General features: G+C 67.4%; 52 protein-coding genes and 1 other RNA gene (2 of these 53 only partly in view). 41 read left to right on the top strand and 12 right to left on the bottom strand.

What is annotated here, in order from left to right; all coding sequences use genetic code 11:
• The 5 genes from tatB to FQU96_RS23670 all read left to right on the top strand — a co-directional run.
• A protein-coding gene (tatB, locus tag FQU96_RS23650) for a Sec-independent protein translocase protein TatB (RefSeq protein WP_146543815.1) crosses the window boundary here: on the top strand, positions 1–121 show its 3' end. The gene continues 431 nt to the left of window position 1, outside the view; 121 of the gene's 552 nt are visible here — the last part of the coding sequence; its start codon lies beyond the left edge, outside the window; its stop codon occupies positions 119–121.
• 59 nt (positions 122–180) lie between these two features.
• A complete protein-coding gene (locus tag FQU96_RS23655) occupies positions 181–435 on the top strand; it encodes a DUF1272 domain-containing protein (protein ID WP_146543816.1) in 255 nt (84 codons plus the stop codon).
• Positions 436–547: 112 nt separating this feature from the next.
• Positions 548–1,969, top strand: a complete 1,422-nt coding sequence (thrC, locus tag FQU96_RS23660) for a threonine synthase (protein WP_146543817.1) — start codon at positions 548–550, stop codon at positions 1,967–1,969.
• Complete coding sequence (locus tag FQU96_RS23665) at positions 1,966–3,228, top strand: pitrilysin family protein (protein WP_146543818.1); 1,263 nt, start codon at positions 1,966–1,968, stop codon at positions 3,226–3,228. Before thrC ends, FQU96_RS23665 begins: the two co-directional genes overlap by 4 nt.
• A 104-nt stretch (positions 3,229–3,332) precedes the next feature.
• Positions 3,333–3,935: a GNAT family N-acetyltransferase gene (locus FQU96_RS23670; protein ID WP_255468459.1), complete on the top strand. Its 603-nt coding sequence runs from the start codon at positions 3,333–3,335 to the stop codon at positions 3,933–3,935.
• Positions 3,936–3,945: 10 nt separating this feature from the next.
• On the opposite strand, the gene cbiB is transcribed toward FQU96_RS23670, so the two are convergent.
• From cbiB to uvrB, 5 genes are all read right to left on the bottom strand, one after another.
• Positions 3,946–4,941, bottom strand: coding sequence for an adenosylcobinamide-phosphate synthase CbiB (gene cbiB / locus FQU96_RS23675; protein ID WP_146543819.1), 996 nt, complete (start codon positions 4,939–4,941; stop codon positions 3,946–3,948).
• Complete coding sequence (locus FQU96_RS23680) at positions 4,938–6,161, bottom strand: MFS transporter (protein ID WP_146543820.1); 1,224 nt, start codon at positions 6,159–6,161, stop codon at positions 4,938–4,940. Before FQU96_RS23680 ends, cbiB begins: the two co-directional genes overlap by 4 nt.
• 4 nt (positions 6,162–6,165) lie before the next feature.
• The gene (locus FQU96_RS23685) at positions 6,166–7,392 is read right to left on the bottom strand and encodes an MFS transporter (protein WP_146543821.1); all 1,227 of its coding nucleotides are present in this window, start codon (positions 7,390–7,392) and stop codon (positions 6,166–6,168) included.
• A 223-nt stretch (positions 7,393–7,615) separates the two neighbouring features.
• Positions 7,616–8,167, bottom strand: coding sequence for a transposase (locus tag FQU96_RS23690; RefSeq protein WP_146543822.1), 552 nt, complete (start codon positions 8,165–8,167; stop codon positions 7,616–7,618).
• 159 nt (positions 8,168–8,326) lie between these two features.
• Complete coding sequence (gene uvrB / locus FQU96_RS23695) at positions 8,327–10,648, bottom strand: excinuclease ABC subunit UvrB (RefSeq protein ID WP_370461387.1); 2,322 nt, start codon at positions 10,646–10,648, stop codon at positions 8,327–8,329.
• 41 nt (positions 10,649–10,689) lie between these two features.
• On the opposite strand from uvrB, the gene FQU96_RS23700 reads away from it, so the two are divergent.
• The 7 genes from FQU96_RS23700 (at position 10,690) to FQU96_RS23730 (ending at position 19,513) form a co-directional block, all read left to right on the top strand.
• Positions 10,690–11,847, top strand: a complete 1,158-nt coding sequence (locus tag FQU96_RS23700; protein WP_146543823.1) for a PspA/IM30 family protein — start codon at positions 10,690–10,692, stop codon at positions 11,845–11,847.
• Between the two features lie 19 nt (positions 11,848–11,866).
• Positions 11,867–12,613, top strand: coding sequence for an OB-fold-containig protein (locus tag FQU96_RS23705; RefSeq protein ID WP_146543824.1), 747 nt, complete (start codon positions 11,867–11,869; stop codon positions 12,611–12,613).
• 171 nt (positions 12,614–12,784) lie between these two features.
• Positions 12,785–14,530: a flotillin family protein gene (locus tag FQU96_RS23710; RefSeq protein WP_146543825.1), complete on the top strand. Its 1,746-nt coding sequence runs from the start codon at positions 12,785–12,787 to the stop codon at positions 14,528–14,530.
• Positions 14,531–14,597: 67 nt separating this feature from the next.
• Positions 14,598–15,446: a hypothetical protein gene (locus FQU96_RS23715; protein WP_146543826.1), complete on the top strand. Its 849-nt coding sequence runs from the start codon at positions 14,598–14,600 to the stop codon at positions 15,444–15,446.
• An 85-nt stretch (positions 15,447–15,531) separates the two neighbouring features.
• Positions 15,532–16,818: a cystathionine gamma-synthase family protein gene (locus tag FQU96_RS23720; RefSeq protein ID WP_146543827.1), complete on the top strand. Its 1,287-nt coding sequence runs from the start codon at positions 15,532–15,534 to the stop codon at positions 16,816–16,818.
• Positions 16,819–16,850: 32 nt separating this feature from the next.
• Positions 16,851–17,711 (top strand): alpha/beta hydrolase, encoded by an 861-nt coding sequence (locus FQU96_RS23725; protein WP_146543828.1) that lies wholly within the window; start codon positions 16,851–16,853, stop codon positions 17,709–17,711.
• A 212-nt stretch (positions 17,712–17,923) separates the two neighbouring features.
• Positions 17,924–19,513, top strand: a complete 1,590-nt coding sequence (locus FQU96_RS23730) for an ABC transporter substrate-binding protein (protein ID WP_146543829.1) — start codon at positions 17,924–17,926, stop codon at positions 19,511–19,513.
• 146 nt (positions 19,514–19,659) lie between these two features.
• Here the strand turns inward: FQU96_RS23730 and FQU96_RS23735 are convergent, their stop codons facing one another.
• Complete coding sequence (locus FQU96_RS23735) at positions 19,660–20,301, bottom strand: DUF882 domain-containing protein (RefSeq protein ID WP_146543830.1); 642 nt, start codon at positions 20,299–20,301, stop codon at positions 19,660–19,662.
• 213 nt (positions 20,302–20,514) lie between these two features.
• Here FQU96_RS23735 and FQU96_RS23740 point away from each other — a divergent pair, with 213 nt between their 5' ends.
• From FQU96_RS23740 to rnpB, 5 genes are all read left to right on the top strand, one after another.
• Positions 20,515–21,246, top strand: coding sequence for a sulfite exporter TauE/SafE family protein (locus tag FQU96_RS23740; RefSeq protein WP_146543831.1), 732 nt, complete (start codon positions 20,515–20,517; stop codon positions 21,244–21,246).
• Between the two features lie 100 nt (positions 21,247–21,346).
• Positions 21,347–22,159: a TerB family tellurite resistance protein gene (locus FQU96_RS23745; protein WP_146543832.1), complete on the top strand. Its 813-nt coding sequence runs from the start codon at positions 21,347–21,349 to the stop codon at positions 22,157–22,159.
• A gap of 73 nt (positions 22,160–22,232) precedes the next feature.
• Entirely contained in the window at positions 22,233–23,102 is an 870-nt protein-coding gene (locus FQU96_RS23750) for a DMT family transporter (protein WP_146543833.1), read from the top strand.
• A gap of 8 nt (positions 23,103–23,110) precedes the next feature.
• On the top strand, positions 23,111–23,890 hold the full coding sequence (locus FQU96_RS23755) for an N-acetylmuramoyl-L-alanine amidase (RefSeq protein ID WP_146543834.1): 780 nt from the start codon (positions 23,111–23,113) through the stop codon (positions 23,888–23,890).
• A gap of 12 nt (positions 23,891–23,902) precedes the next feature.
• An RNA gene (rnpB, locus tag FQU96_RS23760) (RNase P RNA component class A) lies at positions 23,903–24,295 on the top strand.
• A 68-nt stretch (positions 24,296–24,363) separates the two neighbouring features.
• Here rnpB and FQU96_RS23765 read toward each other — a convergent pair.
• Positions 24,364–25,359, bottom strand: a complete 996-nt coding sequence (locus FQU96_RS23765; RefSeq protein ID WP_146543835.1) for a YafY family protein — start codon at positions 25,357–25,359, stop codon at positions 24,364–24,366.
• Positions 25,360–25,470: 111 nt separating this feature from the next.
• On the opposite strand from FQU96_RS23765, the gene FQU96_RS23770 reads away from it, so the two are divergent.
• Positions 25,471–25,953 carry a hypothetical protein gene (locus FQU96_RS23770; protein WP_146543836.1) on the top strand — a complete coding sequence of 161 codons (483 nt, stop codon included), beginning with the start codon at positions 25,471–25,473 and terminating at the stop codon, positions 25,951–25,953.
• 24 nt (positions 25,954–25,977) lie between these two features.
• Complete coding sequence (locus tag FQU96_RS23775) at positions 25,978–26,628, top strand: glutathione S-transferase family protein (protein WP_146543837.1); 651 nt, start codon at positions 25,978–25,980, stop codon at positions 26,626–26,628.
• Between the two features lie 22 nt (positions 26,629–26,650).
• Here the strand turns inward: FQU96_RS23775 and FQU96_RS23780 are convergent, their stop codons facing one another.
• Positions 26,651–27,010, bottom strand: a complete 360-nt coding sequence (locus FQU96_RS23780) for a hypothetical protein (protein ID WP_146543838.1) — start codon at positions 27,008–27,010, stop codon at positions 26,651–26,653.
• 527 nt (positions 27,011–27,537) lie between these two features.
• On the opposite strand from FQU96_RS23780, the gene FQU96_RS23785 reads away from it, so the two are divergent.
• The 20 genes from FQU96_RS23785 to FQU96_RS23880 all read left to right on the top strand — a co-directional run bounded on the left by FQU96_RS23785 (position 27,538) and on the right by FQU96_RS23880 (position 51,772).
• Positions 27,538–28,011 (top strand): division/cell wall cluster transcriptional repressor MraZ, encoded by a 474-nt coding sequence (locus tag FQU96_RS23785; protein ID WP_146543917.1) that lies wholly within the window; start codon positions 27,538–27,540, stop codon positions 28,009–28,011.
• On the top strand, positions 28,008–28,994 hold the full coding sequence (rsmH, locus tag FQU96_RS23790) for a 16S rRNA (cytosine(1402)-N(4))-methyltransferase RsmH (protein ID WP_146543839.1): 987 nt from the start codon (positions 28,008–28,010) through the stop codon (positions 28,992–28,994). Before FQU96_RS23785 ends, rsmH begins: the two co-directional genes overlap by 4 nt.
• A complete protein-coding gene (locus tag FQU96_RS23795; protein WP_146543840.1) occupies positions 28,991–29,569 on the top strand; it encodes a hypothetical protein in 579 nt (192 codons plus the stop codon). The genes rsmH and FQU96_RS23795 overlap by 4 nt, the downstream gene beginning before the upstream one ends.
• Positions 29,566–31,476, top strand: a complete 1,911-nt coding sequence (locus FQU96_RS23800; protein ID WP_146543841.1) for a penicillin-binding protein 2 — start codon at positions 29,566–29,568, stop codon at positions 31,474–31,476. The genes FQU96_RS23795 and FQU96_RS23800 overlap by 4 nt, the downstream gene beginning before the upstream one ends.
• Position 31,477: 1 nt before the next feature.
• Entirely contained in the window at positions 31,478–32,983 is a 1,506-nt protein-coding gene (locus FQU96_RS23805) for a UDP-N-acetylmuramoyl-L-alanyl-D-glutamate--2,6-diaminopimelate ligase (RefSeq protein WP_146543842.1), read from the top strand.
• A complete protein-coding gene (gene murF, locus FQU96_RS23810) occupies positions 32,980–34,434 on the top strand; it encodes a UDP-N-acetylmuramoyl-tripeptide--D-alanyl-D-alanine ligase (protein WP_146543843.1) in 1,455 nt (484 codons plus the stop codon). Before FQU96_RS23805 ends, murF begins: the two co-directional genes overlap by 4 nt.
• A gap of 5 nt (positions 34,435–34,439) precedes the next feature.
• Positions 34,440–35,528 carry a phospho-N-acetylmuramoyl-pentapeptide-transferase gene (gene mraY, locus FQU96_RS23815; protein ID WP_370461388.1) on the top strand — a complete coding sequence of 363 codons (1,089 nt, stop codon included), beginning with the start codon at positions 34,440–34,442 and terminating at the stop codon, positions 35,526–35,528.
• A gap of 6 nt (positions 35,529–35,534) precedes the next feature.
• Positions 35,535–36,926, top strand: a complete 1,392-nt coding sequence (gene murD, locus FQU96_RS23820) for a UDP-N-acetylmuramoyl-L-alanine--D-glutamate ligase (RefSeq protein WP_146543845.1) — start codon at positions 35,535–35,537, stop codon at positions 36,924–36,926.
• Positions 36,923–38,050: an FtsW/RodA/SpoVE family cell cycle protein gene (locus FQU96_RS23825; RefSeq protein WP_146543846.1), complete on the top strand. Its 1,128-nt coding sequence runs from the start codon at positions 36,923–36,925 to the stop codon at positions 38,048–38,050. The genes murD and FQU96_RS23825 overlap by 4 nt, the downstream gene beginning before the upstream one ends.
• Positions 38,047–39,303 (top strand): undecaprenyldiphospho-muramoylpentapeptide beta-N-acetylglucosaminyltransferase, encoded by a 1,257-nt coding sequence (murG, locus tag FQU96_RS23830; RefSeq protein WP_146543847.1) that lies wholly within the window; start codon positions 38,047–38,049, stop codon positions 39,301–39,303. The genes FQU96_RS23825 and murG overlap by 4 nt, the downstream gene beginning before the upstream one ends.
• Positions 39,300–40,766, top strand: a complete 1,467-nt coding sequence (gene murC / locus FQU96_RS23835; protein WP_146543848.1) for a UDP-N-acetylmuramate--L-alanine ligase — start codon at positions 39,300–39,302, stop codon at positions 40,764–40,766. Before murG ends, murC begins: the two co-directional genes overlap by 4 nt.
• Positions 40,763–41,716: a UDP-N-acetylmuramate dehydrogenase gene (gene murB / locus FQU96_RS23840; protein ID WP_146543849.1), complete on the top strand. Its 954-nt coding sequence runs from the start codon at positions 40,763–40,765 to the stop codon at positions 41,714–41,716. Before murC ends, murB begins: the two co-directional genes overlap by 4 nt.
• 147 nt (positions 41,717–41,863) lie before the next feature.
• A complete protein-coding gene (locus tag FQU96_RS23845) occupies positions 41,864–42,796 on the top strand; it encodes a D-alanine--D-alanine ligase (RefSeq protein ID WP_146543850.1) in 933 nt (310 codons plus the stop codon).
• Positions 42,784–43,878: a cell division protein FtsQ/DivIB gene (locus tag FQU96_RS23850; protein ID WP_146543851.1), complete on the top strand. Its 1,095-nt coding sequence runs from the start codon at positions 42,784–42,786 to the stop codon at positions 43,876–43,878. The genes FQU96_RS23845 and FQU96_RS23850 overlap by 13 nt, the downstream gene beginning before the upstream one ends.
• Before the next feature lie 24 nt (positions 43,879–43,902).
• Entirely contained in the window at positions 43,903–45,141 is a 1,239-nt protein-coding gene (ftsA, locus tag FQU96_RS23855) for a cell division protein FtsA (protein ID WP_255468465.1), read from the top strand.
• A 239-nt stretch (positions 45,142–45,380) separates the two neighbouring features.
• Positions 45,381–47,021 carry a cell division protein FtsZ gene (ftsZ, locus tag FQU96_RS23860; protein WP_370461389.1) on the top strand — a complete coding sequence of 547 codons (1,641 nt, stop codon included), beginning with the start codon at positions 45,381–45,383 and terminating at the stop codon, positions 47,019–47,021.
• 147 nt (positions 47,022–47,168) lie between these two features.
• Positions 47,169–48,020, top strand: a complete 852-nt coding sequence (locus FQU96_RS23865; protein ID WP_146543854.1) for an outer membrane protein assembly factor BamD — start codon at positions 47,169–47,171, stop codon at positions 48,018–48,020.
• Between the two features lie 149 nt (positions 48,021–48,169).
• Positions 48,170–49,864, top strand: a complete 1,695-nt coding sequence (gene recN / locus FQU96_RS23870) for a DNA repair protein RecN (RefSeq protein WP_146543855.1) — start codon at positions 48,170–48,172, stop codon at positions 49,862–49,864.
• A gap of 188 nt (positions 49,865–50,052) precedes the next feature.
• Positions 50,053–50,640 carry a hypothetical protein gene (locus tag FQU96_RS23875; RefSeq protein ID WP_146543856.1) on the top strand — a complete coding sequence of 196 codons (588 nt, stop codon included), beginning with the start codon at positions 50,053–50,055 and terminating at the stop codon, positions 50,638–50,640.
• Between the two features lie 154 nt (positions 50,641–50,794).
• A complete protein-coding gene (locus FQU96_RS23880; RefSeq protein ID WP_178130674.1) occupies positions 50,795–51,772 on the top strand; it encodes an AraC family transcriptional regulator in 978 nt (325 codons plus the stop codon).
• 141 nt (positions 51,773–51,913) lie between these two features.
• On the opposite strand, the gene FQU96_RS23885 is transcribed toward FQU96_RS23880, so the two are convergent.
• The 4 genes from FQU96_RS23885 to FQU96_RS23900 all read right to left on the bottom strand — a co-directional run bounded on the left by FQU96_RS23885 (position 51,914) and on the right by FQU96_RS23900 (position 55,097).
• The gene (locus tag FQU96_RS23885) at positions 51,914–52,714 is read right to left on the bottom strand and encodes an alpha/beta fold hydrolase (RefSeq protein ID WP_146543858.1); all 801 of its coding nucleotides are present in this window, start codon (positions 52,712–52,714) and stop codon (positions 51,914–51,916) included.
• A gap of 7 nt (positions 52,715–52,721) precedes the next feature.
• The gene (locus FQU96_RS23890; protein ID WP_146543859.1) at positions 52,722–53,069 is read right to left on the bottom strand and encodes a YciI family protein; all 348 of its coding nucleotides are present in this window, start codon (positions 53,067–53,069) and stop codon (positions 52,722–52,724) included.
• A gap of 86 nt (positions 53,070–53,155) precedes the next feature.
• Positions 53,156–54,349: an MFS transporter gene (locus FQU96_RS23895; protein WP_146543860.1), complete on the bottom strand. Its 1,194-nt coding sequence runs from the start codon at positions 54,347–54,349 to the stop codon at positions 53,156–53,158.
• A 7-nt stretch (positions 54,350–54,356) separates the two neighbouring features.
• Entirely contained in the window at positions 54,357–55,097 is a 741-nt protein-coding gene (locus FQU96_RS23900) for an SDR family oxidoreductase (protein WP_146543861.1), read from the bottom strand.
• Between the two features lie 102 nt (positions 55,098–55,199).
• Here FQU96_RS23900 and FQU96_RS23905 point away from each other — a divergent pair, with 102 nt between their 5' ends.
• Both FQU96_RS23905 and ligA read left to right on the top strand, forming a co-directional pair.
• Positions 55,200–55,868 carry a TetR/AcrR family transcriptional regulator gene (locus FQU96_RS23905; protein ID WP_146543862.1) on the top strand — a complete coding sequence of 223 codons (669 nt, stop codon included), beginning with the start codon at positions 55,200–55,202 and terminating at the stop codon, positions 55,866–55,868.
• Positions 55,869–55,972: 104 nt separating this feature from the next.
• Positions 55,973–57,671, top strand: the 5' portion of a protein-coding gene (ligA, locus tag FQU96_RS23910) for an NAD-dependent DNA ligase LigA (RefSeq protein ID WP_146543863.1). 458 nt of this gene lie beyond the right edge of the window; only the first 1,699 of its 2,157 coding nucleotides appear in the window; it begins with the start codon at positions 55,973–55,975; the stop codon falls past the right edge of the window.

The following is a 57,671-nucleotide window of genomic DNA, read 5'->3' on the forward strand; positions in this document are numbered from 1 at the left end:
CGCCGTACCGCCGGTCAGCGACAACGTTGCTTCGGTTCCGGCCGAAACGTCCCCGAGCGAACCCGTCGTACCAACGCCTGCCAACCAGCCGGCGGCGCCGCCCAAGGTCGCCGTCGGTTGACGATCGGACATGTCCTCGCCCCGTCTGTGGGGCGAGAGTTCAAAGAACGGAGTGCTCCGGTGCTTGACCTGCGCCCCAATTGCGAATGTTGCGACAAGGACCTGCCCAACGGCGCCTCCGATGCGCTGATCTGCACGTTCGAGTGTACTTTCTGCGCGACGTGTGCGCAGACCCGCTTCGGCGGCCGCTGCCCTAACTGCGGCGGCGACTTGGTCCAGCGGCCGACCCGGCCGGAGCGGCTGCTGGCCAAATTCCCGCCCTCGACCAAGCGGGTGAACAAAGAGCATGCACCCTGCGTCCAGGCTGCCGAATAAAGATTCAGAATAACTGAGAATACCGGGTGCCGGGAACGGCACCCGCGACCGCACTGCCGTTGCGCCGGGTGACCCCCACGGCTATGGTCCGCGCCCTATCGCCCCCCGGACCATGTCAGACCTTCGTTACATCAGTACCCGCCAGGGTTCGCGCACTCCTTTGGAACGGCTCACCTTCGAACAGGTGATGCTGGCTGGCCTCGCTCGTGATGGCGGCCTTTACGTGCCGGAACGGTGGCCTGTCCTGTCGCCCGCCGACATCGCGGCGCTGCGCGGCCTGCCGTATGCCGAGCTGGCGACCCGCATCATGGCGCCGTTCGTGGGCGATACCGTCGATGCCGCGACCTTCAGCCGGCTGGTGCGCGAGGCCTACGCCTCGTTCGATGACGCCGAGGTCGTGCGCCTCAAGGCGCTGCCGGTTGACGGGCTGCACCTGCTCGAGCTGTTCCACGGCCCGACGTTCGCTTTCAAGGATGTGGCGCTGCAACTGCTGGGGCGCCTGCTGGACGCGCTGCTGACCCGCTCGGGACACCGCGCCCGCATCGTGGGCGCCACGTCGGGCGATACCGGCTCGGCCGCCATCGAGGCCGTTCGTGACCGCAAGGCCATCGACATCTTCATGCTCCACCCGCAAGGGCGCGTCAGCGAGGTGCAGCGGCGGCAGATGACGACCGTGCTGTCGCCCAACGTGCACAACATCGCGATCGAGGGCACGTTCGACGACTGCCAGGACCTGGCCAAGGCCTGCTTCAACGATCTGGCGTTCCGCGACCGCCACCACCTGACGGCGGTGAACTCGATCAACTTCGCGCGCGTCATGGCGCAGATCGTCTACTACTTCCATGCCGCCCTGCAGCTCGGCGCGCCCGACCGGCCGGTGTCGTTCTGCGTGCCGACGGGCAATTTCGGCAACATCTATGCCGGCTACGCCGCGCGTGCGATGGGATTGCCGATCGAGCGGCTGCTGATTGCGTCCAACAGCAACGACATCCTGACGCGCTTCATCGAAAGCGGCGAGCAGCGCATCACCGGCGTCACGCCGACCTTCTCGCCCAGCATGGACATCCAGGTCTCGAGCAACTTCGAGCGCTACCTGTTCGACCTGTTCGACCGCGACGGCAAGGCACTGGCAGCGGCCATGGAGAGCTTCCGCGCGAGCGGCAACATGAATGTCAGTGCCGCGCAGCTCGCCCGTGCCCGGGCCACGTTCGATGCCGGCCGGCTGGATGACGGTGACACCCTGCGGGCCATCGCCGATGCCCAACGCGAGACCGGCGAACTGCTCGATCCGCATACTGCCGTCGGCTACGCCGTGGCGCGCCAGAAGCGCGGCGATCGCGCGGTGCCGATGGTCGTGTTGAGCACGGCGCATCCGGCCAAATTCCCCGACGCGGTCAAGCAGGCGACCGGCGAGGCGCCGCCGATGCCGGCCCGCCTGGCGGCCCTGGCGGCCAAGCCGGAGCGCTACCAGACTTTGCCCAATGACATCGGCGCACTGAAGCGCCTGATGGATGACGCCGCGGTGTTCGCATGACCATACGCATCACGACTCTGGACAATGGCCTGCGCGTCGTCACCGACACAATGGACCATGTCGAGACCGTGGCGCTGGGCATGTGGGTGGCGGCGGGCGCCCGGCACGAGCCGGCGCCGCGCAACGGCATCGCGCACCTGCTCGAGCATATGGCCTTCAAGGGCACCAAGCGGCGCACCGCGCGGGGCATTGCCGAAGAGATCGAGAATGTCGGCGGCAGCCTCAATGCCTTCACCGGCCGGGAGCTCACCGCCTACCACGCCGCCGTCCTGAAGGACGACGTCGCGCTGGCCGTCGACCTGGTGGCCGACATCCTGCTCGACTCGACCTTCGTCGAGGAAGAGCTGCAGCGCGAGCGCGGTGTCGTGCTGCAGGAGATCGGCCAGGCCAACGACACGCCCGACGACGTGATCTTCGACAACTTCCAGGCCGTGGCCTTTCCGGAACAAGCGCTGGGCCGGCCGGTGCTGGGGACCGAGGCGACGGTCAACGCGATTGCCCGCGACGACCTCTTCGACTGGCTGCGCAACCGCTACGTCGCCGAGCGCATGGTGCTGTCGGCGGGCGGTGCGATCGAGCACGACCGCTTTGTCGACCTGGCGAACAAGGCGTTCGGACGGCTGCCGCGTGCCACCGGTGACGTCGCTGTAACGGCCCCGGTCTTCGCCGGCGGCGATCGGCGTGACAGCGACGACCTCGAGCAGGCCCACCTGGTGATCGGCGGCGAGGCGTTCAGCTATCTCGACCCCGATCATCATGCGCTGGCCGTGTTTTCGACCCTGTTCGGCGGCGGCATGTCCTCTCGCCTGTTCCAGCGCATTCGCGAGGACAGGGGCCTGGTCTATTCGATCTATTCGTTCAACGCCGCCTATCGCGACGGCGGCCTGTTCGGGATCTACGCCGGCACCGCCGGCGACAGCCTGCCCGAGCTGGTGCCGATCGTGTGCGAGGAATTCCGCAAGGTGGCTGACGACGTCGATGACGCCGAGGTTGCCCGCGCCCGGGCCCAGCTCAAGGCCGGCACCCTGATGGCACTGGAATCGAGCCATTCACGATGCGAGCAGGCGGCGCGGCAACTGCTGATCTACGGGCGGCCGATCCCCTACACGGAGACCGTCGACCGTATCGAGGCGGTCGACACCGATGCCGTGCGCCGGGTGGCACGCCGGCTGCTGGCTTCACCGCCCGCCGTCTGCGCCCTGGGGCCGATCGACAAGCTGGAAAGCTACGACGCCATCGCGCGGCGCCTGAAGGCCTGAAGGCCGTGCCCCGGATTGTGGGGGCCAGACATCCGATCCTCGGGCGTGAGAAATTCGCCGGGCTGGTGTATGGTGAGCGAAATCCTGGCGGGGTCCGCCCATCGATGTTCCGGTTCTCTGATGTGCCCCTGGCGTTGATGTCGACGCCGCGCCTGCAGGGGGAGCGTGTCTTTCTGCGCGCGCCTGCCGCCGACGACTGGCGTGAATGGGCCGAATTGCGCGCTGCCAGCCGGGCCTACCTGACGCCGTGGGAGCCGACCTGGGGCGAGGACGCCCTGACCCGCGACGCCTATCGCCGCCGCCTGCGGCACTACATGCAGGAGTGGCGGGCCGGCGAGGGCTACACGTTCTTCATCTTCCGCAGCAACCCGCGCCAGCTGGTGGGCGGTATCTCGGTATCCAACGTGCGCCGCGGCGTGGCCCAGAGCGCCAATGTCGGCTACTGGATGGGCCAGGCCCATGCCGGCCAGGGCCTGATGACCGAGGCGCTGCGCGCCATGTTGCCCTTCATCTTCGACGAGATCCGGCTGAACCGCCTGGAGGCGGCCTGCCTGCCGTCCAATGGGCCCAGCCGCGCCGTGCTGCACAAAGTCGGCTTCCGCGAGGAAGGCATCGCGCGGCACTACCTCAAGATCAACGGCAAGTGGCATGACCACCTGCTGTTCGGCCTGCTGGTCGGGGACTACCGAACGTTGTACGGCCGCTGACGCCGCCGTTTTACGACAGGCTGAAACCCACGGTGCAGGCGAGGGCCAGCAGCGCTGCCAGGACGAGCAGCATCATGGCTGCACAGGCCCGGCCATAGAGCCGCAGCGCCGCGTCGATATCGTCCGGTCTCACGTCGGCGCGGCCGTCGCCCATCCAGGCATCCTCGACACGCGTGCCATCGTAGACACGCGGCCCGGCCAGCCGCAGGTCCAGCGCGCCGGCCAGGGCGGCTTCGGGCCAACCGGCATTGGGTGAGCGGTGGTGCCGGGCGTCGCGGCGGATCGCGCGGTATGCGCTTCCGACACTGCCGCCTGCCATAGCCGCCAGGACGATCAGCAATGCCGACAGCCGTGATGCCGGCAGGTTGACCAGGTCGTCCAGACGCGCCGCGGCCCAGCCGAAAGACTCGTGTCGCGGGCTGCGGTGGCCGATCATGCTGTCGGCCGTGTTGATCGCCTTGTAAAGCACCATGCCGGGCAGGCCGAGCAGCGCGAACCAGAGCGCCGGTGCCACGATGCCGTCGGAGAAGTTCTCGGCCAGGCTTTCGATCGCGGCGCGGCCGATGCCGGCTTCATCGAGCGCTTCGGGATCGCGGCCGACGATATGCGACACGGCGATCCTGCCGGGGGCGAGCCCGCCGGACCGAAGCGCGCTGCTGACCGCCGCCACGTGTGTGTAGAGACTGCGCTGCGCCAGAAGGCTGCCCGCCAGCAGCGCCTCGGCGGCCCAGCCGAACGGTATCGAGCGCAGAACATGGCTTATTGCCATCGCGGCAGTGGCCATGACCACCAGAAGGATGACCAGCGCGAGGACACCGCACAGGCGTCGCCGTCGTGCGGTGTCGTCATCCCGGTTGAGCGCGCCATCGAGCTCGCTGATCAGGCGGCCGATCCAGACGACGGGATGCGCTACCCGTGCGTACAGCCAGGCCGGATAGCCGCACAGTGCCTCCAGCGCCAAGGCCAGGGCCAGTACGGCGAACTGGTGCTGATCCGGTCCGCTCATGGCCGTTCGTGGCGCAGCAACGGCAGCAGGATCAGGCAGCAGGCGCCGCTGACCCCCGCCAGCAGGGCGAAATTCAGCGCGTAGGAATCGAACAGCGCCAGCAGCACGCTGAACAGCGGCGGCACCAGCAGGGCGCCGGAGAAGGTGAAGACCTGCGTGCCGCCGGTCACCGTGCCGACCATGCCGGGCGGGGCCCGGCGCGCCAGCTCGGCGAAGAAGACGCCGCCCCAGCCGATGGCCGTCGTGCCGTACAGCACCGATGCCATCGCAAGGCCGGTGAACGACCAGCGCGCATCGACGGCGGCCAGCGTCGCCGATCCTGCCGCCATGCCCAGGGTGAGGATGGCCAGGACCAGGACCGGCCGGCGGGTGGCGTCGGCGATAACGCCCCAGACGACGCGCGCCGCGGCGCCCGCGAACTGGCCGATCGACAAGATCAAGCCGGCGATCGCGAGGTCGAGCCCGATGCGCTCCACCAGGTAGACGACAAGGAAGGCGCCGAAGGTGACCTGCATGGCGGTGAAGACCAGCGACACCAGCGCCAGCCGACGCCAATGGTGATGGCGCCAGACCAGGCGCACCGGGGCCGGCAGCTCGCGCAACGCCGCGACGATGCCTCGCGCGTTGCCGCCGCGCGCGACGTCGAGCAGCGGGCGCAATGGCTCGATCGCGGCGGCCAGCGCCAAGCAGCAGAGCGCGACAGCCCACGCCGCCTGGTGCCAGCCGGCAAGCACGATCAACGCCGGGATGGCGAGGCCCGCCACCATGTTGCCCAGCGGGACGCCGGTCTGCTTGATCGAGAACGTCATGCTGGTCAGGTGCACGGGTGTCACGCGCGCCAGCACCTGCGAGCTGGAGGGCGTCGGCGGTCCCATGCCCATCCCCATGGCCAGCGCGGCGGGGATCAGCAGCCACACCGAGCCGAGGCCAAAGACCAGCAATGCCGCGGCACAGCACGCCAGCGCGACCTGGCTGACCCGCACGGCGCCATACCGCGCCGCCATCAACCCGCCGGCTGACGACGACAGGACGGCGGCGATGTAGACAAAGGCCATGAAATAGCCGACGTCGTTGCGCGAGACGCCCAGCGCCGGCGCCGCGACGGGCGCCATCACCGGTATCGACTGCACGGCGAACGAGCTCATCACCTGGATGGCCAGCATCGAGACCACGGCCAACAGGTAGATGCGTGTGCCGGCCGGCGTCGTGGCGTCGGTCATCGCGCTAGCGCTCGCCGCGGCGCAGCAGCCACGTGATGCTGATGGCGCTCAGCCCGGTGGCCACGGCCATGATCGCGAAACCGGCGGCGTAGGAGTGCGTCGCGTAGAGGATGCCGCGGAACAGCACCGGCCAGATGACCGGGCCGAGGAAGACGAAGAACGATGTGGCGCCGACAAACTCGCCGGCGCGTCCAGGCGGTGCCCGCCGGGCGCATTCCGAGATGAACACACCATTCCAGCCGATCGCCGTGCCACCCAGCACGACGGCCACGCCATGCAGCAGCCAGGACGGCCAGCCAACCTGCGCCGCGGCCATGGCGAACCCACCCAGGGCCATGATGCCGCCCAGCACCACCAGCATGGCCAGCGGCCGGCGCGTCGCGTCGGCCAGCGCGCCCCAGAAGACGCGGCCGACCATGCCGGCCGCGGTGGCGAAGGACAGCAGGATGCCGGCCGCGACATAGTCCAGAAGCAGTCCGTTCACGCCGTAGAGGACCGTGAAGTTCACGATCGTCGCCTGCATGGCGGAGAAGAACATCGCCGCCAGGCACAGGCGGCGCAGCACCGGATCGGCCCACGCCAGCTTCAGCGGATCGACGATCTGCTGGAACGTCGGCAGCAGCCGGCCAGTCGTCGCGCCGGCGGTGTCATAGAGCGGACGCAACGGCTGCAGCGCCAACGCGGTGATCACGCAGATGCCGGCGATCGCGGCAGCAACGGCCTGCCACCCATGCAGCTCGACACTGATGGGGATCAGCGCGCCGGCCAGGGCGTAGCCCAACGGCACGCCGCTCTGCTTGATGGAGAAGGTGAGGTTCGACAGGCGTGCCGGCGTGACGCGCGAGAGGATCTGGGAACTGGCCGCCGTCAGCGGGCCGCCGCCCAGTCCCAGGATGATCGCCGACAACGCCGCCAGGCCAATATGTCCCGACGCCAACGAGAGGCACGCAATCGCGGAAACGGTGAGCCCGCATTGGGTCAGCCGGATCGGGCCCAGCCGCAGCGCCATCGGCCCGCCCGCCATCGCGGCGTAGATCGAGACCAGATAGACGATCGAGACATAGTAGGCGACGTCGTCGGCGGCGACACCCAGCGCCGGCGCCGCGGCCGGCGCCAGAATGGCCGCGATGTTGAACGCCGTTGTCGACAGCATCTGCACTGCCGTCAGCGACAGCACGGCGATGATGTAGAGACGCGTATCGGTGGTGGCGGGCGCGGCGGTCGTTGTCATGCAACAGGTGAAAAGCGACGGATCGCGACCCTACTGATGGCGCCACGGCGATGCAGCCCTGACACACGCAACGCTGCCGTGCGCGCTTGATCTTGCGCGTAGCGCCCGGAGCGCGGGCGTCTCGCCCGCATTTGCCCGTAGCGTAAGCGAAGGGCAAAGCTTCCCTGAGTCGTCCTTCGATGTATGGGGATCCCTTCCTCCAGACGCCGTGAACGCGCCAAAATCAGGCGCGGCGGGGCGCGCTGCTCCATCGCCAATCTTGCGGACGTTCGACGAGCCTGGCCTTGACGGGATTGTTCTCGACGTACGCGATTATCGTAGCGAGATGACCTTCATCGCGCACATAGCGGTCGAAGTAATCGGCGGCCCACAAGCCGCCATTCCTGCTTAGAATGGTGTTGATCGCCTTGGCGGTGAACGACTTCCACGAGTGAACGATTCCTGGGAGCGAGTGCCGTCCGTCGGATTCGATCAGGGCATGCACGTGATTGGGCATGATGCGCCAAGCCAGCAGTCGATATCGGTCGCCATCGAGATGCAGCAGGGCATTTTCGACAACAGAGGCGCAATCGTCCTGTCGAAGGCAGCAATCACCGTAGCTGCCGTCAAGAAGCTGGTCGATCCGCCGTCGCCGCGCCACGTCTGCTACTGGAGTTTGGGCAAGCGAGGCAGGTAGACTGTCGCCCAGCCGGAAAGTGACGGACTGGACGAGGTCAGGATCATCCAGATGGGGCAGATAGCCCCTCGAATGCCAGCCTTTCGGTTCAGCAGACATGCCGCAACCCTTCGCCACAAGGCTACATGAAGGGCGAGAGGCTTGCAGCAAGTGCGCTCAGCGCTCACGGCCGCAAATTTCGCCCTCCGCTTGCGCTGCGGGCGAATGCGGGCGGGACGCCCGCGCTCCGGGCGCTACGCGCAAGACCCTCGCCGGACCTCAGCGCCGTCCGCTGCGTCGCGCCGGTTTGCCGCGGGAGCCCGACCCGGTCTTCACGCCGCGGAAGGTGCGCGAGTTCTGCATCTTGCCGTATGGAGTCGGCGCGGTGCCGCCGGCGGCTCCCGCCGTCGAGCGCGGCGCGACGGCGCCGGGCGGCAGGCCGAGGTCGTTCTCCTCCAGGCGGCGGATCTCGTCGCGCAGGCGCGCGGCCTCCTCGAACTCGAGGTTGCCGGCTGCCTCGCGCATGCGCTTCTCCAGCTCGGCAATGTGAGTTTGCAGGTTGTGGCCGATCAGCTGCACGTCGCCCGAGACGCCGGTGTCCACCGTGTAGTGGTCGCGCTCGGCGACCGACTGCAGCACCTCGTTGATGTTCTTGCGGATCGAAGCCGGTGTGATGCCGTGCTCTTCGTTGTAGGCCTGCTGCTTGGCGCGCCGCCGCTCGGTCTCGCCGATGGCGTATTTCAGCGCGTCGGTCATGCGGTCGGCGTACAGCAGCACGCGGCCGTCGACGTTGCGGGCGGCGCGGCCGATGGTTTGCACCAGCGACGTGGGCGAGCGCAGGAAGCCTTCCTTGTCGGCGTCGAGGATGGCGACCAGGGCGCATTCCGGGATGTCCAGGCCCTCGCGCAGCAGGTTGATGCCGATCAGCACGTCGAAAGCACCCAGCCGCAGGTCGCGGATGATCTCGATGCGCTCCAAGGTGTCGATGTCCGAATGCAGGTAGCGGCAGCGGATGCCGGCCTCGTGCATGTATTCGGTGAGGTCTTCGGCCATGCGCTTGGTCAGCACCGTGACCAGCACGCGCTCGCCGCGCTTGGCGCACTCGCGGCACTCGGCCAGCAGGTCGTCGACCTGCTTCTCGACCGGCCGGATGATGGTGACCGGATCGATCAGGCCGGTGGGGCGGATCACCTGCTCGACGAAGACGCCGCCGGTGCGCTCCATTTCCCACGGCCCCGGCGTTGCCGACACGAACATCGACAGCGGCCGCATCGCGTCCCACTCCTCGAACTTCAGCGGCCGGTTGTCGATGCACGAGGGCAGGCGGAAGCCGTACTCGGCCAGCACGCTCTTGCGGTTGAAGTCGCCGCGGAACATGCCGCCGATCTGCGGCACGGTGACGTGGCTTTCGTCGGCGATCAGCAGCGAGCCCTCGGGGAAGTACTCGAACAGCGACGGCGGCGGCTCGCCCGGCTTGCGGCCGGTGAGGTAGCGCGAATAGTTCTCGATGCCGGCGCACGAGCCCGTGGTCTCCAGCATCTCGATGTCGAACTGCGTGCGCTGCGCCAGCCGCTCGGCTTCCAGCAGCCGGCCGGCGCGGGTGTATTCGTCCAGGCGCTTCTTCAGGTCCTCGCGGATCTTCTGGATGGCGCCGGTCATCGTCGGCTTGGGCGTGACGTAGTGACTGTTGGCGTAGACCACGATGTCCTGCAGGCTGGTGGTCTTCTCGCCGGTCAGCGGATCGAACTCGGCGATGGCGTCGATCTCGTCGTCGAACAGCGAGATGCGCCAGGCGCGGTCCTCGTAGTGGGCCGGGAAGATCTCGATCGTGTCGCCGCGGGCGCGGAAGGTGCCGCGGCTGAAGGCCTGGTCGTTGCGCTTGTACTGGATCTCGACCAGGCGGCGCAGCAGCTCGGCGCGGTCGACCTTGTCGCCGACGCTGAGCCGGAACGTCATCGCCTGATAGTTCTCCAGCGGCCCGATGCCGTAGATGCACGACACCGAGGCCACGATCACCACGTCGTTGCGTTCCATCAGGGCGCGCGTGGCGGCGTGGCGCAGCCGGTCGATCTGTTCGTTGATCGACGAATCCTTCTCGATATACGTATCGCTGCGCGGCACGTACGCCTCGGGCTGGTAGTAGTCGTAGTAGGAGACGAAGTACTCGACGGCGTTCTCGGGGAAGAAGCTCTTCATCTCGCCGTAGAGCTGGGCTGCCAGCGTCTTGTTGGGCGCCATGATCAGGGTCGGGCGGTTCACCGACGCGATCACGTTGGCCATGGTGAAGGTCTTGCCCGAGCCGGTGACGCCCAGCAGCACCTGGTCGGTCTCGCCCTGCTGGACGCCGGCGATGAGTTGTCGGATCGCCTCGGGCTGGTCGCCGGCCGGCTTGTAGTCGGACACGACCTTGAACGGCATACCACCGTCGATGGGCGGCCGCCGCTGCAGCCAGGGCATGGAAAGGCGTGCAACGTGGGTATCGGGCATGGACGCTATATGGCGCCAGCCCCGCGACGGCGCCAACCCGATTCGATTTCGTCGGTTCGACAAGCCTGGGGGAATCATATAAAAGTGAGTGGTCGCCGCAAAAATTATTGACATCGCGCTTGAAAAGTATAAAAGCCTTACTTTATGATCTTCATGTGGTCAGACGACGAAAGACAGCACCTGGCGGTTTCATCCGCCTGCGACTGGAGCCCGATGCAGCAGCCATCGCGGCGCTGGGGCAGCTCGTCGATGCCTACGCGGGGCTGGCCCAGTGGCTGGACGTCACCATCCCGGCCGACCACTCAGCCGATCACGTCGTCCTGCACCGGAACTTCTACGAGCGGGCGCGGCAGCAAAGCGGTTTGCCGGCGCAGCTCACGACCCTGGCGCTGCGCGATTGGGCCGCGCGCCGCCGCGGGTTGGCGGTCGAAGGGGTCCCGCTCGACGAGCGGCTCTATTCGGTTCGCGGCATTGCGACTGTGTCGATTGCGACGCTCGACGGGCGGGTTGGTGTGCCCTTCGCCGTCGCAGGTTACGGGCCGGTCTGGCCCGGCGGCGCGCCAGCGCGTCTGGTGCGCCAGCCCAGTGGTTGGGAGTTGAGGATCGAGTCGGATCGCGACATCGCCCGCTTGGGGCAGGAGGAACGGACCATGGCTACCGAGACTGTTGTGACCCGTATTGGCCGCGTCATCGCCGGCATGACCCACGCCGCCATCAGCGCCGCCGAGGACGTCAATCCTGAAGCCGTCATGGAGCAGGCGATCCGCGAGATCGACGGCGCCGCCGACGAGGTGCGCGGCGAGATGGGCAAGGCGATGGCCGAGAAGGCCCGGCTGGACCTGCGCCGCAAGGAGCTGGAGCGCGAGCGCGGCGAGCTCGACGAGAACGTGAAGCTTGCCGTCGGCAAGGGCCGCGATGATCTCGCCGAGGCCGGCATCGATCGCCAGCTCGATATCGAGGCGCAGCTGGGCGTGCTCGCCCGCCTGGCCGTCGACGCCGACGAGAAGATCGGCCAGCTCAACCAGACGCTGGATGCCGTACGCGCCAGCCGGCGCGAGGCCGAGACGCGGCTGGCCGATCTCAAGCGCACGCGCCAGACGTCGGTCAGCGGTGCCGGTGCGCCCGAGGGCGAGACGCGGGTGTCGAAGGCGACTGGCAAGGTCGAGCGGGCGCAGGCCGCGATCGAACGCCTGACCGGCGTTCCGTCGGGCACGCCGGCCGGCGACCAGAAGTCGCTGGACGATCTCAACGAACTGGCCCGCAAGCATGCCGTGGCCGAACGGCTGGCGCGCTTGAAAGCGGGACAGGGCTGATGTCATCCTGGGTGCGTCGATGCTGGACTTCTTCACCCACCCGGACGTCGCACCGTTCTCGATCGCGGCACTGGCCCTGTTCGGCCTGCTGCTGATCGAACTGGTGACCCTGCTGGCCGGCAAGCCGCTGTCGGCGTTGCTGGACCACGCGGTCGGACACGACGGCGTCCACCTTGACCACGGGCACGTCGAGATCCATGGCGGGACGGCGCTGGACCATGCGGTCGATCACGGCGCGCAGGTCGCCAAGCCGGACGGCCAGCAACAAGGCATGTTCGGGACGGCACTCGACTGGCTGAACGCCGGTCGCGTGCCGCTGCTGGTCTTGATCATCGCGCTGCTGGCCGCCTTCGCCGGCCTGGGCATGGTGCTGCAGACGGTGATCAGCATCGCCGGCTTCTACATTCCGGGCTGGCTGGCGGTCCTCATCGTGATCGTGCCGGCGTTCTGGTGCACACGCCACCTGTCGCGTCTGGTGGCCTACGTCGTGCCGCGCGACGAGAGCTACGCCACCAGCGGCACCGATTTCATCGGCCTGGTGGGCGAGGTCACCGTCGGGCCCGTGAAGCGCGGCGTCGTCGCCCGCGCCCGCATCCGCGATCGTCACGGCAACACCCACTTTCCGCGGGTCGAGCCGGCCGATCCGGAACAGGTCATTCCAGCCGGGACATCGGTCCTGGTGATCGAGGTTCGGGCCGGCGGCGCGCTTGCCGTCACGACCGCCGACTCGCGGCTGACGGACGGTCTTGAGCCCAAGACCGGCTGACTGGCTGAGGCGGGTCAGTGCGGATCAGGTGTAAAGCGCAGTGAGGGTCGGCGGCAGCCGTGACGGCTGGCGCCAGGCGTTGATCCTTCGCTCGGGGTAGTGGGGCGTCATCGCGGTCGTCAGGAACTCACGCCGGTGCGCACCGCGCGCCGGTCACAGGAGGGGTGGGACATGGAGAAGCTGTTGCAATTGGCCGTACCGGCCATCATTGGCCTGGTCGCGCTGTTGGCCATCGGCCTGGTGATCGCCCGGCTCTATATTCGCGCCGAAAAGGACCGCTCCTATGTCCGCACCGGCCTGGGCGGCCAGAAGGTCGTGCTCGACGGCGGCTCCATCGTGCTACCGGTGTTCCAGAGCATCGCCTGGGTCAACCTGCAGACCCTGCGCCTGGAGGTGCGCCGCGACAACGCCGACGCCATGATCACGCGCGATCGCATGCGCGCCGATATCGGCGTCGAATTCTATGTCCGCGTCAAACCCGACGCCTCGTCGATCGCGCTGGCGGCCCAGACGCTGGGCGACCGCACCAACGATGCCGAACAGCTGCGCGCCCTGGTCGAGGCGAAATTCGTCGACGCCCTGCGCAGCGTCGCCGCCACCATGGCGCTGGCCGAGCTGCAGGAGCAGCGCGCCACGTTCGTGCAGTCGGTGCAGACCGCCGTGGCCCGCGACCTGGAGCTGAACGGCCTGGAGCTGGAGAGCGCCTCGCTCACCAAGCTCGACCAGACCGATACCAAGTACTTCAACCCCAACAACGCCTTCGACGCCGAGGGCTTGACGGCGCTGACCAAGATCACCGAGTCGCGCCGCCAGGAGCGCAACCTCACGGTGCGCAACACCGAGGTGACCATCGCCCAGCAGGATCTCGAGGCGCGCCAGCGCACGCTTGAGATCGACCGGCAGAAGAAGGAAGCCGAGCTCTCGCAGCAGCGCGACATCGTCAACAAGACGGCCGAAACGCGTGCCGCCGCGGCGCAGAAGGAAGCCGAGGCGCGTCAGGCCGAGGAGCAGGCCCGCATCGCCGCCGAGCAGGCGATCGCCCAGCGCACCGCGACCGCCAAGCAGGCACAGGAAACCGCCGGCATCGAAGCCGACCTCGCCATCCGCCAGCGCCAGATCGAGAGCGAGCGCACGGCCGAGACCCTGGCGATCGCCAAGAAGCGCGACGTCGAGATCGCCGACCAGGATCGTGCCATCGCGGTGGCCGACAAGAGCCGGGCCGAGAGCGAGGCCCGCGCCAAGGCCGAAGAGGCCCGGGCGCTGGCCACGTCGGCGACGGAAAGCGTCGAGACCGCCAAGCAGGTCGCCATCGCCGAACGTCAGCGGCAGACGGCCGTCATCAGCGCCCGCCAGTCGGCCGAGCAGGACGCCGCCAAGGTGACCATCGCGGCCCAGGCCGAGAAGCAGGCCGCCGACGACAAGGCCACCGCGATCCGAACCGAAGCACAGGCCGAAGCCGACGCCGCCAAGATCAAGGCCGAGGCGCAGGCCAAGACCTACGAGGTCGAGGCCGAAGGTCAGCGCAGGATCAACGAGGCGCGCAACGCCATGTCGACCGCCGTCATCGAGCTGGAGGTCACCAAGGAGCGGTTGCGCATCCTGCCGCTGGCGCTGGCCGAGGCGGTCAAGCCGCTGGAGAAGATCGGCGATGTGCGGATCATCGATATGGGCGGCGGAATGCCAGGCCACGCTGTAGGCAACGGCGTCAACGGCACCGGTGGCAACGCCGACTCGCTGTTGAACACGCTGCTGGCTTATCGCGCCAACGCGCCGGTGATCGACAAGCTGCTGGTCGAGGCTGGCTTCGCCGGCGGCGCCAACCCAGTGCAGTCGCTGATGGCGGCGACCACGGCGACCAAGGACCAGCCCGCGGGCGCGGGCACGCCGCCGGCACCGAAAGCACCGGACAACGACTGATACGCCAGAGCCGGGAGCGCGCCATGCCTGGCGCGCTCCCGGCCATTCCGGTTAGCGGGCAGTCGCCATGGCACTGATGCTGGCAAGCGTGTTCGTCGGGTTCCTGTGGGCCATCGGCCTGCTGGCCGTGTTCGGCCGCCTGGTGGCATGGCGATGGCCACAGAAGAAGGACGACAACAAGAAGAAGGGCAAGCCGTCGGCAGGTCAGCGGGTATCCCCGGGCGCCTTCCTCGCCGCGGCCGGCGCCAGCATCGTGGGCTCGCTGCTGGTCGCCAATGTGGCGCTCGACTTCGTCGCGGTCGTCATCAACGCGCGTGCGAACCAGCCGATGTTCGTGCCCTTTGTCGTCGGTGCCGTGGGTGCGTTGGTGCTGCGTCGCGATCGCCTGCCGCCGGTCATGTACGCCGTCGGCGTGGCCGTGCGTGAGTTCCTGGCCGAGCGGGCCAAAGCCCAGGATCAGGCTGCGGCGAGACAAGATCCAACGCCGATCGAGCGGCGGTTCCGGGAGCCTGTCTCGACCGTGATCGACGCACCGGTGACCCCCATCATCCGGACCATGCCATCGGTTCCGCCATCGCGGCCGGACCTGCCACCTGTCATGGTGGTGAGCGTGACGCCGCGTCGGGGTGAACCGACACTATCGCAGCGGCGCCGGGAAATTGTGGGCCACCTCAAGGCGCGGTCGGCTGATCTGGCGGCAAAGGTGCCGGCGCCGGCGATTGTGCCCGACATCGAGCCCACCGCCGCTGCGCTGGCGTCACAAGCCGCCGCGACCGTCGCCGAAACCAGGGCCATGCATGATGTCTGGCGGGCGGAAGCGGAAGCTTTGCGCGAGCAATGGCGCAAGGACGGCGAGGCGCTGCGCGACCAATGGCGCCGCGATACCCGGGTGAAGGTCGAGGACGCCAAGCAGTAGCCACGGGTGCCGTCACGAACGGCCTCGATCATGTCACACCCAGGCTCTACTATCGCAGCCGTCCCCTCATCGGATGGATGCGCCCATGACCAAAGACCGCAGCCACGAAGACCAGATCGGCAACCACCGCTTGCATCCGGAAACGCTGATGCTGGGTTACGGGTATGACCCGACGTTGTCGGAGGGCTCGGTCAAGCCACCCGTGTTCCTGACCTCCACCTTCGTCTTCCGTTCGGCCGAGGAAGGGCGCGATTTCTTCGACTACGTCTCCGGCCGCAAGGAGCCTCCGACCCGAGGCGAGGCGGGGTTGGTCTATTCGCGCTTCAACCACCCCAACAGCGAGATCGTCGAAGACCGTTTGGCGATCTACGAGGGCGGCGAGCGCGCACTGGTCTTCTCCTCGGGCATGTCGGCGATCGCCACGACCATCCTGGCCTATGCCCGGCCGGGCGATGCCATCGTGCACAGCCAGCCCCTCTATGGCGGCACCGAAACCTTGTTGGCGCGCACCTTCGCGTCCTTCGGCATCGCCGCCGAAGGGTTCTCCGAGGGCACCGACTCTGCCGAAGTCACGGCCGCCGCCGATCGTGCCATGGCGCGCGGCCGCGTCAGCGTGATCGTGATCGAAACGCCGTCCAATCCGCTCAATACGCTGGTCGACTTCGCGCTGATCTGCGAGACGGCGGCCCGAATCGAGGCGGCGCAGGGCCAGCGGCCGGTGATCGTCTGCGACAACACGCTGCTGGGGCCGATCTTCCAGAAGCCGCTGGCGCACGGCATCGACATCTCGCTCTATTCGCTGACCAAGTATGTCGGCGGCCACAGCGATTTGATCGCCGGCGCCGCGATCGGCAGCGCCGAGCGGCTGCGTCCGGTGCGACTGCTGCGCGGCGCCATCGGCACGCAACTCGACCCGCATTCGTGCTGGATGCTGGGACGATCGCTCGAGACCTTGTCGTTGCGCATGACCCGCGCCACGCAAAATGCCGAGGCGGTGGCCGCATACCTCGCCGCCCACCCGCGCGTGCGGGCCGTGCATGTGTTGAACAGCCTTGCGGCGGGCACCGCGGCCCGGCGTGTCTACGATACGCAGTGCACCGGTGCAGGCTCGACGTTCAGCATCGATATCGTCGGCGGGCAGTCCGAGGCGTTTCGCTTCTTGAACGCGTTGCGCATTTTCAAGTTGGCCGTGAGCCTGGGCGGCACCGAATCGCTCGCCAGCCACCCCGCGACCACGACGCATTCCGGCGTACCGCTCGACGTGCGCAACCGCAGCGGCGTGTTGGACAGCACCATCCGCCTCAGCATCGGCATCGAGCATCCGGATGACCTGATCGCGGATCTCACCCAGGCGCTGGCGCGGGCGGCATAACGCCTGGTTCCGCGCCACGAGGAGCAGCCGGCATGATCGGCCTGACGAGAGTCGCGACGGCGCTTTTTGTCGCCGCGGTGGTCGTCGCGATAGCGCTGGCGGGCAGCGCAGCCGTGTCGGTGCCGCGCTGGCCGGTGACCGCGAGTCCAACCGGGCTGCCGGCCGAAGAGATCGCCGTGGAAGGTGAACCCGGGATCGTCATTCGCGGCTGGGTGATCCCCCATGACTGCGCCTGCGGCGTGGTGGTCCTGCTGCATGGCTCGGGCGCCTCGCGCGAGCAGATGTTGCCGCGGGCGCGTTTCCTGCGCCACGCCGGCTACAGCGTCGTCCTGGTCGACATGCGGGCCCACGGCCTCAGCGATGGTTCGGTCACCACCTTCGGCGGCCGCGAGAGCCGTGATGTGCGGGCGGTCATCGCCGAAACCCGCCGCCGCTTCGCCGGACAGAAACTCGGCGCCATCGGCTTCTCGCTCGGCGGTGCGGCCCTGCTGCTGGGTGACAATCCGGCCGATGTCGATGCGCTGGTCGTTGAAGAGGTCTACAGCACGCTGGAGGACACGGCCCGCCGCCGCATTGCCGCCGGCATGGGGCCGATCGTTGCCGACATCCTGCCCTGGCTGCTCTATGCGCAGATGCCCTGGCGCTTCGGCGTGTCGCGCGGCGCCTTGCGGCCGGCCGACCGCATCGGTGCGGTCAAGGCTCCCATCCTGGTGATGGGCGGTGACAGCGATCCGTTCGTTCCGCCCGACCAGACGCGCCGGCTCTTCGACGCGGCCCGCGCGCCCAAGGAACTGTGGATCGTGCCCGGTGCGGCGCACCATGATCTGCACCAGGCCGCGTCGATCGCCTACGAGCACCGCGTTCTCGACTTCTTCCGTCGTGCCTTGCGCTGAGTCTTCGGCCCTCTGTCATTCCGAGCGAAGCGAGGAATCTTTCGAAGTCACACCTGCGCTCGTAAGGACAAGATCCCTCGCTGCGCTCGGGATGACATCTGTGGGCTGTTCCATCTGCATGGCAGGTCGGGCGGGCATGGAACTTGCTACCGCAGCCGGACGAGGGTCTTGTGTGGCGTGGGAGCAAACGCCAAACGACGGAGTATTCAAAAATGCAGCAGCGTTCTTATCGCACCATGCTCGGCGGCCTGGCGATGGTGGCGGCGGTCTGGCCGTTGGCCGCGGTGGGCCAGACTCCGTCGACGCTGCGCATGGTCATGCATTCCGACCTCAAGGTGATCGATCCGATCTGGGTATCGGCGCAGATCGCGCGCACGCATGGCTATCTGGTCTACGACACCTTGTTCGCGCTCGACGCCAACCTGAAGCCGCAGCCGCAGATGGTCGACAAGTACACGGTCAGTCCCGACGGCCTGGTCTACACCTTCACCCTGCGCGACGGCCTGCAATGGCATGACGGCAAGCCGGTGCTGGCCGAGGACTGCGTGCAGTCGATCAAGCGCTGGGCCGAACGCGACGGCATCGGCCAGCGCCTGGTGCAGAACAGCCAGGAGATCGTGGCCGTCGATGCCAAGACATTCCGCCTGACATTGAAGGGCCCGTACGGCCTGGTCATCGAGTCGCTGGCCAAGCCGGGCAGCACGGCGCCCTTCATGATGCCCAAGCGCATCGCCGATACGCCGGGCACGCAGCAGATCCGCGACGCTACCGGCTCGGGGCCGTTCATCTTCAAGGCCGATGAGTGGAAGCCGGGCGACAAGGTCGTCTATGTGAAGAACCCGAACTACAAGCCGCGCGCCGAGCCGCCCTCGGGCCTGGCCGGCGGCAAGGTCGCCAAGGTCGATCGCATCGAATGGATCGCCATGCCCGATCCGCAGGTCTCGGTGAATGCCATGCTGGCCGGCGAGATCGACGGCAACGAAGCGTTCCCGCCCGACCTGATGCCGCTGCTCGAAGCCGACAAGTCGATCGTCCTGATGCGCGGTACCTATCCTGGCCAGTACACGTTCCGGATCAACTGGCTGCATCCGCCGTTCGACAACCCGAAGGTCCGCGAAGCGGTGGGTTATGCGCTCGACCAGAAGCCGTTCCTCGATGCCCAGGTCGGTAACCCGAAGCTCTATCAGCTGTGCAAGGCCTACTTCGTTTGCGGCACGCCGCTGGCCACGACGGCCGGCACCGAAGGCCGCATGGAGGGCAATGTCGCCAAGGCCCAGGCGCTGCTGAAGGAGGCGGGTTATGACGGCACGCCGGTGGTGCTGTTGCGGCCGACCGACCTGCCGTTCCTGGTGAACCTGGCGCCGGTCGCCAAGGCGCAACTCGAGCGCGCCGGCTTCAAGGTCGACATGCAGTCGATGGACTGGCAGACCCTGGTCAGCCGCAGCAACCGGCGCGAACCGCCGGCGCAGGGCGGCTGGAACGCGTTCGCGACCAGCTGGGGTGCACTGGACTCCAGCGATCCGGTCATCTCGCAGAACCTCAACGCCTCCTGCGAGAAGGCAAGCCCGGGCTGGCCGTGCGACAAGCAGCTCGAGGACATGCGCGCCGAATTCGCGCGCCAGACCGATCTGGAGAAGCGCAAGCAGATCGCCGCCGAAATCCAGGCGCGCGCCGTGGTGCTGGGCACGCACTATCCGCTGGGCGAGTGGTACGGCGTGCTGGCCTACAGCAACAAGACCAAGGGCTGGATGCCGCCGATGAGCGCGACCCTGTTCTGGAACGTCGAGAAGACGGGTCCTTGATTTTTTTCGGACCGCGCGCGTCCACGCCCGCATCAGCGCGTCAGCGCTGACAAAGCCTCGCTCTACGCTTTGCTACGAGCGAGTGCGTGCGTGGACGCACGCGGTCCGAAAAAACAAGGCTTCAACTGCTCGGCGTACGATGCGGATCAGCCGACCCACTCGCGGACCGGCCCGGTATCGATGTGGATGAAACCCGAGGCGTAGGTGCCGACGCCGCCGGCACCGCACTGGCGCGCCAGCTTGCCCAGCACCTCCATGGAGGCGCCGGCCACGGTGATGTCAACGGCCCGGCCGCTGGTGTGGAAGCTGTGCTCGGCGACGCCGACCGGATCCGCCAGGTACATCTTGTAGTTGGTCTCGGGCGAGCGATAGCCGCTCAGGATCTGGATCGGCCGCAGAACCTTGGTCTGGATGCGGGCCAGGATCTCGATCAGGGCCGGATCGATCGGTTTGGTTGCGCCGTTATGGTGATCGCGCATCAGTCGGCTCAGCCGCGCCATGGCGATGACACTGGGGCGATTGCCCAGCGCAAAGACGTCAGAGAACGTCTCGCCGGTATTGGCCGACACGACGGTCAAGCGCCGATAACCCATCTGGCCCGTAACGCCAGGGCCGGCGATCCCCGGGCGCACGACGCCCGGCTGCACCATGCCGGGACGCACAAAGCCCGGGCCAACGATCCGAGGGCCCCCGGTGCCGGCGGACCGGGGGTAGAGCAGCACGGCTTGCTGCGCCAGCGCCGAACTGGCCGCCGCCGTCGATAGAACGCCACCTGCCAACGTGGCCAACGCGGCCCTACGCGCGATCGGTCGAGTCATGAAACGCCTGGGTTCTGGGCCGTCAGCGGCGAACCACTGACAAGTCGCTCACTTTGTCTCATGTTTTCGTCTAAAAATCAAGAATATATACATGATACTGCAAATTCTTGCACTCAAATGGTTAAACCAACCGATAAGTGTGTGATTTCTAAAGACTAAGAGTCGCTCTAACGTGCGCCCGCCATGGAACACCTGATCACGACCTCTCTTGCCACGGCCGCCGGCGTGGCATTGCTGGCCGGCGTCGTCCGCGGTTTTGCGGGTTTCGGCGCCGCCATGATCCTGACGCCGGTGTTCTCGGCGCTCTACGGCCCCGTCGTTGGTGTGCCGGTCTGCCTGCTGGTCGAGTTCTGCATTGCCCTGCCCATGCTGCGCGGTGCGGTCGGCCTGGTCGACTGGCGCCGGATCGGCCTGCTGCTGGTGGCGGCAACGCTGGCGGTACCGCTGGGCGTCCTGGTCCTGCTGAAAGCCGATCCCGAACCGTTGCGCTGGGCCATCTCGGGCATCGTGCTGGCGGCGGTCCTGGTGCTGGCGATCGGCTGGCGCTTCCGGGGGCAGCCGACGCCGCCGGCCACGCTCGCCGCGGGCGCGGCCAGCGGTTTTCTCAATGGCTTGTGTGGCATGGCTGGCCCGCCGATTGCTTTCTACTACCTGGCGGGCGCCGATGCTGCGGCGACGGTGCGCGCCAGTTTCATCGTCTATTTCGGCGCTGTCGACCTGGTGGCGCTGATCGGCCTGGGCATGCAGGGCCTGGTCACGGTGGATACGCTGATCCTGGGGGCGATCCTGGCCGTTCCGTACGTTGCCGGCGGACTGGTCGGCGAGCGGCTCTTTCCGCTGGCGAGCGAGACCTTCTTTCGATGGCTTGCGCTCGGGATCCTTGCTTGCGTCGCCGTCGTTGCACCGTTGCTCTGACGCACGGTCAGGCAGACGTAATGTTACATTGTTTGAAGCCGGCGGCCGCGCGGCAGCGTGCACGTTGCCAGGGCTGGCCTGTCCGGCTAGAGGTCCGGTCATGAGCGTCTGGGGAAAGATCGTCGGTGGCGCCGCCGGGCTCATGATCGGCGGGCCGATCGGCGCCCTGCTGGGTGCCGCGGCCGGCCACGCCTACGATGCGTTGGCCGATGACGAGCCGCGCGACGATGGCGCGCCCGTGGCCGGCGCCGACGGCATCGATGCGGTGGCCGAGCGGGACCGGCCGGCGGCGACGCAGCACATCGCTTTTACGATCGGCGTGATTGCGCTCGCGGCCAAGATGGCCAAGGTCGACGGCGTGGTGACGCGCCGTGAGATCGACGCCTTCCGGTCGTTCTTTCACGTGCCGCCCGAAGAGGTCGACAATGTCGGCCGCTTCTTCGATCTGGCCAAGCGCGACAGCAGCGGCTTCGAGGCCTACGCCCGTCAAGTTGCGGGCTTGTTTCCCAAGCACCCGGAAGTGCTGGAAGAGGTGTTGGCCGGCCTGTTCCTGATCGCCAACGCCGACGAAGGCCACGTCGATGAAGCCAAGCTGGGCTACCTGCGCGCCGTCAGCTCGATCTTCGGGTTGGGTGAAGCAAGCTTCCGCCGGGTCGCGGCGACGGCGGGTGTCGAACTGCACGACGATCCCTATGCGATCCTCGACGTCATGCCCGACGCTCATGATGACGATATTCGCCAAGCGTACCGGCGCCTGGCACGGGCGCACCATCCCGATCGCATGATCGCACGCGGCTTGCCGCCGGAGGCGATCGTGCTGGCCAACCGCAAGCTGGCGGCGATCAACGCGGCGTACGATCGTATTCGCAAGGAGCGCAAGATCGGGCGGCCCGAAGCCCAGCCGGTGGCATGAGCGTATCCGGTAGCGGCATCATGATGTCGCCGGGCCCATCGGCTTTGCACAGAGAAGCCGTCGGCGCGCCCGGATGAAAACGTCCGATATCGCGCTGGCCCTCGTCGTGATGGCGATCTGGGGGTTGAATTTCGTCGCCGTGAAGATCGGCGTGCAGGAGATCCCGCCGGTCCTGTTCGTGACCTTGCGCTTTGCGTTTGCCTTCCTGCTGATGGTGCCGTTCGTGCCGTGGCCCACCGGCCGATGGCGTGAGCTGCTGGTGCTTTCGTTCGTCCTCGGCTCGTTGCACTTCACGACGATGTTCACGGCCTCGCGCTATCTTGAGGCCGGCACCATGGCCGTCGTCACGCAACTGCAGGCCGTTTTCTCCGCCTTGCTGGGGCGCCTGTGGTTCGGCGAGCGCCTGGGGACGCTCGGCTGGATCGGCATGGCGATCGCGTTTGGCGGCGTCCTGCTGATCGCGGGCGAACCGTCCGTCGGCGATCGGCTGTGGGCGCTGGGCCTGCCGGTGCTCGGCTGCGCCTTCTTCGCGCTCTACCACGCGCGCGTGAAGCGCATCGGCAATCTGTCGGCCAACGTGCTGAACTGCTGGGTGTCGTTGTTGATCGTGCCGCAGACGCTCGCCATCTCGCTGGCGATGGAGCAGGGGCAGGTGCAGGCGATGCTGGGTCTCTCGTGGAACGGCGTGGCGGCGCTGCTGTATCAGGTCGTGCCGATGGTGATCATCTCGTATTGGGCCTGGTATCGCTTGCTATACCGCTATCCGCTGACACGCGTGGCGCCGTTCCAGATGTTGGTGCCGCTGTTCGGCGTGCTGGCCGGGGCCCTGGTGCTGGGCGAACCGCTCACCGTGCAGAAGATCGCCGGCGGTGCCGTCACCGTCGTCGGCGTCGCGTTGGTGGTGTTGCGCCCGATGCGCGACAAGGCCATCACCACAAGCTAGTCTGCGTCATGGCGCGATTCATCGAGCTGCCGTCGAAAAACCACGCCGCGCGCGATCCGGCCATCGCCGTCGACACGCTGGTGCTGCACCACACCGCACAGCCGCTGGATGTGTCGCTGGAGCTGCTGCGTTTCGGCACGGTCAGTGCCCACTACGTGGTCGATGTCAACGGCGACATCTACCGGCTGGTGGAGGAGGCGCGTGTCGCCTGGCACGCCGGGCTGTCCTGGTGGCGCGACGCGCGCAGCCTGAACGCCACGTCCATCGGTGTCGAGATCGTCAATATCGACGGCAACCGGCATGCCTATCCCGCCGTTCAGCGCCAGGCGGTGATCGCGCTCTGTCGCGATATCATCAAGCGGCACCCCACCATCCAGCCGCGCAACGTGGTCGGCCACTCCGACATCGCACCGCTGCGCAAGGACGACCCTGGCACGCTGTTTTTCTGGCCCGAGCTGGCGGCAGCCGGCATCGGGTTGTGGTCCGACGCACCGCCAGCGGCTGTGACGGAGTCGGATGCCGCCGCGCTGCTGCGCCGGTTCGGCTATCCGCCGCCCCACCGCTATGGGCGGCGCAACGGACGCTTTGAATTTGCCGATGAACCGGCGGCCGGCGGCATCACCGATGTCATCGACGTCAGCCTTGCCGATATCATCACGGCCTTTCAGCGGCACTATCGGCCGGCGCGCGTCGATGGCGTTGCCGATGCCCAGACCGTGGCGCGCCTGCAGGATCTGCTGCGGCAGGCCGACAGCGCAGTGATTGACGTCGCCGCCCGATCAGCGTAGCAGACCGGCGCGTCAGATGGCCGGACGGCCGCGGCGCGGTGGCGCAAGCCATCCGCGTCGAGGAAAGTCCGGGCTCCACGGAAACACGGTGCCGGTTAACGGCCGGCGGGGGCGACCCCAGGGAAAGTGCCACAGAGAGCAGACCGCCGAACGGGCCTCGGTCCGTGGCAAGGGTGAAAGGGTGCGGCAAGAGCGCACCGCGGGACCGGTAACGGGACCGGCATGGCAAACCCCACCGGGAGCAAGACCAAATAGGGATGGCAAGGGCCGGGCAACCGGCCCGCACGCGTTTCCGCGTCGCTGTCCGGGTCGGTCGCGCGAGGCGTCCGGTAACGGGCGTCCCAGAGGAATGGTCGTCACCCGCGCGAGCGGGTACAGAACCCGGCTTACAGGCCATCTGACGCTCTACTTTCGCGGTGAACTCCCCACCACGTGCGCGACCTCGTACAGGTGCGAATCGACGGGCGGCGTGATCATGATCGTCGGCGTCCTCGTTGCGTCGGTGCACCGGCATAGAGAGCCGCCAGTTGGCGGGCTGTGTCGCCCAGGCGCTGGCGCAGCGCCGCGGGTTCGAGCACCTCGGCCTCGGCATGCAGCCGCAGCAGTTCCTGGGCGGCATGCTCGACCGATTCGATGGGGATGACAACGCGGATCCAGCCGCGCGCATCGGCGGTTTTCGGGGCGCGGGCAATCGCATCGGCAACGGCCGGGCTGAGGCCGGCCAGCAGTTTCAGCCCGCGCGGTGAGGCGCGCAGCAGAGCGGTATCGCGATAGATCTGCGTTTCGAAACTCTGCGTCGAGGCTGTCCAGTGCTGTGCCAGGTCGAAGGTCGCCGGCCGATGGAAGCCTGCGTCCAGGACCGTCAGCTCCAGGATGTTGGACAGCCTGTAGGTGCGCAGCTTGCCGCCGGCGCGGGCCACGAGGTACCAGATGCCGGCCTTCAGCACGAGGCCGAACGGCTCGATCTCGCCGCTGGTGATCGCGTTCCAGCTCTCGTAGCGAACTTTCAGCCGGCGGTCGGTCCACACGGCTTCGGCGATCGCGGGCAGATGGTCGACCTGCCGGGGGCCGCTGAACCAGCCGACCGGGTCGAGGTGGAAGCGGGCGCTGACCCGGCGAGCATCGGCCTGCCAGTCCGTCGGCAGCGCCGCCAGCAGCTTCAGCTGCGCAGCCTGCATCACTTCGCCCAATCCCAGCTCGGAGGCCGGGCCGGGCAGGCCGGCCAGGAACAGCGCCTGCGCCTCCGGCGCGGTCAGGCCCGTGAGCCGCGTGCGCCAGCCGTCCAACAGCGCGAAGCCGCCGGTGCAGCCGCGCTCGGCGTAGACCGGTACGCCCGCCGCGCTCAGCTGATCGATGTCGCGGTAGATGGTGCGGACCGATACCTCGACCTCGGCCGCCAACGCCTCGGCGCTCATGCGGCCGCGTGTCTGCAGCAGCATCAGGATCGACAGCAGGCGGCTCGCACGCATTTTTCGAGGCTAGCACGGATACCTGACACTGGATGTCAGGATTGCCCAGGCATGGTCGGGCTCACCGCGCCGGCACGCGGTGACGGCGACGAATGTACTGGAGGCACGACCATGACCGCAGACGATCTGCCCACGGGCGACAGGCACGATTTCGATTTTCTCGCCGGCACCTGGGTCGGCGAGAACAGGCGACTCAAGAAGCGCTGGATCGGCAGTGACGACTGGGACGTGTTTCCCGGCCATCTGCGCTGCGCGTTGCATATGGACAGTCTCGTGAACGTCGAAGAAGTCGTCTTTCCCACCCGGGGCTTCATCGGAATGACGGTGCGCCTGTTCGATCACGTTGAACGGCGATGGTCGATCTACTGGATCAACAGCGAGCGGGCCGTCTTCTATCCGCCGATGCGGGGTGGCTTCACGGGCGATCACGGCGTTTTCTTCGGTGAAGAACCCGATGACGGTCAACTGGTGAAGGTGCAGTTCCGCTGGACCAAGCGCGGGCGCAACAGCGCGCGGTGGGAGCAGGCCTTCTCTCGCGACGGCAAGACCTGGGAATGGAACTGGTCGTCGGATTTCACGCGCACCGGCGACTAGGAATCGTGCACGGAGACTCGCATCATGAAGATCTATTCCGGACCGCTCAGCATGTTCGGGGCGAAAGTCGAGATCGCCGCCCACGAAAAGGCCATCACCTTCGACCTCGAGATGGTGCCCTTCAACATGCGCACCCTCTACGATCCCAAGCACCCCGAGGTGCTGCGCATCAATCCCAAGCGCCAGGTCCCGGTGCTGATCGATGGAACGGTGGAACTCTTCGATTCGACACAGATCTTCGAATACCTCGAGGACGGCTGGCCGGCGCCGGCGCTATGGCCGTCGGCAGCGCAGGATCGGGCGCAGGCGCGCCTGCTGGAACTGAAATCCGACGAAGTGTTCTTTCCCCACGTCATCCGCCTGATGGGGCTGCGGGGTGCCGGCGAGCACCCCGACGCCGGGCCGTCGCGTGACGGCATCGAAGGTTTCTATCGCGACATGGACCGCCTGCTGGAGGACCGGGAATATCTGGCCGGATCCTATTCATACGCCGACATCGCTTTCTTCATGGCGCAGTTCTTTGCCGCCCGCATGGCGGTGCCGATGCCGGTGTCGCTGTCACATTTGCTGGCGTGGCGCGGACGCGTTGCCCGGCGGCCGGCGGTCCGCCGGGTGATCGATCCCATGGTCGACTTTCTGCGCCAGGCCGGGCGGCCGGTCCCGGCCTTCGATTGAGCCGTTCGGATCGGGAGCCATCTCAGGCGTCAGCGGCGTCCGAGTGCCACCCGCGGCGCGGTGAGAGGATGGGGGCGAACAGCACATCGAGGCTATCGCCTTCGGGAATTGCAACCATGGGTCGATAGGTTGCCGCAAAAGTCCGCAGGGCGCTGACGGCGGCCGTGATCTGGGCCGAGCCGAGCGAGACGGCAGCCGCTTCAACGGCCTCGCGCAGGCCGAGCAGGGCGGTGATTTCGTCGCTGTAGACGAGGCGGCCTTCGATTTCCTCCAAGCGCTGATCGACAGCCTCGAGCGCGTCGTCGAGTGAACGCAACGCGCGCGGTCCACTGCCTATTCGCCAGAGGATCGGCCACTCGAATTGGTTGTCGATGTACCGCATGGGTGTCGCTCCAGCCGTGGCTTCGGATCACTCCCTCCGAGGGCATGCTGCAAGCGCCAGCCCAGGGACTCAAGTGAAGATTCCATGAAGCCCACATGAACGATCATGGGTTGATGATCTGACGTTGCATCGCAGCATGGTTGCGTCGCTGGCGACGTTCAGTCGCATCATTGCTGCTTGCCCATGGTATTTTCCCTTACCAAGAACAGAGCGTGACCGGTTCTCCACATTGGGTTGTGGAGAACTGGCCGCGGTGCGTGTCTCGAATATGCTCAATATGCATTAATGCGATGCTTTTGCTGCATATGGGGTGTGGCTGACGGATATTCATGCCGTCCGTTGGGTACTCGAAACAGACCCGGAACGGCTAACCCACGGATAATCTTTCGTTTTCAGCCCCGATTCGTTTGACGTCCCGTCATTTCCCGTGATATCCCATGTGAACCCTGTCGCAGTGACAAAACGGCGGGGTGCCGCTGGTCCGCGTGGGGCGGAAGGGGCGACGACCAGGTCCGTGGGGGAACGGCATGTTCCTGTCCACCTACATGATGAAAGTAGACAAAAAGGGGCGGATCTCCGTGCCGGCCCCCTGGCGCGCGCACCTGACGGAAGAAGGATTCGACGGGTTCATTGCCTTCCCATCCATCACCCATGACGCCATCGATGCCCGCGGCATCAAGGCGTTCCATGCCCTGATGGACCGGCTGCAGGCCGACACCCAGGCCAAGGCGGGCACGTTCGAGGCCGAGCTGTTCACCGATGGTGACAACCACGCCGCTCATCTCTCGAGCATTGCTGTCGATGTCGGTTTTGACGCCGAGGGCCGGCTGTCGCTGCCGCCGCCGCTGAAGAGCGTTCTGGGCGACTGCGAGCAGGTCGCCTTCGTGGGTCGCCATGGTTTTTTCCAAATCTGGGCCGACCAAGCCTGGGCGCGTCAGGCGCAGGTGGAGCGCGATGCGTTCCGCAGTCGCGTGCTGGCGCACCGGGGAGGTTCAGCATGAACGCCGCTCACGCGCTCACGGCGACCGCGTCCGGCCCGCATGTGCCGGTGCTCTGCGCCGAGGTCGTGCGCCATATCGACCCGCGTCCGGGTTGTATCTATGTCGACGGCACCTTTGGCGCCGGCGGCTACAGTCGGGCGCTGCTCGATGCCGCCGACTGTCGTGTGGTCGGTATCGATCGTGATCCGCAGGCCGTGCATGCGGCACGGGCGCTGGAGGCGTCATCGGCCGGGCGGCTGACGGTGATCGAGGGTCGCTTTGGCGACATGGTCGAATTGTTGGGTGCCCGCGGCGTGACGTCGGTCGCCGGCGTGGCGCTCGACCTCGGCGTTTCCTCCATGCAGATCGATAGGTCCGAGCGCGGTTTTTCCTTCCGCCAGGACGGTCCGCTCGACATGCGGATGTCGAGCCATGGCATCAGCGCCGCTGATGTGGTCAACACCGCCGACGAAGGCGAACTGGCCGACATCCTGTTCGACTACGGCGAGGAGCGGCAGTCGCGTCGCATTGCGCGCGCCATCGTGCGGGCGCGTGCGACCAAGCGCATCGAGCGGACGTCGGAACTGGCGGCGATCGTGCGTCAGGCGCTGGGTCCGGCCGCGGCACGCGACAAGATCGACCCCGCGACACGGACGTTCCAGGCGCTGCGCATTCACGTCAACGACGAGCTTGGCGAACTGCGGCGCGGTCTGTCGGCCGCGGACACGCTGTTGGCCCCGGGTGGCCGGCTGGCCGTCGTCTCCTTCCACTCGCTCGAGGATCGCACGGTCAAGGAATTCCTGCGCACGCGGGCCGGCACCGGGCCGCGCCCATCGCGCCACCTGCCCCAAGCCGGGCCAACGGTCGATGCGGCATGGCGGGTCTTGACGCGCCGGCCGATCGCGCCCGGCGACGCCGAATGTGCCGCCAACCCGCGCGCCCGTTCGGCCCGCCTGCGGGTCGGTGAGAAGCTGGGTGATCCCGCGATGGGAGGTGTCGCATGATCAATCGCGGCATCCTGTTCTGGGTGATGGCGGCGATCTTCACCGGTATCGGCCTGTTCATGGTCAAGTACCAGGTGCAGACCCTGGAAGAGAAGATCGACGGCATCAACCGGCAGATCGTCGAGAACCAGCGTGCCACGCACGTGCTGAAGGTCGAGTACGCCCATCTTGGCGAACTGCAACGCATCGAACGACTGAACGAGAAATTCATTCACCTCCAGCCGATTGCGTTGCGTCAGATCGGCCGGATTGATCAGGTCCCCCTGCGGCGGACCGACGGAGCGCTCGTCACGGACAACAAGACGACGCTAACAAGAGGGCCTGGAACCGGCGCCCCCTCGTCTACCGACGCCCCCTCAGCGTCGGCGACGCTCCGTCCCGCTGCCAAACCGGAGGCCGGTGCCCGTGCGCCGGCCTCCGGGCCAAATCGCCCTGCGGTGGCGGCCGCGCGCCGCGCGCCCGTCGTCGACGACGAAGTCACCGCCGCGCCAACCGAGGAAGCGGATCCGTCCACAGCGCCCCCGCCGGCGCCGCCGCCGCGCGCACCGCGCACCGGCAGGGGGAGCGGACAGTGATCGGCGGCCTGTTCCGCCGGCGCAACGCACAGGAAGCCACTGCAACGCGAGACGTGCGCCATCGCCTGACGCCGCAGAATCTGCCGGCGCGCGATGCGCTGGAAATTGCGCGCGGGCGTTTGGCCATTGGTGCCGCCCTGTTCGGTGTGCTCTTCGTCGCCGTGGGTTTGCGCATGGCCTACGTGTCGCTGCTGCGTGACGGTGGCGAACCGGGCGTGGCCCGCGCCGCCCATCCCGCTCAGGTGCAGGCCGATCGTGCCGATATCCTCGATCGCAACGGTGTCGTGCTGGCCACGTCGCTGCCGGTGGTGTCGCTGTTCGCGACACCGCGCCTGGTGCTGGATGTTGAAGAAGCGGCAGTGAAGCTGTCGAAAACGCTGCCTGACATCAAGGCCGAGGACGTACGGGAAAAGCTGTTGTCCGGCCGCAGCTTCGTGTGGATCAAGCGTGGGCTCAGCCCGCGCGAGCATGCCGCCGTGATGCGGCTGGGTCTGCCTGGATTCGAGTTCCAGGCCGAGGAGCGGCGCATCTATCCGCAGGGCGCCATCGGACCGCACGTCCTGGGCTATACCGGCATCGACAATGTCGGCTTGGCCGGCGTCGAGAAGCGTTTTGACGAGACGCTGCGCCAGGGTGAGGCGCTGCGGCTGTCGATCGACATCCGCCTGCAGCGCTTCCTGGAGCAGGAGATCGCGCGGGCCACGCAGCGCTTCTCGGCGATCGGCGCCACCGCGGCGGTGATGGATGTCAGTACCGGCGAGATCCTGGGCATGGCCTCGCTGCCGGCCTATGATCCCAACCGGCATCAGACGATCAGCAACGAGGCGCTGTTCAATCGTTCGACCCTGGGTGTCTACGAGCAAGGCTCGACGTTCAAAATCTTCAACACGGCCATGGCGCTCGACAGCGGCCGTTTCAGCCCGACGTCGGTTTTCGACGCCAGCGCGCCACTCAAGGTCGATCGCTTCACCATCACGGACTACCACGGCCAGTACCGGCCGCTGACGATCGCGGAGATTTTCAAGTACTCGTCCAACATCGGCTCGGCGAAGATGGCCGTGGAGATCGGTGTCGAAGGCCAGCGCAGCTTCATGGAGAAGATCGGCATGCTGCGTCCGGTGCCGATCGAGCTGCCGGAAGTGGGACAGCCGCTCTATCCCAAGCACTGGCGCAAGATCAGCATGCTGACGATCGCCTATGGCCACGGCATTTCGGTCACGCCTATGCACGTGGTTGCCGGCGCCTCCGCCATGATCAACGGTGGCATCTATTATCCCCCCACGCTGGTGAAGCGCGGCGTTGGCAACCATCCCGACGCCGGGCGGCGTGTCATCAGCGAGAAGACGTCACGGCAGATGCGCGACCTGTTCCGGTTGAACGTCGTGGAAGGCTCGGGCAAGAATTCCGAGGTGCCGGGCTTCGAAGTCGGCGGCAAGACCGGGTCGGCCGAGAAGCCCGGTCGACACGGCTATCGCGAGAAGGCGCTGATCAGCTCCTTCGTTGCCGCCTTCCCCATGCGCGATCCGAAATACGTGGTCATGGTTTCGATCGACGAGCCCAAGGGCACGAAGGAAACCGGCGGCTACGCCACCGGCGGTGCCGTCGCGGCGCCCTCGACCCGCGCCATCATCGAGTTCATGGCGACCCTCTATGGCATCACGCCGGTCGATCCGGCGGCAGCGGCGAAGCTGATGGCAGCAGCGCCGACGGCACCGGCACCCGCGACCGCCACGCCTGCCGCGACGGCACCGGCCACGACCGTGGCGGCCGCACCGGCGCCGTCTTCACCGGCCGCCAAGCCGGCGTCCGCACCGGCTGCCAAACCGGCGGGCGGACTGAGTCTTACCCAACTGGTCGATGCGACGACCGGCGGTTCATCCGCGCCGGCGACCGGGGGAGGGCGCTGACATGCGTCTGGGCGATCTCCTTCGGCTCTCCGCTCCGGACGCGCGCGGCGCGCCGGAGGCGGTGCGCGACCTGGAGATCGCCGGCCTGACTGCCGACTCCCGCGCGGTGCGATCGGGCTGGCTGTTCGCGGCATTGCCGGGCAGCAAGGTGGATGGCGCCAGCTTCGCGCGCCAGGCGGCGGCAGCCGGCGCAGTGGCGGTGCTGGCCGCCGATGATGCCCAACTGGGTGCGTTGCCTGATCATGTCGTGGTCATCCGGGATCCCGAACCGCGCCGGCGACTTGCCCGCATGGCGGCCGCGATGGCCGGCCCACAGCCATTGGCGGTGGTGGCGGTCACCGGTACCAGCGGCAAGACCTCGGTTGCCGAATTCACGCGCCAGATGTTCGCCGGCGCCGGTTTTTCCGCCGGCAGCCTGGGGACACTGGGCATCGTCTCGCCGCACCGCGTCACGCCGCCGGGACTCACCACACCGGATCCCGTCCAGCTGCATCGCGATCTCGCAACCTTGGCCAGCGATGGCGTGAACTACGTGGCGATGGAAGCGTCGAGCCATGGGCTGGATCAGTACCGCCTCGACGGCATTCGCTTCTCGGCCGCCGCCTTCACCAATCTTTCGCGCGACCACCTCGATTATCATCCGTCGATGGACGCCTATCTCGCCGCCAAGGCGCGTCTGTTCGATGTGCTGCTGCCCAGCGGCGGCACCGCCGTGATCAATGCCGACAGCGCGCATGCCGCGCCGTTGATCGACATCAGCCGGCGGCGCCATCAGCGGTTGTGGTGCTACGGCAGTCGCGGCGATGAACTGCGGCTTGAGGCGGCGACGCCGCACGGCGAGGGGCAACGCCTCGTGCTGTCGTTGTTCGGCATCCGTCATGACGTCGAACTGCCGCTGATCGGCGCCTTCATGGCCGGCAACGCTTTGGCGGCATTCGGCCTGGCGGTCGCTGTCGGCGTGTCGGTCGACTCGGCGCTGGCGACCATGGCGCGCCTGAAAGGCGCGCCCGGCCGGCTCGATCGCGTCGCCACGCATCCGCTGGGTGCGCCGGTGCTGGTCGACTATGCGCACAAGCCTGACGCGCTGGAGCAGGTCCTGCGCGCCCTGCGGCCGCATACGCGCGGCCGCCTGATCGTGGTGTTCGGTTGTGGCGGTGATCGCGATCCGGGCAAGCGCCCGATCATGGGCGACATCGCCGCCCGGTTGTCGGACGTCGCCATCGTTACCGACGACAATCCGCGCAGCGAGGATGCCGCTGCGATCCGATCGGCGATCCTGGATGGCATGACCGCGGCGCAGGCCGATGTGATCGAGGTCAAGGACGGCCGGCGTGCCGCGATCCGGACCGGTCTCGAGGCCGTGCGGAGCACCGATGATCTTGTCGTGATTGCCGGCAAGGGCCATGAGCAGGGCCAGACCATCGGCGGCGTAACGCACCCCTTCGACGATGCGGCCGTCGCGCGCGAACTGCTGGGCATTGCCCCACCGCGAGGAGCCGCCGCATGAGCGTCATGCCCCACCGCACCGTGCTGTGGCGTGGCGCCGACGTGACCGCCGCCAGCGGTGGGCAGGCGTTGGGCGGCACGACGTGGAATGCCGGTGGCATTTCCATCGATACGCGGACGTTGCGTGCCGGTGATCTGTTCGTGGCTCTGAAAGGCGAGGCCGCCGACGGCCATGCCTTTGTCGAGGCGGCGTTCGCCAAGGGTGCGGCCGCGGCGCTGGTGTCCGACCCCGGCGTGGGTGTTGGTGTCGGCCCGCTGGTGTGCGTGCCCGATACGCTGGGCGCGCTGGAGGCGCTGGGGCGCGCTGCGCGTGCGCGCAGCCGGGCGCAGTTCGTGGCGGTGACCGGCAGCCTGGGCAAGACCAGCACCAAGGAAGCGCTACGCGTCGTGCTGGGGAGCCAGGACAAGACGCACGCTGCCGAGGCCAGCTACAACAATCACATCGGCGTGCCGCTGACATTGGCACGCCTGCCGGCCGATGCCCGCTATGCCGTGTGCGAGGTCGGCACCAACCATCCCGGCGAGATCGAGCCGCTGGCGCGGATGGTGCAGGCCCATGTTGGTATCATCACGAACGTCGAGGCTGTGCATATCGGAAATTTTGGCAGCGTCGATGCAATCGCGGAGGAGAAGGCGAAGCTCTTTGTCGGCATGGACCCTTCGCTTGCCGGTGGTCCTGTTGCCGTCCTGCCGCGCGACAGCGCCCATTTCTTTCGCTTGGCGCAATGGGCCGATGCCGCTGGTGCATCGCGGCAGCTGACATTCGGTGAGCATGAGGCAGCGGAATACCGCCTGCTGGGGTGCGACCTCGAGGACACCGGCAGCGCCGTCACGGCGCTGGCGCAGGGGCGTGAACTCCGCTATCGCCTCGGCGCCCCGGGCCGGCACTGGGTGTTGAACAGCCTCGCCGTGCTGGCCGCTTCGGCGGCGCTGGGTGTCGACGTCGATGCGGCTGCGGCAGCGCTGGCGGGTGTTGCGGCACCTGTTGGCCGCGGCGCGCGGCGGCGCGTGTCGCTGGCGGACGGCAGCGTCGAGCTGATCGACGAAAGCTACAACGCCAGTCCGCCGTCGGTGCGCGCCATGTTGGCGTTGCTGGCGGCGGCGCGGCCCGGTCCGGGTGGTCGCCGGCTGCTGGTGCTGGGCGACATGCTCGAACTGGGCGCCGACAGCGAGGCCATGCACGTCGCGCTGGCACCCGCCGTCGAGGCCAGTGGCGCCGACCTGGTGTTCACTGCCGGCGTCGGCATGGGGGCATTGCATCGCGCGTTGCCACCCCGGCTGCGCGCGGCACATGCGCCGGATTCGTCGCGTCTGGCGCAGCGGGTGGTCGAGGCGTTGCAGGCAGGTGATGTCGTGGCGGTGAAAGGATCGCTGGGCTCGAAAATGAAAGTGATCGTCGAAGCGATCCTCGCGCTGGGCGAGGCCCGGTCGAACCGCACGGGAGGCCGCTGACCGTGCTGTACCAACTGTTTGCCCCGCTGGCCGACCAGTTCAGCCTGTTCAACCTCTTTCGCTACATCACGTTCCGCTCCGGTGGCGCGTTCCTGACCGCGCTGCTGCTGTCATTCATGGTCGGCGGCCGGCTGATCGCATGGCTGCGCAGCAAACAGGGCAAGGGTCAGCCCATTCGCGATGATGGACCGGAGAGCCACCTGCTCACCAAGAAAGGCACGCCCACCATGGGCGGCTTTTTGATTCTGATCGCGTTGGTGGTGAGCACGCTGTTGTGGGCCGACCTGCGCAACCGCTACGTCTGGATCGTGCTGCTGTTGACCCTGGGGTTCGGCGCCATCGGGTTCGTCGACGATTACCTGAAGGTCAGCAAACGCAATACACGCGGCTTGCCGGGGCGCCTGAAGTTGATCGTGGCGGTCACCATGTCGGTCATCGCTGCCGTCTTGATTGCCGATCTGTCGCCGGCGGCGCTGCGATATCAGCTGGCGGTGCCGTTCCTGAAGTCGGTTCTGATTCCGCTGGGCCTGATCGGGTTCCTGATCTTCGCGTCGCTGGTCATCGTCGGCGCCTCCAACGCGGTGAATCTCACCGACGGCCTTGATGGGTTGGCGATCGGTCCGGTGATCATCGCCACCGGCGTGTTCGGCCTCATCAGCTATATCGTCGGCAACGCCGTGTTGACCAACTATCTGCAGATCCACGCCGTGCCGGGCTCGGGCGAGCTGATCATCCTGTGCGCCGCCTTGATTGGCGGTGGCCTCGGTTTCCTGTGGTTCAACGCACCGCCGGCCATGGTGTTCATGGGCGACACCGGGTCGCTCGCCATGGGTGGCGCGCTGGGCGCCATTGCGGTGGTGATCAAGCACGAGATCGTGCTGGCGATCGTTGGTGGGTTGTTCGTGCTGGAGACCGTGTCGGTCGTGGTCCAGGTGGCATCCTTCAAGCTCACCGGGCGGCGCGTGTTTCGCATGGCGCCGCTGCATCATCACTTCGAGAAGAAAGGCTGGGCCGAGCCCACCATCGTCATCCGCTTCTGGATCATCGCCACCGTGCTGGCCATCGTCGGCCTGGCCACACTCAAGCTGCGGTGAGGGGAGATGATTGATCTGTCGTCCCTGCAGGGTTCGCGGTTCGCCGTGCTGGGGCTCGCCCGCAGCGGGCTGGCGGCGGCGCGGGCCCTGCAGGCGGCGCAGGTCGATTTCGCGGTCTGGGATGATGACGCCACCCGGCGCGCCCAGGCGCAGAGCCAGGGGTTTCCCCTGGCCGATCCGGCATCGTTGGACTGGAACCGCTGGGATGCGCTGGTGCTGAGCCCCGGCATCCCGCACACGTTTCCCAAGCCGCATCCCGCCGCCGTCGCGGCGCGCGCCGCCGGCAAGCCGGTGATCGGCGACATCGAACTGCTGGCGCGCAGCGGCGCGCCGGAACGCATCATCGGCATCACCGGCACCAACGGCAAGTCCACCACCACGGCCCTGATCGGCCACATCCTCAAGAACGCCGGCATCAAGCGCGACATCGGCGGCAATTTCGGTCCGGCGGCGCTGGATTTCCGGCCGCTGGGCGCCGACGGTGTCTACGTGCTGGAACTGTCGTCGTTCCAGCTCGAACTGGTGCCAAGCCTGCGGTGCCAGGTGGCGATCTGGCTCAACATCACACCTGATCACATCGATCGTCACGGCGATCTCGACGGCTATGTTGCCGCCAAGCGGCACATCTTCGACAACCAGCAGCCGGGCGACCTGGCAGTGATCGGCATCGACGATGCGCCCTCGCAGCAGACGGCCGCCGGATTGGCGGCAGCGCCGGCCACCATCGTCACGGTCCACATCGGTCAACCCAATCCCACGGGCATATCGGTCGTTGCCGGCCGTCTGCGGGATGCGCGCAACGACACTGAGATCGACCTCAAACCCATCAAGAACCTGCCGGGTGCCCACAATTGGCAGAACGCAGCCTGTGCCTATGCGGCCTGTCGTGCGCTGGGCATGACGGTCGAGGCCATCGCACAGGGGCTGGCGACGTACCCGGGGCTGGTGCATCGCCAGGAGCGGGTCGCAATCGTGGATGGCATCGTCTACGTCAACGACAGCAAGGCGACCAACGCCGATGCCACAGAGAAGGCACTGGCGGCCTATGACACCATCTATTGGCTGGTCGGCGGTACGCCCAAGGCCGAAGGCATCGTGCCGCTCGAGCCATTGTTCGGCCGCGTCGTGCATGCATTCCTGATCGGTGCGTCGAGCGACGCCTTCGCCGCCACGCTCGAGGGCAGGGTCCCTTACGCACGCTGCGGCGATCTGAAGACGGCCGTGCAGCAGGCGCATGCGATGGCGTCGCGCGAGCGTCGCGCCGATGCCGTCGTGTTGTTGTCCCCGGCATGTGCTTCCTACGACCAGTGGCCGAATTTCGAGGTGCGCGGCGATGCGTTTCGCACCATGGCGCGCGCCTTGCCGGGCGCCGTGGTTGAGGCGGGAGGGGTTGCATGATCTCAGTGCCGCGCAACGATACCTCCGTCGTCGGCCGCTGGTGGTGGACGGTCGATCGCTGGTCGCTGGGTGCCGTGCTGCTGATCATGGCGGTGGGCGTGATGCTGACCATGGCGGCATCGCCACCGGCGGCGGAGCGCATCGGCGCCGATTCCTTCCACTTCGTGCGCCGCCAGCTGTTGTTTCTGCCTATTGCGCTCGGCATCATGCTGGCGATCTCGCTGGCGCCGCCGCGCATGGTCCGGCGGCTGGCGCTGGTGGTGTTCGCCATCGGTCTGATAGCGCTGGCCGCCACCATGGTGGTCGGCACCGAGATCAAAGGCGCCCGGCGATGGATCTCGCTGCCGGGCTTCGGCACCCTGCAGCCGTCGGAATTCGTGAAGCCCAGCCTGGCGGTGATCTCGGCCTGGCTGTTTGCGCAGAAGAAGCTCAATCCGCGGTTCCCTGGCTTCCTGCTGGCGACGCTGTTGTTCGCCGCCGTGCTGGGCATGCTGCTGGTGCAGCCCGACCTCGGCATGTCGGTGGTCGTGACCGTGGTGTGGGCGGCGCAGTTCTTCCTCGCCGGCCTGCCGCTGTGGCTGGCCGTCGTCGGCACCGGCATGGCGGGCGTCGGGCTGGTTGGCGCCTACCTGTCGTTCTCGCATGTTCAGAGCCGCATCGAGCGCTTCATGAATCCCGATGCCGGCGAGAACTATCAGGTCAACACGGCGCTCGAAGCCTTCATGAACGGCGGCATGTTCGGCCGCGGACCGGGCGAGGGCACGGTGAAGGCGCAGCTGCCTGACGCGCATACCGACTTCGTGATGGCCGTGGCCGGCGAGGAGTTCGGCCTCATCGCCTGCCTGATCGTCCTGCTGCTGTTTGCGTTCGTCACGTTGCGCTCGATGTCGCGCATCATGAACGAGACCAGCTTGTTCATCATGCTGGCGGCGGCGGGTCTGGTGATCCAGTTCGGCCTTCAGGCTTTCATCAACATGGCCTCGACCGTGCAGCTGATGCCGGCCAAGGGCATGACCCTGCCGTTCATCTCCTACGGCGGTTCGTCGGCCGTCGCCATGGCGGTGGCGGTCGGCATGATGCTGGCCTTGACGCGCGAGCGCGCCGGGCTGGGGGAGGCGGCATGAACCCGCCGCGCGGTCCCGTGATCCTGACTGCCGGCGGCACCGGCGGCCATGTGTTCCCCGCCGAGTCGCTGGCGGGCGAACTGGCGCGTCGTGGCGTACCCCTGGCCCTGATCACCGACGACCGCGGCCGGCAATGGCAGGGTGCGCTGGGGGCGCTGCCGGTGCATCGCGTGCACGCCGCCAGTCCGGGCGCCGGCGGCGCGCTCAACCGCGTGCGCAATGCCGCGGCGCTCGGCATCGGCGTCGTGCAGTCGCTGGCGCTGCTGGGCCGCCTGGCGCCCAGCGCAGTGATCGGTTTCGGAGGTTACGCCAGCGTTCCGGCGATGTTCGCCGCCCGCCTGCGCCGGCTGCCGACCCTGATCCACGAGCAGAATGCCGTGCTGGGGCGCGCCAACCGCCTGGTGACCAGCCCGCACACAACCATTGCCACCGCCTTCAAGGCGGTGCGGCACTTGGGCGAGCGCGATCCGCGGGTGCGCCTGGTCGGCAATCCCGTGCGCGATGCCGTGCGCGCGCTGCGCGACGTGCCCTACGTGCCGCCGGTGGCGGACGGCGACATCCGGATGGTCGTCATCGGCGGCAGCCAGGGCGCCGCCTCGTTCGGCGTCGTGATCCCCGAGGCGATCGCGGCATTGCCTGAGGCATTGCGGCGACGGCTCAAGCTTGCCCAGCAATGCCGCGCCGAGGATCTGGAGCGCGTGCGCGCGTTCTATGCCGAACACGCCATTGCCGCCGACTGCCAGACTTTCTTCTCTGACTTCCCGGCCCGTCTGGCCGGGGCCCACCTCGTTGTCGCACGGGCGGGAGCGTCGACAGTGGCCGAATTGACCACTTCCGGTCGGCCATCGGTCCTCGTCCCCTTCCCCCACGCAACTGAGGACCATCAACGCGCGAACGCCAAGGCGATCGACGAGGTGGGCGCCTCCATCCTGCTGCCGCACGAGCGCTTCACGCCGGACGCTCTGCGCGGGCACCTCGAGACGCTGTTCGCGGCACCCGAGCGCCTGGCGGCGATGGCGGCGGCGGCACGCGATGCCGGCCGCCCCGATGCCACGCAGCAACTCGCCGATCTCGTCGTCGACCTGGTCGGTTTCGCCCACCGTCGTCCCGAGCGCAGCGAAGGACCTGTTGAGCCATCGCAACGCACGGGGTCATCCGTCACGCACCGGCTTCAACCGGAATCGCGCGCGCGGTATGACACTGCAACAGGTTCTTCACCTTGCTCAGAAAGACAAACGGGAGCCGCGGCATGAGAGCCCTGCCGCTCAGCATCGGTATGATCCATTTCGTCGGCATCGGCGGCATCGGCATGTCCGGCATCGCCGAGGTGCTGCACAATCTTGGCTACAAGGTGCAGGGCAGCGACGTTGCCGACAACGCCAACTGCAAGCGGCTGGCGGCGCTGGGCATCAAGGTCATGATCGGCCACCGCGCCGACAACCTGGGTAATGCCGAGGTTGTCGTGGTGTCGTCGGCGGTCAAGGCCGACAACCCCGAGGTGCTGGCCGCGCGCACCCGCTTCGTGCCCGTGGTACGCCGCGCCGAGATGCTGGGCGAGCTGATGCGGCTCAAATGGTCGGTGGCGGTCGGCGGCACCCACGGCAAGACCACCACCACATCGATGATCGCTTCCTTGCTTGATGCGGCGCACATCGATCCCACGGTCATCAACGGCGGCATCATCAACGCCTACGGCACCAATGCGCGGCTGGGCGGCGGCGATTGGATGGTGGTCGAGTCCGACGAGTCGGACGGCTCCTTCCTGCGCCTGCCGGCGACGATCGCCGTTGTCACCAATATCGACCCCGAGCATCTCGACCACTACGGCGACTTCGACGCCGTGCGTGCGGCCTTCGTGACCTTCGTCGAGAACATCCCGTTCTACGGCTTTGCGGTGCTGTGCTTCGATCATCCCGAGGTGCAGGCCATCATCCCGCGCGTGTCGGACCGCCGCATCGTGACCTACGGGCTGGCCGCCAACGCCGATGTGCGCGCCGTCAACCTGCGGCTCGACCGCGAGGGCGCCGACTTCGATGTCGTGGTGACCAACCGCGCCACCAACGAAACCCGCAACATCCCGAGCATGCGCCTGCCGATGTTCGGGCAGCACAACGTGCAGAATGCGCTCGCCGCCATTTCGGTGGCGGTCGAGATGGGCATCGACGACGATACGATCCGCAGCGGCCTGGCGCACTTCTCGGGCGTCAAGCGCCGCTTCACCAAGACCGGCGAGGCACACGGCATCACGGTGATCGACGATTACGGGCACCACCCGGTCGAGATCGCCGCCGTCCTGCGCGCGGCGCGCCAGGCTTATGGCGGTTCCGGCCAGGTGATCGCGGTCGCCCAGCCGCACCGCTTCACCCGGCTGCGCGATCTGCGGGATGACTTCGCCCGCTGCTTCGGCGATGCCGATGTCGTTGTCGTCGCCGACGTCTACCCGGCCGGCGAGGCGCCGATCGCCGGGGTCGACAAGCAGATGCTGATCGAACGCATCCAGCAGACCGGCCATCCTCGCGTCATGGCGCTCAACGCGCCGGCGGACCTGCCCGAACTGTTGTGGACCGTGGCGCGCCCCGGCGACGTCGTGATCTGCCTGGGCGCCGGCAGCATCTCGGGCTGGGCCTATGCGCTGCCAGATCAGCTGCGCCAGCTGGCGTCGGAGCGCGCCGCCCCGCGCGTGATCACCAACAATGCGGGCGGGCGACCGGCATGAACGCTGTGGCGCGGACCACCTCGCACCTGATCGACCGGCTGCCGCCGGTACGGGGTCGGCTGACCGCCGGCGCGCCGCTGGCATCGGTGACGTGGTTCCGCGCCGGTGGTCCAGCCGAAGTACTGTTCCGGCCGGCCGACCTCGATGATCTCGCCGGTTTCCTGGCCGCCGCACCCGAGGATGTGCCGATCACCGTGCTGGGCGTTGCCTCGAACCTGCTGGTGCGTGATGGCGGCATTCCCGGCGTCGTGATCCGGCTGCTGCGCGGTTTCACCGACATCGCCATCGAGGGCGATTATGTGATGGCTGGTGCGGGCGCGCTCGACCTGAACGTCGCGCTCACGGCACGCGATCACGGCCTGGCCGGGCTTGAGTTCCTCAGTGGCGTGCCGGGGACGATCGGCGGCGCGCTGCGCATGAACGCCGGCGCCTATGGCGGCGAGGTGAAGAACGTCATCGTGCACGCCGACGCCGTCGATCGCCGCGGCCAGCGCCTGCGCCTGTTGCCGGCTGATCTCGGCTTCACCTACCGCCACTGCGCTGTGCCCGGCTCGGTGATCTTCACCGGCGCGACGCTGCGCGGCCAGCCGGGTGATCAGAATGCCATCGCAGCCCGCATCAGCGAGATCGATCGCGCGCGGGGCGAGAGCCAGCCGCGCAGTCGCACCGGCGGGTCAACCTTCACCAACCCACCCGGCGACAGTGCCTGGCGCCTGATCGACGCCGCCGGCTGCCGCGGGTTGCGGATGGGCGGCGCGCAGGTCTCAGAGAAGCACTGCAATTTCCTGATCAACACCGGCGAGGCCACGGCGCGCGACATCGAGGCGCTGGGCGAGGAAGTGCGCCGTCGCGTCTACCAGACATCGGGTGTCGCCCTGCACTGGGAGATCATGCGTATCGGCGCGCCGCGCGCGGGTGACGCGCCGGTGGTGCCAGGAGCGCCGTCATGACCCGGCATTGGTGGAGGCACACCAATCATGCCTCCTCCCCCTTGTGGGGAGGGTTGGGGAGGGGGCGCTCCACACCAGGCGCTTCGTTTGTCGACCCCCCACCCCAACCCTCCCCCACAAGGGGGAGGGGGATAAGAGAGTACCGTCATGAGTAAGACCGTGGCGCTGCTGAAGGGCGGCTGGTCGCCGGAGCGCGAGGTGTCATTGACCACCGGCCGCGCCTGTGCCGATGCGTTGCGCGAGGCGGGCTTCACGGTCGTCGAGCTTGATGTGACCCGCGACCTGCGGGCGCTGGTCGATGCGCTGCGGCCGGCCGGCGGCGGCGGCCCTGACGTCGTCTTCAACGCGCTGCACGGCAAGTGGGGCGAGGACGGCTGCGTGCAGGGCGTACTCGAGTTCCTGTCGATTCCCTACACGCATTCGGGCGTGCTGGCCTCGGCGCTGGCGATGGACAAGCCGCGCGCACGCCAGGTGTTCGCGGCGATCGGCCTGCGTTGCGCCGACGGCATGGTGATCGAGCGGCGGGCGCTGCTGGCGGGCGATCCGATGCCGCGGCCCTACGTGGTCAAGCCGATCGACCAGGGCTCCAGCATCGGCGTGCACATCGTCGGCCCGGGCGACAATCTCGCCGCCGTCGAGGCGGCCGAAGCCAAGTTCGGCGAGCGCGTCCTGGTCGAGCGCTACGTGCCGGGGCGCGAGCTGACCGTGGCCGTGCTCGGTGACCGGCCGATCGCGGTGACCGAGCTGCGCCCGCGCGTGAAGTTCTACGACTACGAGGCCAAGTACACCGACGGCATCACCGAGCATCTGGTGCCGGCGCCGATCGCCAAGCCGGTGTACGACGAGACCATGCGCTGGGCGCTGGCGGCGCATCAGGCCCTGGGCTGCGATGGCCTGACGCGGTGCGACTTCCGCTGGGACGACAGCCTGCCGGGCACCGAGGGTCTGTGCATCCTGGAGATCAACACCCAGCCCGGCATGACGCCGCTGTCGCTGGCGCCCGAGCAGGCGAAGTGGCTCGGCCTGCCGTTCCCCGAACTCATGCGCTGGATGGTGGAGCACGCACGATGCCCAGCGTGAGTTCACCGCACGGCCGGGATATCGACGTCCGCCCCCGCCGCGGCAGCAGCCGCCGGCCGGGTGCGCCGCGTCCCGGTACGGCGCGGCCAACCACGCGCAAGAACGCGCGCGGCACGCGCGAGGCGGCCGTGCCGTGGCGCCGTGCGGTCGTGCTGGGCCTGCTGGTGGGTGTGCTGGGCGGCAGCGCCATCGGCGGCTTCGTGCTGTGGAAGAGCGGCAAGGTCGAGGAGGTCCAGGCCTGGGCAGAGGGCTTGGGTAACCGCATCACCTCTTTCGCGCCGTTTCCCCTGCAGGACATCACCGTCGAGGGCCGCCGGCATGTAACCCAGGACGCCATCCTGAAGGCGCTCGACGTGCGCCGCGGCCAGTCCCTGTTGTCGGTCGACCTGCATGCGGCCCGCCACCGCATGGAGCAGATCGAGTGGGTCGAGCATGCCGCGGTCGAGCGTCGCTGGCCCGAGACCATTCACGTAACCCTGCGCGAGCGCAGTGCCGTGGCGCTGTGGCAGAACGAGGTCGTTGCCGCCAACGGCAAACGCACGGTCGAGTACGTGCTGATCGACCGCCTGGGCCGCAAGGTCCGCACCGTCGACCCTGCCGAGTCGCAGGTGCGGCTGGTCGTGGCCGGGGAGGGTGCGCCGGAGCACCTGGCCGAACTTTTGTTGCTGTTGCAGGACGCGAAGCCGCTGCGCGATCGCCTGCGGGCGGCGGTCTATGTCGGGCAGCGGCGCTGGAACCTGACGATCGAGGACGGGCCCACGATCAAGCTGCCGGCCGACGACGCGGCGGCGGCCCTGCAGCGCCTGCTGGCGCTGGACAAGAGCGACAACCTGCTGGCGCGCGACTTGTCGGTCGTGGATCTGCGTCTTCCAGGTATACTGATTCTGCGCCGGCGCGGTGCGCCGGATCCTCTGCAGGCCGTCGCCGATCGGTCGCCGGCCCGCACCGATGCGGCGCCGGCAGCGGCGGCCGCCAAACCAGCACCGGCGGGGGCCGGTGCGAAACCGGCGTCGGCGGCCAAGCCGGCGGCGCCGGCTGACACCGCCCGCAGGTCCACACCGGCAGGTGGTGCCCAAAGATAAAGACAGAAGAGTGGAGTGCGTACCGTGGCAAAGACAAGAAACGGCATCGTTGCGGCGCTCGACATCGGCACGAGCAAGGTCGTGTGCTTCGTGGCGCGCATCGATGGCGCCGGCCTGCGCGTGATCGGCATCGGCCATCATGCCGCCGCGGGATTGCGCTCCGGCAACATCGTCGACATGGAGCAGGCGACGCGGGCGATTTCCTCTGCCGTCAGCGCCGCCGAGGAGATGTGCGGCGAGACGATTCGCGAGGTCATCGTCGGTGTCGGCGGCGGCCAGCCGGCGTCGCACAACCAGACCCTGGAAATCCAGGTCGGGCATCACGAGATCGGCGAGCGCGATGTGCGCCGCCTGCTGTCGCAGGTCCATCTGCCGGCCGAGACGTCCGATCGCGACCTTATCCACACCTTGCCGGTCGGCTATGCCGTCGACGGCAGCCAGGTACTGGAGCCGCGCGGCATGTACGGCGAGCGGCTGGGCGTCGATATCCATCTGGTGACCGCCGCCACGGGGGCCATGCGCAACCTCGCGGTCTGCGTGAAGCGGGCCCATCTCGACATCGCCGACCGCGTGGCGACGCCGTATGCCGCCGGCCTCGCCACCCTGGTGCAGGACGAACATAAGCTCGGTGCGACCCTGGTCGACATGGGTGGCGGCACCACCTCGATCGCGGTCTTCTATGAAGATCACCTCGTACACATCGATTCGATTCCCATCGGCGGCGGCCATGTGACCCACGACATCGCCCGCGGCCTGTCGACGCCGCTGGCCGATGCCGAGCGCATGAAGACCCTGATCGGCCGGGCCCGGGCGCGGCCCAACGACGAGTACGACATCATCGACGTGCCGTTGATCGGCGAGCAGGAGCGCACGACGCCCAACCATGTGCCGCGCTCGATCCTGGTCGGCATCATCCGGCCGCGCATCGAGGAGACTTTCGAACTGGTGCGCAGCCGCCTTGAAGCGAGCGGTATCGGACGTCTGGCCGGTGGCCGTGTCGTGCTGGTCGGCGGCGCCAGCCAACTCGACGGCCTGCCCGAGATCGCGGGCGAGATCCTGAACAAGAAAGTTCGTCTGGGTGGGCCGTTGCGGATGGCGGGCCTGGCGGAGTCGCTGGCCGGGCCGTCGTTCGCCGGTTGCGCCGGGCTGTTGATCCATGCCTCGCAGCAGGTCCAGGCGGTGAGCCAGACACAAAATCCACCGGTGGAAGCACCGGCGGGCCGCTTCGGACGAATTGGCAGTTGGATACGGGATAATTTTTAGTCTAGAATCATTGACGGGACTGGCAATCCCCAACGGCCGCAAAAAAACCAAGGCCGGCGTCGTCGAAGATCTCCAACAAACCGAGGGATCACGGCGGCTCCGACGCAGATACCCCCCTCGTCTTCGCCTGGAGAATGCCAATGACAATCAGTCTGTCGCTCCCACAGTCGGAGTCCGACCTTAAACCGCGTATCACTGTCATCGGCGTCGGTGGAGCTGGTGGCAATGCCGTGAACAATATGATTTCGTCGTCACTGGAAGGTGTCGAGTTCGTTGTCGCCAACACGGACGCACAGGCACTGGGCCAGTCGCTGGCGGATCGCCGCATCCAGCTCGGTATCAGCATCACGCAAGGCCTCGGCGCCGGCGCACGGCCGGGCGTCGGCAAGCAGGCGGCGGAGGAAGCGCTGCCCGAGCTGATGAAGTCGCTCGAAGGCTCGAACATGGTGTTCGTCACCGCCGGCATGGGCGGCGGCACGGGCACGGGTGCCGCGCCGGTCATCGCGCAGGCTGCGCGCGACCAGGGCATCCTGACCGTCGGCGTGGTGACCAAGCCGTTCCACTTCGAAGGCCGCCGCCGCATGGCGATGGCCGATGATGGCATCACCGAGCTCGAGAAGTACGTCGACACGCTGATCATCATTCCGAACCAGAACCTGTTCAAAATCGCCAACGAGAAGACGACGTTCGCCGACGCCTTTAAGATGGCGGATGACGTTCTCTACTCGGGCGTGCGCGGCGTCACCGACCTGATGGTGATGCCCGGCCTGATCAACCTCGACTTCGCTGACATCCGCACCGTCATGGGCGAGATGGGCAAGGCGATGATGGGCACCGGCGAAGCCGAAGGGCCGGATCGTGCCAAGGCGGCGGCCGAGGCGGCGATCTCCAACCCGCTGCTCGAAGACGCCTCGATGAAGGGCGCCAAGGGCGTGCTGATCAACATCACCGGCGGGCTCGACATGACCCTGCTGGAAGTCGACGAGGCGGCCAACCGCATCCGCGAAGAAGTCGACCCCGACGCCGATATCATTTTCGGCTCGACCTTCGATGCCGCCATGCAGGGCCGCATGCGGGTGTCGGTGGTTGCCACCGGCATCTCGGCCGCCGTGATGCATCAGCCCGAGCCGAAGTATCTCAGCATCGACAAGCCGATCACGCAGACCGGCCAGCCGCACCTGCAGCAGCGCCCGGCGCCGCGGCCGGCACCATCCTACGCGCCAGCCCCAGTGGCGGTCGCGCCGGCGCCCGCCCCGATGGCACCGCCGCCCGCTCCGGCACCCGTCGACGTCGCGCCCATGGCGGCCGTTGCCATGGCGCCGCCGCCGGCGCCCGTCCGCGCCGTCGAACCCGTCGCGATGCAGGAAGCCGCGCCGGTCGAGATGGAAGAGCCGGTCGTCCATGCCGAAGCCGAACTGCCGCTGCTCCAGCCGGCAGCACTAGCGCCGGTCGCGCCGCCACCTCAGCCGATGCCGGCCGTGGCGGCTGCACCCGTTGCCCCCGCCGCCGTACCGGCCGCAGCCGCACGGTCAGGCTCGTCGCATGACTGGCGCCTGTCGCAACGTCCGTCGACACGACCCGCACCGGCGGCGCGCAACGAGGCGGCAGCACGGGCACCCAATATCTTCCAGCGCATCACCGGCCTGGTGGGTGGCAGTGCACGGCCCGCCGGCCAGGGTGCGCCGGCGCCGGTGGAACCGGTGATCGCGGCCCGTCCGGTCGAGGCGCCGCCGCCGGCACCGGCACCCGCGCAGCTGCGTCCGGTCGCCGTATCGGCACAGCCGAAGATTGCCGGTCTGGATCCCGCCGATCGCGTGAAGACGTCCCGCGACGAGGACGATCTGCAGATTCCGGCATTCTTGAGGCGCCAGGCCAACTGACGGCCTGGCATTCTCCACAGGACGAGGAGTCTTCGGGGGCCGCTGGCCCCCGCTTTTTTGTCAGGATGGCCGCGTTACGGGACGCTTTCGCGGCATGATATAAACGGCTACATCGTCCACCGCCGCCGATTCTGGGAGAGCCGGTCCATGACAGTTTCGTACGCCGCCCCGATCCGAACCGCCCTGCGTGCGTGGCGCGCAGCGGCACTCGGCGTCGTGTGCGCGCTGGCTCTGGTCGCGTGCGGCGACAAGGACGACGACAACAAGACCTATGTCGAGCAGCCGGTCGAAAAGCTCTACAACAACGCGCTCGATGCGCTGGGCGCCGGTGAATACAAGACGGCCGCCAAGGGTTTCGAGGAGGTCGACCGCCAGCATCCTTATTCGGTCTGGGCCACCAAGGCCCAGGTCATGGCGGCCTTCTCCTACTACCAGGCCAACAAGTACGACGAGGCGATCCTGGCGCTGGACCGCTTCATTCAGCTCCATCCAGGCCATCGCGACATTGCCTATGCCTACTATCTGAAGGCGCTGTGCTACTACGAGCAGATCGCCGACGTCGGTCGCGACCAGCGCATCACCGAACAGGCGCTCAATGCGCTCGCCGAGGTGACCAAGCGGTTCCCCGACACCGCCTACGCCCGTGACGCGCGCCTGAAGGTCGATCTCGCGATCGATCACCTGGGCGGCAAGGAGATGGATGTCGGCCGCTTCTATCAGACGCAGCGGCAGTATATCGGTGCCATCAACCGCTACCGGCAGGTCCTCGAGAAGTACCAGACCACCACGCACACGCCCGAGGCGCTGCACCGGTTGGTCGAGTGCTACCTGGCGCTGGGTGTGCAGCAGGAGGCCAAGATGGCAGCCGCCGTGCTGGGCCACAATTTCCCCGGCAGCGACTGGTACGCCGATTCCTACTACCTGCTGGAAGGCGTCGACCTGCGGCCCGAGCGCAGCGACGGGTCGTGGCTGAACCGCATGTGGAAATCGGTCTTTTGAGGAAAATCCTCCCCACGCAGTGGGGAGGTGCCCCGAAGGGGCGGAGGGGAGCCGACGTGGTCTCAGTGACTAAGACCCCATCGGATCCCCCTCCGGCCTTCGGCCACCTCCCCCACTGCGTGGGGGAGGGAACATGAGCGTGTGTCGCGATGCTGCTCGGCCTTTCCATTCGCGACTTCGTCCTGATCGAGAAGCTCGATCTCGCCTTTCCGGTCCCGCCTAAATCCGGTGCCGCGTCGGGGCTCGGCGTGCTGACGGGTGAGACCGGTGCCGGCAAGTCGATCCTGCTCGACGCGTTCAGCCTGTCCCTGGGTGGCCGTGCCGGCAGCGGCATCGTGCGGCCGGGCGCGGCTCACGCCGTGGTGGGCGCTGAATTCTCGCTGTCCAACGATCACCCGGCGCACGCCATCCTGGCCGAACAGGGTATCGTCGATGAAGGGACCACGTTGCTGCTGCGTCGGCTGGTGGGTGCCGACGGGCGGGGCCGCGCCTTCGTCAATGATCAACCGGCTTCGGTGGGCCTGCTGAAACGCCTGGGCGAGACCTTGGTCGAGATCCAGGGCCAGTTCGAGCAGCACGGCCTGCTGGTACCGGTGAACCATCGTGCGACCTTGGACGCCTTCGGCGGCCTGCAGGCGGACGCGACCAAGGTCGAGGCGGCCTGGACTGCATGGCGCACGGCCGAGGCGGCGCGCGAGGCGGCGTCCACCGCCTACGAGCAGGCGCGTCGCGAGGAGGAATATCTGCGTCATGCCGTGGCCGAGTTGGAGAAGCTCGCGCCCAAGGCCGACGACGAGGAGCGCCTGGCCGCCGAGCGCCAGCTGCTGCGCCATGGTGCTGCCGTTGGTGACGCTGTGGTCGCCGCCCTGGCCGAATTGGAAAGCGACAAAGGCGGCGCGGCTGCCTTGCGCCATGCCCATCGCCTGATCGAGCGGCAGGCACCCCAAGCCGGCGGCCGGCTCGATGCGGCGCTGGCGGCGCTGGAGCGTGCCGCGTCGGAAGCGACGGAGGCGCTGGCGCAGCTGGAGCAGGCGCGCGATTCACTGGATGCCGATCCGGCCCGCCTGGAGAAGATCGAGGAGCGGCTGTTTGCCCTGCGTGCCGCCGCCCGCAAGCACGGCACGACCGTGGGCGGTCTGGCGGGTTTGCGTGAGCGCATGGCCGAGCAACTGGCTGCGCTTGATGACGGTGATGCGCGCCAGCGGGCACTGGCGGCGCAAGCCATTCGAGCGCGCGAGGCGTTCGTCGCGGCGGCGCGAACCCTGTCGGCCGGGCGCGCCAAGGCTGCGGCCAGGCTCGACAAGACGGTGAGCGCCGAGTTGCCGCCGCTGAAACTGGAGCGCGCCAAGTTCCTCACACGCCTGGAAGCGCAGCCAGAAAAGGACTGGGCCGGTCATGGCATCGATCGCGTCGAGTTCCTGGTCGCCACCAATCCGGGCATGGCACCGGGTCCCATCGGCAAGATCGCCTCGGGTGGCGAGCTGTCGCGTTTCATGCTGGCGCTGAAGCTGGCACTGGCCAAGGTCGGCGACGCGCGCACCCTGGTGTTCGACGAGGTCGACAGCGGCATCGGCGGTGCTACGGCGGCGGCGGTCGGCGATCGCCTGCGCCGATTGGCGAAAACCCTGCAGGTGCTGGTGGTCACCCACTCGCCGCAGGTCGCGGCGCTGGCCGACCATCACTGGCTGATCCGCAAGACCACGGGCCGGGGCAAGGCCGCCAGCGAGGTCGTGTCGCTCGACCGCGCCGCCCGCCTGGAGGAAGTGGCCCGCATGCTCTCCGGCGCCGCCATTACCGACGCCGCCCGCGCCGCCGCCAAGCAGCTGATGACGGCGGGCAAGTAGTTCCTATTCCGTCCCCGCGCAATGGGGCGTGTTCCTGGGAGAGCGGGCGTCCCGCTCGTGATCGCGATGTCACCCCTGGCGTAAGTCAGTTCGCTCCAGACCAAGAGTTCTCTGAAATTCGATCCCATAGTTTCTGTGCCGACGCTCCCGCACGCGAGGGCCGGTATGGAATCGTCTTGGGAGTTCACATGAACAAGAAAATGTGGAAGGCCGCACCTCGCAATGCCGGCCTGTTGGTGACTCGCGCGATCGCCGCAGCAGTCGCACTGTCGACCGCACTCATGCTCACGTTCACGCCGTCGAGCGCGCAGACCGTGAAGTCGTGCGAGGAGCTCGGCGGCAAATCTGTCGACTCCAGCCCTCCCCTTTGCGTCCTCAAGCCGGCGCCGTCACCGTTCGAAGCCACGTTTACTGGTAAGTTCGAGACGACTAAACGGGTTCGCGAGCCTGGCGCGGTATTCAAGGTCACGAGCAAGTTCGATCGTCCAGTCAAGTTCATTGGCGCTCACGTATACATCTACGATAAGGCGGGCAAGCAGCTCAAGTTTACCCTCAAGGACAGGCAAGCAACGTATCTGCAGGACAGCATTGCCGACCTGTTCTCGATCGCTCCCGGTGAAACCAAAACCTTCGTGCATAGCGTTGGCAAGGAGGACCTACCGCCCGAGATGGGGACGCTGGAACTCGATTTCGTCGGATGGAGGACGGCCGATGAAAAGATGTCGTTCCGCCGCGATGTTGATTACGGGCGGCGGCCTCAGGGCGGCTGGAAATAGCCCGAACGGCCCGCGGCAAACGGAAAGCGAGTCGATCACCGACAATTGTTAGGCAAGACCCCTATGTTCACCTCCAGAGGCGGACATGCGGTCTTACGGCGTAGCGCGTAGTGCCAAGAGTCTATGGGTGAATATTCCTATCTATGAGGAGGCGATGTCCTTTCTGCAGCGCTTCTCAACAGAAAACCTGCCGGCAGGGCAGCGAATCGAGGCCTACCGGGATATTCTCGCCCAGCGCTATCTCGGTCTTGACGTGATCGACCACAGCGACGGGCATCCTCATTTCGATGCCTCGATCCAGCGCTTTGGTGCTGTCTCCATCGGCACGTTTACCGCTACCCCGATCGAGCACATCCGGACAAAAGCCCTTGCCGACGATATACGGCCCGCACTGACACTGAATGTGGTCGCCAAGGGGGGCGTACGCTCTACCAGCAGCCATCGCGATGTCACCGCCAAAGCAGGCGCGAGCTACTTCACCAACGGGCATCATCCCAGCCGGTTCTTGGCCACCGCGGGTGGTATCTTCCACACCATAACCGTACCGGTTGATGCGCTGCACGATCTGGTTGCGGACCCATGGCGCCAGCATGGCCAGGTGGGCGATTCGGTCGCTCTGAATCTGTTGGTGGACTATTGCGCAGTCCTCAGGGCTTTGCGTGAGCCTCCGCCATTGGCGGTGATGCAGTCGATCGAAGCGCATGTGCTGGACCTGATAGCTGCCGTCATCGGCCCGACGCCGGAAGGACGTGACGTCATCGCGGAACGGGGGCTGAAGGCGGCCCGACGCCAGGCTGTTCTGTCGGCAATGGATCGCCACTTCAACCAGCCGCAATTCACGGTCAGTGCGCTCGCGATCAGGCTCGGTGTCTCGCGGCGCTATGTGCATCATTTGCTCGAGCACACTGGCCGCACGTTCAGCCAGCATGTGCTGGACCGCCGCCTGCGTTACGTGCACGCGCTGCTGTCCGATGCCAACGTGCCACCGCAGCGCATCATCGACATCGCCGGCATGGCCGGCTTTGGTGATGTCTCCTACTTCAACCGGCAGTTCCGCGCTCGCTTCGGCAAAACGCCCACATCGGTGCGATGTACCACCAGGCACAACGCTCCCTTGTCAGGTACTACCTAAATCGCTCGTCTTGATTCGAAAGGTACGTTGCACTTTAGGATCATCGAAGAGTCCACAGTCTCAGACGCCCGCGCTTCCGGGAATGATCGTGTGGATCCGATAACAGATTCGCCGGGGACGGCCGGTCTATTTCCATCGTCGTCACAGAACCCTGTCGAGGAACGCGCCCACGGCGTCGTTGAACCGCGCCGATCGCTGCAGCGGCGCGAAATGGCTGACGCCGGGCAGCATGATCAGTTCGGCACCAGGAATGGTGCGCGTGAGATACTCGGCGTGCTCGCGTTTGATGAACTCGTCGTGCTCGCTGTGCACGATCGCCACGGGCACGGTGATCGCCGCCAGATCACGTGCCGTGTAGTTGGGTTGCGTCTTCATCATCGCGCTGACCGCCGCAACGAACGGTTCGAAATCGTCCGGCGTCGCCGACAGCCGGGCGTAGTCCCGGGCGTGCCGTGCGAAGCACCGCTCGACGACCGGCGTGGAAACGAATTCCTTCGTGCCGCTGGGATCCATGTTGCAGCCGAAGAAGAAGACGCCGGCGATGCGCGACGGCACCTGCATGGCGAGGATCATGGCGATGCAGGCGCCATCGCTCCAGCCCACCACCGCCGCCTTGTCCAGGTGCAGTGCGTCCATCACGGCCAGCACGTCGGATGCCATCAACTCGTACATGTAGGGCCGCGAATCGCGCGTGCTGCGACCATGACCGCGGCTGTCGATCACCACGACGCGGTGGCCGGCCGCGATCAGCGCCGGAACCTGGTATCCCCAGTTGCCGCTGTGGCCCAGGCCGCCATGCAGCAGAATGACGGTCGGGCCCTCGCCGTAGGCGGCGTACCAGATGCGCGCACCGTCATGCGCGACGTGGCCTTGGTCATCGGTGGCCGGCAGCGGCGGGGCACCGTATGCAGCGAACGTCGCGAGATCGTCGTCGGATTGCATGGGCACCTCAGGTTGCGAGCGCCGGGTCGATGGCGCCGGGCGCAATGCCGACCAGGTGCCAGGCGATGACTTTCGGGCGGTAGGCGCCACTGGTCATCAGCGGATCCCGGGCCGCCCATGCTTCGGCTTCAGCCTTCGACGCCGTGTGCAGGAGATAGGCGGCCGAGGCGCCTTCGATCGGTGTTTCGAAGCCACCACCCAACAGAACGATTCCTTCGGATGCCATATGCTCGATGAACGCCACATGGTCCGTGAAGACCGCCGGCTCCACCGCGCGGTCGTCCTGCGGCACGAGCAGCACCAGGAAATAGGGAACCGCCGGAATATCTGCTGGCTCAATGGATGCGCTGGTCATGAATCATTCCGCGCTACTGTGGCCTCGCCGTGTGGTCCCTCCGTAGACCGTTTTGCGCCGTGGCGCCATGGGGACGGTACCGGGCGTCAGGCTACCGATGCTTTGCCATGGAGGCGCGTTACCAGCATCGCGGCTGCGATGGCGAAGGCGAACACGGCGATGATGCTCGCCCCGTAGCCGACCTTGTCGACGCCATATGCATCGACGATGTGGCCGCCCAGCGTCGTGCCCAGGGCGATGCCGAGGTTGCAGACCGAAATGTTCAGCGACATCGCGAATGCGGGCGCCGCCTTGCCGGCGTGCGCGACGCGCACCTGGCTGGCGACGAACGCGGCCATGTGGGCGATGCCCCACAGAAGGACCAGGGCCACCAGCAGCGTGGGCCGTTGTGCCGCCAGGGCAACCGACGCCATGAGCACCGCCAATGCGCCGGCAACCGCCAGGGTCGTGGCCAGTGGGTCGCGGTCGACAAGGCGGCCGGCGAGCCCGTTGCCGAACACACCCGCGATGCCAAATCCCATCAGCAGCACGCCGATCGTCGTTCCGTCGAAGCCTGCCGCCGTGCCGAGAAAGGCGGCGATATAGGTGTAGGCAACGAACATCGCCGTAAACAGGACGCCCGACAGCAACAGGTGCACGAGGAACCCGGTATGCCTCAACAGCGTGGCGCCGGTGCCCGGTGACGGCGCCGCCGTGGTCGTGGCGCGGGGAAACCTGGCCGCGATCAGGCCGGCCGCAACCAGCCCCAGGCCGGCCAGCCCGGCGAAGCTCACGCGCCAACCCGTCGTGTCGGCAACAACGGTGGCGATGGGGATACCCAGCACCGTGGTGGCGGCCACGCCCAGGTTGACCAGCGAGATCGCCCATCCCTGTCGGTCCGGGCTCGTGAGGCGGGCCGCGGCCACGCTGGCGACGCTGACGAAGGCCGGCAGCACGCTGCCTTGCACGATGCGGACGGCGATCAGGATGCCCATATCCGGCACAAGCGCCGTCAGCAGGTTGCCGGCCGCGAAGATCAGCGTTGCCGCGAGAAACACGTGGCGCGCCGCATACCGGTCGGCCAGTACGGTCAGCGGTGGTCCCAGCAGGGCTGCGGCCAGTGCGAAACTTGTCACCAGCCAGCCTGTCGTGGGCAGCGACAGCCCGAGATCATCGGCCATCGCCGGCAGTAATCCCACGACAACGAACTCGGTCGTGACGATCACGAAGTTCGCGAACGCGAGCAGGCTGACGGCGATGGCGAACGATGGCGCGTGCGTCGAACGTGCGGTGCGCGTCATGGGCCGCTCAGGCGTTGGCGCCGCCGTCGATGACAAAGCCGGCACCCGTCACGAAACGGGCGTCTTCGCTCGCCAGCCAGGCGACCAGGCTCGCGATGTTGCGCGGCTCGCCGAAGCGGGGGATGGCCATCAGTGCGCGCTGGCCATCAGCGTGTTCGCCGTCGGCCGGGTTCATGTCGGTGTCGGTCGAGCCGGGGTGGACGACATTGACCGTGATGCCGAGTGCCCCCAGGTCGCGCGCCACGCCCTTGGTGAAGCCGACCAGCGCCGCCTTGCTCAGGCTGTAGAGGCTGAGGCCGGGTGAGGGTGCGCGTTCGGCAAGGTTGCTGCCGATGGAGATGATGCGCCCGCCGTCGCCCATGTGGACCGCGGCAGCCTTCGTGGCCGCGAACACGGCGCGCACGTTGATGGCGATCATGGTGTCGAATTCCGCCAGCGTCAGCGCCTCGAGCGGCTTGGCGATGAAGATGCCGGCATTGTTGACCAGGATGTCGAGACGGCCGAAGGCGGCCACCGTCTTTTCCACGGCGGCGGCCACCGCGGTGGGATCGGCGCTGTCGGCGCTGATCGCCAGGCCACGCCGTCCGGCACGTTCGATGTCGCCCACGACATTGCGGGCCTTGTCGGCGCTCTCCACGTACGTGAGCGCGACGTCGGCGCCGTCGGCCGCCAGGCGTCGTGCGATCGCGGCGCCCATGCCACGGCTGCCGCCGGTCACCAGTGCCGTCTTGCCTTTGAGTCCAGACATTGGAAATTCCTTTTATGTAGCATTCGATACATAAACACATGGGGGACTTGCCATCGAACGTCAAGGTATTTATTTATTGAATGCTACAGAAAGGAGGCGGCGATGGCCGAACGGGGCCGTCCGCGCAGCTTTGACCGCGACGCGGCGTTGCGACAGGCGATGGAGGTCTTTTGGGCCAAAGGCTACGACGGCACGTCGATGGCCGACTTGACGGCCGCGATGGGCGTCAATCCGCCAAGCCTGTATGCCGCGTTCGGCTGCAAGGAGGCGCTGTTTCGTGAAGCCGTCGCGCTTTACATCGCGACGGACGGCGGGCGCATCTGGGCCGCCGTGGACGCCGCGCCGACAGCGCAGGCGGCGATCGAGGCGATGCTGCGCACCAGCGCCGAGGATTTCACCCGTCCCGGCAAGCCGCGCGGCTGCCTGATCGTGTTGGGCGCGCTCAACGCCGACGACGCCAACGCTGCGGTGTGCGATGAACTGCGCAGCCTGCGCGCCGGCAACGTCGAGACGTTGCGCCGGCGCCTCGTGCACGATGCTGCCGAAGGCGTCCTGCCGCAGGGACCCGACTGGCGGGCGGTCGCGATGTTCTACATGGCCGTGCAGCACGGCATGTCGGTGCATGCCCGCGACGGTGCGTCGCGCAAGGCCCTGCTCGCCATTGCGGAGGGCGCCATGGCTGCGTGGGACAGGCTCATATCCCCGGATGCACCGGCTGGGCCACGCCCCGGCAACCGAGCCCGTGAACGGCACCCCAGCTCAAGCCATTGAATTTGCGTCGGGAATCACTTTCTAGTCTTTCAGACGAGAATGGTGTCGGATAAATGTTCCCGGCCACCGAGGCGGGTGGGCAAGTTCAGTGCGGAGCTCGATGCATGTCGCGACAGGCGAAGGTCGTGGAGAAGATCGCAGTGGCCGACCTGACGCCGCGTCAGGCCAAGGCCGAGCACGCGCGGCTGGCGGCGGCGGTCGCGCATCACGACAAGCTCTACCACGAGAAGGATGCGCCGGAGATCTCCGACGCCGCCTACGATGCGTTGCGTCGGCGCCTGAACGCGATCGAGACGCAGTTCCCCGACCTGCATACAGCGGACAGCCCGTCGCAGAAGGTCGGCGCCGCGCCGGCGCGCGGCTTCGCCAAGGTGCGCCATGGCGTGCCCATGCTGTCGCTCGACAACGCCTTTGCCGATCAGGACATCACCGACTTCATCGACCGCGTGCGCCGCTACCTGGCACGCGAGACCGACATCGCCGAGGACGCGACGATCGCCCTGGTGTGCGAGCCCAAGATCGACGGCCTGTCGCTGTCGATCCGCTACGAGAACGGCGAGCTGGTGCGGGCCGCCACCCGCGGCGACGGCACCGAGGGTGAGGACGTCACGGCCAACGTGCGCACCTTGGCCGACGTGCCCAAGAAGCTGAAGGGCAAGGCACCCGACAAGCTCGACGTGCGTGGCGAAGTCTATATGTCGCGCGCCGAGTTCCTGAAGCTCAACGAGCGCCAGGCGGCGGCCGGCGAAAAAGTCTTCGCCAACCCGCGCAACAGCGCCGCCGGTTCGCTGCGTCAGCTCGACTCGACGATCACTGCCAGCCGGCCGCTGGCGTTCTTCGCCTACGCCTGGGGCGAGGCCGAGCCGCGTCTGTGGAAGACTCAGCACGAGTTCCTCGAGCGCCTGAAGGCCTGGGGTTTCAAGGTCAATCCCGAGGCCAGGCTCGCCAAGACGCTCGAAGAGGCGCTGGCCGTCTATCGCGACATCGGCCTGCGCCGCGCCAAGCTGCCCTATGACATCGACGGCATCGTCTACAAGGTCGACCGTATCGACTGGCAGGAGACTTTGGGTTTCGTCAGCCGCTCGCCGCGCTGGGCGATCGCGCACAAGTTCCCGGCCGAGCGGGCGCAGACGGTGCTGCGCGACATCCTGGTCCAGGTCGGACGCTCCGGCGCGCTGACACCGGTGGCCGATCTCGAGCCGATCACCGTCGGCGGCGTGGTGGTATCGCGTGCCACGTTACACAACGCCGACGAGATCGAGCGCCTGGATGTACGGCTGGGCGACACCATCGAGATCCAGCGCGCCGGCGACGTGATCCCGCAGGTGCTCGGCGTGGTGGCGTCGGCACGGCCCAAGGGCGCCAAGCCGTTCAAGTTCCCGACCCACTGTCCCTGTCCGTTGAAGACCGAGGTCGTGCGCGAGGAGGACGGTGTCGTGCGGCGTTGCTCGGGCGGGCTGGAGTGTCCGTTTCAGCAGGTCGAGCGACTGCGCTACTTCGTGTCCCGCCACACGTTCGATATCGAGGGCCTGGGCGGCACCCATATCGAGAACTTCTGGCGTGACGGCCTGCTGAAGACACCCGCCGACTTCTTCAAGCTCAAGGACAGGGCGGACGAGATCCGCAAGCGCGAAGGGTGGGGCGAGCAGTCGGTGCGCAACCTGCTGGACGCGATCGAGGCGCGCCGCACCATCGGCCTGGATCGCTTCATCAACGCCCTGGGCATCCCCACGATCGGCGAGTCGACCGCCAAGGCGCTGGCGCGCGAGTACGGCGATGCCGCGACGTGGCTGGACGAGATGC

The sequence above is a fragment of the Reyranella sp. CPCC 100927 genome, from assembly GCF_007859315.1.
In the GTDB taxonomy this organism is placed as follows: Bacteria; Pseudomonadota; Alphaproteobacteria; order Reyranellales; family Reyranellaceae; genus Vineibacter.

Coding starts and splice junctions, on each gene's coding strand:
- thrC (WP_146543817.1), top strand. CDS start 548: ATGTCAGACCTTCGTTACATCAGTACCCGCCAGGGTTCGCGCACTCCT.
- FQU96_RS23665 (WP_146543818.1), top strand. CDS start 1,966: ATGACCATACGCATCACGACTCTGGACAATGGCCTGCGCGTCGTCACC.
- FQU96_RS23670 (WP_255468459.1), top strand. CDS start 3,333: ATGTTCCGGTTCTCTGATGTGCCCCTGGCGTTGATGTCGACGCCGCGC.
- cbiB (WP_146543819.1), bottom strand. CDS start 4,941: ATGAGCGGACCGGATCAGCACCAGTTCGCCGTACTGGCCCTGGCCTTG.
- FQU96_RS23680 (WP_146543820.1), bottom strand. CDS start 6,161: ATGACCGACGCCACGACGCCGGCCGGCACACGCATCTACCTGTTGGCC.
- FQU96_RS23685 (WP_146543821.1), bottom strand. CDS start 7,392: ATGACAACGACCGCCGCGCCCGCCACCACCGATACGCGTCTCTACATC.
- FQU96_RS23690 (WP_146543822.1), bottom strand. CDS start 8,167: ATGTCTGCTGAACCGAAAGGCTGGCATTCGAGGGGCTATCTGCCCCAT.
- uvrB (WP_370461387.1), bottom strand. CDS start 10,648: ATGTCAATAATTTTTGCGGCGACCACTCACTTTTATATGATTCCCCCA.
- FQU96_RS23705 (WP_146543824.1), top strand. CDS start 11,867: ATGCTGGACTTCTTCACCCACCCGGACGTCGCACCGTTCTCGATCGCG.
- FQU96_RS23710 (WP_146543825.1), top strand. CDS start 12,785: ATGGAGAAGCTGTTGCAATTGGCCGTACCGGCCATCATTGGCCTGGTC.
- FQU96_RS23715 (WP_146543826.1), top strand. CDS start 14,598: ATGGCACTGATGCTGGCAAGCGTGTTCGTCGGGTTCCTGTGGGCCATC.
- FQU96_RS23720 (WP_146543827.1), top strand. CDS start 15,532: ATGACCAAAGACCGCAGCCACGAAGACCAGATCGGCAACCACCGCTTG.
- FQU96_RS23725 (WP_146543828.1), top strand. CDS start 16,851: ATGATCGGCCTGACGAGAGTCGCGACGGCGCTTTTTGTCGCCGCGGTG.
- FQU96_RS23730 (WP_146543829.1), top strand. CDS start 17,924: ATGCAGCAGCGTTCTTATCGCACCATGCTCGGCGGCCTGGCGATGGTG.
- FQU96_RS23740 (WP_146543831.1), top strand. CDS start 20,515: ATGGAACACCTGATCACGACCTCTCTTGCCACGGCCGCCGGCGTGGCA.
- FQU96_RS23745 (WP_146543832.1), top strand. CDS start 21,347: ATGAGCGTCTGGGGAAAGATCGTCGGTGGCGCCGCCGGGCTCATGATC.
- FQU96_RS23750 (WP_146543833.1), top strand. CDS start 22,233: ATGAAAACGTCCGATATCGCGCTGGCCCTCGTCGTGATGGCGATCTGG.
- FQU96_RS23755 (WP_146543834.1), top strand. CDS start 23,111: ATGGCGCGATTCATCGAGCTGCCGTCGAAAAACCACGCCGCGCGCGAT.
- FQU96_RS23765 (WP_146543835.1), bottom strand. CDS start 25,359: ATGCGTGCGAGCCGCCTGCTGTCGATCCTGATGCTGCTGCAGACACGC.
- FQU96_RS23770 (WP_146543836.1), top strand. CDS start 25,471: ATGACCGCAGACGATCTGCCCACGGGCGACAGGCACGATTTCGATTTT.
- FQU96_RS23775 (WP_146543837.1), top strand. CDS start 25,978: ATGAAGATCTATTCCGGACCGCTCAGCATGTTCGGGGCGAAAGTCGAG.
- FQU96_RS23780 (WP_146543838.1), bottom strand. CDS start 27,010: ATGCGGTACATCGACAACCAATTCGAGTGGCCGATCCTCTGGCGAATA.
- FQU96_RS23785 (WP_146543917.1), top strand. CDS start 27,538: ATGTTCCTGTCCACCTACATGATGAAAGTAGACAAAAAGGGGCGGATC.
- rsmH (WP_146543839.1), top strand. CDS start 28,008: ATGAACGCCGCTCACGCGCTCACGGCGACCGCGTCCGGCCCGCATGTG.
- FQU96_RS23795 (WP_146543840.1), top strand. CDS start 28,991: ATGATCAATCGCGGCATCCTGTTCTGGGTGATGGCGGCGATCTTCACC.
- FQU96_RS23805 (WP_146543842.1), top strand. CDS start 31,478: ATGCGTCTGGGCGATCTCCTTCGGCTCTCCGCTCCGGACGCGCGCGGC.
- murF (WP_146543843.1), top strand. CDS start 32,980: ATGAGCGTCATGCCCCACCGCACCGTGCTGTGGCGTGGCGCCGACGTG.
- murD (WP_146543845.1), top strand. CDS start 35,535: ATGATTGATCTGTCGTCCCTGCAGGGTTCGCGGTTCGCCGTGCTGGGG.
- FQU96_RS23825 (WP_146543846.1), top strand. CDS start 36,923: ATGATCTCAGTGCCGCGCAACGATACCTCCGTCGTCGGCCGCTGGTGG.
- murG (WP_146543847.1), top strand. CDS start 38,047: ATGAACCCGCCGCGCGGTCCCGTGATCCTGACTGCCGGCGGCACCGGC.
- murC (WP_146543848.1), top strand. CDS start 39,300: ATGAGAGCCCTGCCGCTCAGCATCGGTATGATCCATTTCGTCGGCATC.
- murB (WP_146543849.1), top strand. CDS start 40,763: ATGAACGCTGTGGCGCGGACCACCTCGCACCTGATCGACCGGCTGCCG.
- FQU96_RS23845 (WP_146543850.1), top strand. CDS start 41,864: ATGAGTAAGACCGTGGCGCTGCTGAAGGGCGGCTGGTCGCCGGAGCGC.
- FQU96_RS23850 (WP_146543851.1), top strand. CDS start 42,784: ATGCCCAGCGTGAGTTCACCGCACGGCCGGGATATCGACGTCCGCCCC.
- ftsZ (WP_370461389.1), top strand. CDS start 45,381: ATGATTTCGTCGTCACTGGAAGGTGTCGAGTTCGTTGTCGCCAACACG.
- FQU96_RS23865 (WP_146543854.1), top strand. CDS start 47,169: ATGACAGTTTCGTACGCCGCCCCGATCCGAACCGCCCTGCGTGCGTGG.
- recN (WP_146543855.1), top strand. CDS start 48,170: ATGCTGCTCGGCCTTTCCATTCGCGACTTCGTCCTGATCGAGAAGCTC.
- FQU96_RS23875 (WP_146543856.1), top strand. CDS start 50,053: ATGAACAAGAAAATGTGGAAGGCCGCACCTCGCAATGCCGGCCTGTTG.
- FQU96_RS23880 (WP_178130674.1), top strand. CDS start 50,795: ATGTCCTTTCTGCAGCGCTTCTCAACAGAAAACCTGCCGGCAGGGCAG.
- FQU96_RS23885 (WP_146543858.1), bottom strand. CDS start 52,714: ATGCAATCCGACGACGATCTCGCGACGTTCGCTGCATACGGTGCCCCG.
- FQU96_RS23890 (WP_146543859.1), bottom strand. CDS start 53,069: ATGACCAGCGCATCCATTGAGCCAGCAGATATTCCGGCGGTTCCCTAT.
- FQU96_RS23895 (WP_146543860.1), bottom strand. CDS start 54,349: ATGACGCGCACCGCACGTTCGACGCACGCGCCATCGTTCGCCATCGCC.
- FQU96_RS23900 (WP_146543861.1), bottom strand. CDS start 55,097: ATGTCTGGACTCAAAGGCAAGACGGCACTGGTGACCGGCGGCAGCCGT.
- FQU96_RS23905 (WP_146543862.1), top strand. CDS start 55,200: ATGGCCGAACGGGGCCGTCCGCGCAGCTTTGACCGCGACGCGGCGTTG.